Origin of the sequence: Labilibaculum euxinicum (genome assembly GCF_009795715.1) — a bacterium.
Taxonomy (GTDB): domain Bacteria; phylum Bacteroidota; class Bacteroidia; order Bacteroidales; family Marinifilaceae; genus Labilibaculum; species Labilibaculum euxinus.
Window position 1 is genome coordinate 115,343 of sequence record NZ_WTCR01000011.1, and the last position, 57,671, is coordinate 173,013.

Consider the following 57,671-nt stretch of genomic DNA (forward strand, 5'->3'; position numbering starts at 1 on the left):
ACTGAAACTTTTCTAAAGAGCTGATTTTAACAACTTTATAATCCTCATACCGATTGGATTTTGTCATCATATAATCAAACTGCTCTTTAATGGTTCCTTCATCAAGATAAGCTTTTACACGCTTTCTTACGACAGGTTTCACAACAGCTGGAGTAGTAACCTCCTGCTTAGTTGTCTCTTGCTTCTTCACTTCTGTTTTTACTTCGTTAGAAGTTTCTGTTGTCTGCGCAAATATTGCAGATGAAAACAAGATGAAAAGGACGGTTGAAAATAATGTTTTGTACAACTTCATTGGGATTCTTTTTGTTTTAATTCGTTTCTCAATTACAAAGAAAACGATATTCGACTTAGAAAATTGTTAGTAGTGAGTAAAATTTCTTAAACTTATTTAGGCTGAATTTCTACTGGCATTAATATTACCATAAAGTGATCGAATAACCAAGTTTTGCAGTATATTATATTTGTTTTGATCAGTATTTCCAGATAAATCCATCTCACGGATTTTCATCAGCGCAAATTGCTGAATACATATTAAAGGCAATACAATCTCTTCCCTTAAATGAATCGAATCCTTTAACTCCAGTGATAATTCCATAATCTCCTCTTGTCCGGATACTTCCAATAACATATCAATACTCAATTGATATTCCTTATAAATCCAATTCCAAAATTCACCAAATTCTTCATCTTTTTGCATGTATTGTGTTAATGAAAAATATGATTTGCTTATTGACTGCATACTGTTCTCAACCAAAGTTCTAAAAAACAGAGAATTCTGATACAGACTCTTACACCCTTCCATTCGTCCTTCTTCTTTCAATCTCTTTATAGATGCTCCAACACCAAAAAAACCAGGTACATTTTGCTTCATCTGACTCCAGGCTCCTACAAAAGGAATTGCCCGCAAATCTTCAAAATTTAATTCCGCTGATGCATTTCGTTTACTGGGACGACTTCCAATTTTTGCTTCTCCGTAGTATTTCAAAGCACTCATTTTCTCTAAATAAGGCACAAACTTATCCGATGATTTAAATCGCTGATATTCTTCCAGACTGTATTGCGAAAGAGCCTCCATTATTTCTCTGTCTTCTGTGCTGAATTGTTTACTTTGATCCTCGAACAGACGATTTCCCAATCCAGCGGTAATCAGTAATTCCTGATAATATTTAGCCGATGCCTTGGTTCCAAACTTCGAACTAATCGTCTGCCCTTGAATGGTTACCTGTATTTCCTGATTTTCGATATTATTCCCAAGAGAAGAATAGAATTTGTGTGTGTTTCCTCCTCCTCGTGCCGGAGGTCCCCCGCGTCCATCAAAAAAGACAACTACAATTCCCTTTTCGCGCGCCAATCGGGTAATATTTTCTTTTGCTTTGTAAATGCTCCAATTTGCTGAAAAGTAACCCCCATCTTTGGTTCCGTCCGAAAAGCCAAGCATAATGGTTTGCTTCTTTCCTCTCGAAACCAAATGCTGATAGTATACCTTATTTTCAAACAACTCCCTCATTGTTTCATCGGCTTTCGACAAATCATCAATCGTTTCGAATAACGGTACAATATCTAATGGCAAAGAATCTTCCCAGGCACAAAGCTTAGCCATAGCATAAACCCGGGCTACATCAACAGAAGACTGACAATTACTGATAATAAATCGATTACATGCCAACTCCCCATTTCTTTCCTGAATCTCTTTTATGGTGGAAAAAACACTTATTGTATCTCTGCTCACCTTATCTTCAGTTTTAAAATAGCTAACTGATCCTTTTACTTCAAATAAACTTTCAATAGAAACATCGCCAATTTGATTCGTTAAAAAGGTAGAAGATTTACACAAAACATCAAAAGCTTTACCAATAATCCGACTATCCTGCCGGATGTCAATATTAGCAAAATGAGAACCAAACAGTTTCACTTTATTCTGAAACTTTCTCAATAAATCGAGAAAGAAACCATCGTGTTGCTCCACTAATATTTTCTCAATTTTATTTAAACAATCAGTAATCTCAGCAAGAGAGATTCCTGCACTTTTATCACTATCATTCAAAGCAGTAAGAACCCTTTCTTCCAAGTTCACAATTAACTCATACACACCTTTAAAGCTTAAGCGCCTGCGCAAAAGTCTCAAATCTTTGTAATAATTCAAAAACAAAATATACCGAAGTCTTTCTGCAACTTTCAGTGTTGTTTCAGTATTTACATAAGGATTTCCATCACGGTCGCCTCCCGGCCAAAAACCAAATGAGATTACAGAACCAACCTTTTCATTAGAAAAGTCTTCGCTTTTTAACAATTCTGAATACAAATCGGAAGCCGACTGATAAAATATATTCTCAAGATACCAGCTCAAACTTTTTGCTTCATCATATGGTGTAGGACGTTCCTTCTTAAAAAACGGTGTTTTCCCCAACTGGGTAAGCAATAACTTAATTTGAAGCAAATCGCTTTTTTGAATGGCTTTTATCAAATCATTGATAATGGCAAGAACAGTGCTGGGATAAAATTGCGTAGGATGAGCAGTTAACACAACCCGCACAGCAAAATGTTCTAAATCATTTTTTAAATCCTCCCATTTGCCGGTTTGTTTGATCTTCGACTTTAATGCTTTCAAACTGCCGGCACCATCTAAATCATTCATTTTGCCAAAGACTGCATCCTCCACTGCATCCAGCAAAACCACCTGTCTTTCGATGTAATGAATTACCCGAAACATGAAATCAAATTCTTCCTCCTCTGTTTTAAAGGAGGTTTGCTTCTCAAAAAAATCCTCGAATATTTCAACCGGTGATTTTCCTGTCTCCAATCCCTTCGAGCATTCTTCTTTTAAAATGGGAATTAATATTCCCGTTTTATGAATACCATCCAATGGCAATGTCAAAAATATACTGTTGTACAATTTGTACTTTAAATCAACTTCATTTTGAAATTTCTCTGATCTCATATAATTATATTTCTCCCCCGTACATATACATATATTAATTGATCCGATTAAGATAAGAAAACAGATTGAAATTTAACGAGGAGATAAACTATTTTCAGAAATATTTGCTGCTGGACGGGGACTGCTGCATTCACACAACTCAACCTCTTTATCAGCAAGGAAAAAATCTCAAAAACTTCACTCCTTTTTAAAATAATTGCATCAGATAAATTGTATCTTTAAACTTGTTGCACCAACAACTTACTTCCTAATCCGGAACTCTTATACCGCTTATGATTAAACATCTTAAAATAGTTGACTCGGATCCCATGTTATACGATTATCAATATGTGATTCAAAAAAGATTAAATGCAGCTTTCCAAAAGGAAAAGGAACTAACAGAAACTACGCTTTCAGCCTTTGCCAATGGACATCATTATTATGGTCTCCATCAAGATTCTGAAAACTGGATTATTCGGGAATGGGTTCCAAATGCCGATAAAATGTATCTTATTGGTGAATTTTCGAACTGGCAAAAGCAAACAAACTATCAATTCGAAAGAATTGCCAATGGTAATTTTGAGTTGAAACTGCCGTTAGCTTCACTAAAACAAGCTGATTTATATAAATTACTGATTTATTGGCCGGGAGGAAAAGGAGAACGTATTCCTGTTTGGTGCACACGAGTGGTACAAGATCCTGATACACTTATTTATTCAGCTCAAGTGTGGCAAAACGAAAAGCCTTTTGAATGGAAATTTGATACCAATAGAGTCAAATACAAATCGCCTCTTATTTATGAAGCCCATATTGGAATGGCTACAGAAAAAGAAAGCGTTGGCACTTATAAGGAATTTCGTGAACTCGTATTGCCCAGAATTCACCGCGCCGGTTACAATACCATACAATTAATGGCCATTCAGGAACATCCGTACTATGGCTCTTTTGGATATCATGTTTCCAGCTTATTCGCAGCATCTTCCCGCTTCGGAACGCCCGAAGAATTGAAACAACTAATTGATGCAGCACATTCCTTAGGCATTATGGTGATTATGGATATCGTTCACTCGCATGCAGTAAAAAATGAACTGGAAGGCATTGGTAATTTCGATGGTTCGCCACATCAATTTTTTCATGCAGATGAACGAAGAGAACACATAGCATGGGATTCTTTGTGTTACAATTATGGGAAAAATGAAGTTCTTCACCTTCTGTTATCCAATATTAAATACTGGTTGGAAGAATATCATTTCGATGGATATCGTTTTGATGGCGTGACAAGTATGCTTTACTACGATCATGGTTTATCGAGAGATTTTACAAGCTATGAAATGTATTTTGACGGCGGACAAGATGAGGATGCAATTTGCTACCTAAGCTTAGCCAACAAGTTGATTCACGAATACAATCCCAATGCGATTAGTGTTGCAGAAGAAATGAGCGGATATCCCGGCTTAGCATCTTCTTTGGAGGATGGAGGCTTGGGTTTTGATTTTAGATTAGCCATGGGAATTCCCGATTATTGGATCAAGCTGATTAAGGAAACACATGATGAAGACTGGAATGTAGGCAATATCTTTTACGAATTATCCAACAAACGAGCCGAAGAAAAAACCATTAGCTATGCAGAATCTCACGATCAGGCTTTGGTTGGCGACCAAACGCTTATTTTCCGTTTAATTGAAAAATCAATGTATGACAGCATGGACAAATCAAGCGTAAACTTGGTGGTCGACCGTGGAATTGCTCTTCATAAATTGATTCGATTGCTGACACTTTCCTGTTCTGGAAACGGCTACCTAAATTTTATGGGAAATGAATTCGGACATCCCGAATGGATTGATTTCCCCCGTTTAGGTAACAATTGGTCCTACAAACATGCGCGGCGACAATGGAGTTTGGTCGACAATCATCTCTTGCGCTTCGAAGATTTAAATGAGTTTGATAAAGATATGATTGCTCTGCAAAACAGAGAGGAATTCATTAACGAACCCTATATCAATTGTGTTCAATCCGATCAGCAAAATCAAATTTTGGCTATTCTGAGAAAAGATTTACTTTTCGTTTTCAACCTCAATCCAAGCGAATCATTTACCTATTATGGAATTCCTGCAAAATCAGGTAAATATCAGCTTGTGCTTAATTCAGACGAGAAAAAATATGGTGGCTTCGATCGTGTGGATGGCAGCCTGCTTTACTATTCCAAACCTGAAGCTTCAATGTCGAAAAACCACAGGGTATATCTTTATTTACCAAGCAGAACAGCTTTAGTATTCAAGTATATTCCTTCAAAAAGTATCTTTTAAATATGAGCATTCCCAAACCAATTATATATCAATTGCTTCCTCGTTTATTTGGAAATAAAAACACGAAGCCTGTTGTTGATGGTTCCCGAAGCGAAAATGGAACCGGAAAGTTCAATGACATCATCAATACTGCACTCCAGGAAATAAAAAAACTTGGAATTACTCATGTTTGGTATACCGGAATCATCGAGCATGCGATTGTTGAGGCTTATCCTGATGCTGGAATCCCTCATGGAAATCCATTAGTGATTAAAGGAAAAGCAGGATCTCCATATGCAATTAAAGATTACTACGATGTAAATCCAGATCTGGCCGAGGATGTAGATGAAAGAATGCTGGAGTTTCAAAATCTTGTTGCGAGAACCCATCAGAACGATATGAAGGTGATTATCGATTTTGTTCCCAATCATTTGGCCCGGGAATATCATTCGGATGCAAAACCGGAAGGTATTTCTGATTTCGGTGACCAAGATGATGGCAGTAAAGCATTTTCGGCCACTAACAACTTCTACTATCTACCGCACCAACAATTGCATCTGTCTGATGAAATAAGAAATCGGTTTCCGAATACAGATTATCAGGAATATCCTGCAAAGGCAACCGGAAATGATCAATTTACTGCCCATCCGCAACTAAACGATTGGTACGAAACCGTTAAGCTAAATTATGGTGTCGATTATCAGAATGGGCACTCCGCTCATTTTGATCCAATTCCAGATACTTGGTTGAAAATGAAAGACATTTTGCTCTATTGGGCAAAAAAAGAAATTGATGGTTTCCGTTGTGATATGGCAGAAATGGTACCCGTAGAATTTTGGCAGTGGGTAATTGGGGAAATAAAATCAGCATTTCCTGATATCCTTTTTATTGCCGAAGTATACAATCCTTATTTATACGAAACCTATATTAAAAACGGAAAATTCGATTACCTGTACGACAAAGTAGGTTTGTATGACACTCTTAAAGGAGTAATTCGCGGAGAACGTGCAGCCAGAGATATTTCACAATGCTGGCAATCCTTAAACAATCTGGACGAATACATGCTTCGGTTTCTGGAAAATCATGATGAACAAAGAATTGCTTCGCCCTATTTTGCTTCCGATCCTATTAAAGCCCTTCCGGGGATGATGCTGTCGCTTTGTATGCACCGAGGACCTGTGATGATATATTCGGGACAGGAATTTGCTGAAACAGGAATGGAAATATCCGGTTATAGTGGTTCTGACGGGCGATCTACCATATTCGATTACTGGAATTTGCCAGAACACCAAAAATGGATGAATGATGGCAGATTTGATGGTGAATTATTATCTGATCGGCAAAAAAAACTGCAAACAGCCTATCATGACATTCTAAAATATGCACAACTGCCCGCTATCGTCTTTGGTGAATTTTATGATATAATGTGGCAAAACACGGATTCAAACATCTTTAATTCGGATAAAGTTTACGCTTTTTTGCGGCATACCGTAAATCAAAAACTATTAGTGATTTGCAATTTCGATGATCACACACAGCATTTGCAAGTAAAAATACCAACACACGCACTGGAAACAATGAAGATTCAACGTCCGCTAGAATTGTGTTTTGTTAATAAACAATCAAATGCTGAGCATAGGCTTACCTGCGAAGAAGCATCTGAAAAAGGATTGTCTCTAAATGTTTCGGGCTATCAATATTTGCTGTTCGAAATTAGAAACTAAAAAAATCACTGATTTATATACTGTTATTGCAATTAATTGAGTGAATAGATCGTATTATCATCAGTAATTGTACTACGTTTACACAATTTTTAAAAATCAACTGCGAAATAAACATTGCTTAGGAGTTTGACCTTGGTTTTGCGAAACGCGAAAAACAAATAAGGAATGTTAAAAAACGAATTAGAGCTGATCATATCAGGTCAAAAAATATCAGTAAACAGACCAGAACCAATTGTTGCAGATATCGATGTGGTTCCCTACAAAAGACGTATGGATCCTATGGATGCCGTAGATGCACTTATTGAAGGCTATTCGGTTTTAATTGTTGATTACTATAGCAGCGGACTTGCTGTACTCAGCGAATTAAAAAAACATCTGGAGAAAAAATATACGGATCAATCGTTTAAGGGACAACGTGAATTGCGCAAAACTTATCGCGAGCTTTCTCATAAATTACTTCTGCACATAACAAACAACAAACTCACCGTTAGAAAAGCTCCGGAAATTGGCTGGTTAGAAACTCTATATCCCGATTTTACTGAATTTCTGCTGCCATTTTCTCAGGTTCAAGGATTAAACAGTTCGTGGCAGTGGTACAACAAAGGTATTTTCATTCCTGTTATCGACAGAAAAATACATCCGTTTTATGGCACTTACTTCCCAACCCGATTTGAACATTTAAAACTATTCGACAAGTGGTTGGAACGTTACAAGGGAGAAAAAAAATCTGCTATTGATGTTGGAATTGGATCCGGTATTTTAAGTTTTCAACTGTTGAAGCGTGGTTTTCAGAAGGTTTGTGGTACCGATAACAATCCAAATGCGATTATTGGCTTAACACAAAGTCTGAAAAAAAGTAAATTAAACTCGAAAATAGAACTTCTATTCGGAGATTTATTTGCCCAAAACGACAGCAAATCAGATTTAATTGTATTTAATCCGCCCTGGTTGCCGGCATCAAACAAATCGGAAGGAATCGACAATGCAATCTACTATGAAAAGGATTTGTTTCCACGCTTTTTTGCAGAAGCAAAAAAACACACCAGACTTAATGGCCGTGTTGTAATTCTGTTTTCAAATCTGGCACAAATTACCAATCAGAAGGAAAGTCATCCTATCGAAAAGGAATTGGCTGAAGGCGGTCGTTTTGAAAAAGAATTACTTTTGCATAAAAAAGTAAGATCAGCTTCGAAGAACACAAAAAGAAATCAAAATTGGCGCCACGAAGAAATGATTGAACTATGGGTATTAAAATTGCTTTAACCAAACACACAAAAAATATTAAATGCCAATTTATTTCGTAAATTTGAAATAACACTTTATAAGTAATAAAATAGAAACTTAATTTTAATATAAATATCATGGCTAAGTCACAAGACGCTAAGAAAAACGTGAAAAAGGAATCGACAAAAACGGCGAAAGAAAAAAAAGAAGAAAAAAGAGAGAAAAAAGCTAATAAAAAATAATTTCATTTATTCTAAATACAAAAAAAGGCTGTTTCAAAATTGGAACAGCCTTTTTTCATAATATTTTATTCTAAATCCATTTCACATAGTTAAAATCCTGACGATGAGGAAGGTTGCAATTACACGCATACATTCTCAATCCAAAATCGAAGATCCCCGGATCATTCAACACCAAATCCAAACGATAGAAGGCCAGTGAATCCACCTTCCGGTCAAGAATTAACGGTTCTGTACGAATTGGGCCAGGTTTTTGAGCATCTATGGTAGCTCTTAGTACCAATTCAACGCAAATATCTTCATCGATCAAATCCTTTAAATCAAGTGCTGCTTCCACATGATAATTTTCACCTGACAAGTATTTGTGCTTAGGAGTACTTGGTGCATCCACAGAAACCACTTCAATTTTATCCCATGAAGCAAGAATTTTCTTTTTCCAATTGGCAGTATCTTTTGCCATTTCATAGTCTCCCTCCTTCAATTTTAGAACACGTTGATGCATTTTACTGTAAAAACGATCTTTATAATCGTCAATCATACGCTTGGTTGTATATTCCGGTGCAATTTCAGCAATACATTTTTTAACGTACTGAATCCAATCAACCGGAATGTTGTTCTCATCACGCTTATAGTATAGAGGTATTATTTCATTTTCGAACATTGAATAAATTGTCTGCGCATCCAATTCATCCTGAAACGATTGACTTTCATAGGTTCTGTCATCGGTCAGTGCCCATCCTGCTCCTTCACGATAACCTTCCAGCCACCATCCGTCAAGTACACTAAAATTAAGAACTCCATTCATAACAGCCTTTTCACCCGATGTTCCGGAAGCTTCCAGCGGACGGGTTGGCGTGTTCATCCAGATATCAACACCTTTAACCAAGCGCTGTCCCAATTCCATGTCATAATTCTCAAGGAATAAAATTTTCCCTTCAAATTCAGGACGACGAGACACATCAACAATGCGTTTAATTAAATCCTGTCCTGCTTTATCTGCAGGATGTGCTTTTCCTGCAAAAATAAATTGCACCGGTTTTTCAGGATTATTTAAGAGTTCGGCCAATCGGTCTATATCACTAAATAATAAATGCGCACGCTTATAAGTAGCGAATCGGCGGGCAAATCCAATGGTAAGAGCATTCTCATCTATCGAATCCATTATCTCAACTAAAGAACGGGGATCCTCATATCTTTTGATCCAGTTCTTTTGGAAACGATCTTTCGCGAAATCAATCAATTTTTTACGCAATACATTTTTAATGCTCCAAATTTTTTCATCAGCAACATCGTATATTTTTTTCCAATATTCTTTGTTCGACAAATCATTTAAGAATCCTTCATCGAATTCCTGTTCGTGCAAAGTTCTCCATTCTTTTGCAGTCCAGCTAGGATAATGCACTCCATTTGTTACGTACCCAATATGCAATTCCTCAGGAAAATATCCCTGATAAAGATTATTGAACATTTCCTGAGAAATCTTGCCGTGAAGCATACTTACTCCGTTCATGGCAACCGATGTATTGGCTGCCAAGTTACTCATCGAAAACCTCTCGTTATAATCCAAAGGATTTACTCTTCCCAAAGCAAGGAATTGATCCCATCCTAATTTCAGTTTCTCAGGAACATAAGACAGATAATGTCTGATCATATCAGGAGAAAAAGTATCATGTCCGGCTGGTACCGGCGTATGTGTAGTAAAAAGGGAGGAAGCTCTTACAATTTCCAAAGCCACTTCGTATTGATAACCATCAGAAATCAGATTGATCAATCTCTCTACATTTATTAATGCGGCATGTCCCTCGTTGCAATGATACAAGTCAGGTTGAATATCAATAGCATCGAGAGTTTTGATACCTCCCATTCCCAAAAGAATTTCCTGCTTAATCCGGTGATCCCAGTCGCCGCCATATAATTGATGAGTTAAAGAACGATCTCTCTCATCATTCATTTCGGTTTCGGTATCCAAAAGATATAAGGAAATTCTACCCACTTCAACCTTCCATATTTTTGCTGTAACAGTTCTTCCTTCCAAAGAAAGGGAAATGGTTTTTGCAAATCCTGAACTATCTCTCACCCTTACAATTGGCAACTGAGAAAATTTTTGTTCGTCCAGCTCAACCAACTGCTCGCCATTTAAAGATAAACGCTGGGTAAAGTATCCAAACCGATACATAAAACCAACCGCAACCATATCCACATTAGAGTCACTGGCTTCTTTTAAATAATCGCCCGCCAATATTCCCAATCCTCCGGAATAAATCTTCAGGTTATTATTTAAACCGTACTCCATGCTGAAATAAGCAATCTTAGGTTGTCCTTCGGCCGGTTTTACGGCCATATAGTTTTTGAATTCCTGAATTACAGCATTATAACTCTGCATAAAAGACTCATTAGCCGCCAATTCCTTCATTCGTGCACTTGACACTTGCTTAAGCAGTAGAATTGGATTCTTTTTGCAATTATGCCACAACTTAGGATCCACCGATTCGTAAAGGTCGATGGCTTTATAATTCCAGCACCACCATAAATTTTTAGATAATTCCTCTAAACCAAGCAATTCCTTTGGAAGATTGGTCTCAATAATTAATTTCCGCCAACTTATCTGATTACTTTTTGGTACGTTCAAATGATTTTCAACCAAAACCTGCACAGGTGATTCGTTTTCCTTTTTCATATTATTTTTGATTGCTAATTCGTAAGCCTTGTAATAATTTCCAATAAAATTCTTCCATAATGTCTTTTTAGCAATGCTGGCTGCATTTTCCCTGCACCGAATTACATTATCCTCTGATTTTGTTGCAAAATTAAATATCTGAGAAGAAATATTTCCTACAACTTCTTTTCGATTGGAATCATTTCGTTCCACAACTGCAACGCCGCCTTTGTCTGCCTCTCCAATCATTTGAACCCATTGTCCAAATCCGGATAATGAAGTTGTTATGGTAGGAACACTAAAGGCAACACTCTCCATTGGAGTATATCCCCAAGGTTCATAATAAGATGGGAAAACGGACAGATCCAATCCCATCAAAAGCTCATAATAAGACTTATTAAATATGCCATCCTTTCCATCCAGATAGGTTGGCACAAAAATAACTTTAACTCTCTCATCTTCGCCATTACTAAAACCCAAAGACTTGATCTTTTTTAAGATCTCATCCCTGTCTTCATTGCCCAGGTTATGGGTTAAATAAGGTTTTGTCAGGAACTTTTTTTCCGGATATTCCACCAAATTCTCCTGTAAATCCTTTCGGGGCCCCCGCTGATCTCCCGGAATCAAAAAGAAAGCTATAATATCACGATCCATATATTTGTTTGCATTCAATTGGGCCAAAGCTTCCAAAAACACATCAAGGCCTTTGTTTTTAAACTCGTAACGGCCACCCGTTCCTACAAACAATGTATTCTCCTTTATTTCATAACCCAAAAGCGATTCGGCTACTTTCCTGAATTCTTTTTTTGATTTCTGTCTGGTAATTTCGAGCTGTTCGGAATTCGGTACAAAGTCGTCTTCAAAACCATTTGGCATCACCACATCTACAGCGCGCCCATGAAATTGCCTGCACTCACGTGCTGTGATATCACTCACTGTTGAAGAACAATCTGCTGCCAGAGCAACACATTTTTCCATTGAACATTTGGCCGTAACATTGTACTGTCTTGGCTTTTCAATTGGATTAAAATGAAGCAGATTATCGTACAAGTTTTCATAATTACTGGCCAATACCCGTCCAAGCATACTTGCATGAGTCGTGAAAATTGTTGAAATATAAGGCGCCTGATCTTTCAAATACAATAGTCCGGCACCAGTCATCCACTCATGAAACTGGGCAACTATTTTATTTTTCGACAAATCATTAAACTGTACAAAGCTCTCAATTACTTTACCACTTGCATAACCAAACATCGCAGCATCATGATAATCATCCTGTCCATATAATGATTCCAACCGGTAAATTTCCCACAACTGACTGTAAATAGCGTCTTTCTTCGCCAGAAAATCCGAAAAATCAATCAAAATCACAATTGGATTTCCCGGTATTTTCCAATATCCAATCCGAACTGATAAACCATCCGCTTTCAATTTTGCTCTCCACTGCGGAAACAATTTTTCATCTTCCTGAAACTCTTTTTCCCGGTGTTCAGTCTTATTAAAATCCGGCCCGATATAAATGATCCGATCGTTAAATACTGGTTTAAGCGATAAGGCCTTTGTAGAAATAACCGTATGAATTCCACCAACCTTATTGCAAACTTCCCAACTAACTTCAAATATAAAATCCGGAGTTATATCCCTATTATTCATACCCATATGCTTACTAATTACTTTTAGCTGTTTTTTTACCAACTAAAGTGCTGACTACTTTAAAATTCAATAAAATACTTTCCTTTAATTACTATACAGAAAGTATTTTATTCCTAATTAATTGATTCTGTTTATCGTTTAATTTTAAACGATTAGTTTTTAAGTTCGCTCAGTTCTCTTTCATATCTGGCAATTAACTCATCCTTTTGTAAAATCTGATATTGCAATTCTTCAGGATCAAGAGCTAAACCGTCTTTTAGAATTTTCAAACGAATCTGAAAATCACTTAACACATTCATGTAATTGATAAAAGCATCGTAAGGTGAGCTGTATGGATTAAAATAAGAATGAACATCACCATCTGAAGCAAACTTGGTGCACATGTAGTAAAAATGATCGCTTGCCTGTAAATATTTCCAATCCTTATTGATTCGATCATCATCTACAGCTGCAACATCGTCACGTAATGCATATAATTTTCGAAAAGCTTCATCCTGAAGTTTGTTGCCCAGCCATGCCGACAAATCACGCTCTTCATCTGCCCATGAAATTGCATTAGGCACATGCGCCTGGGCAATTGGATGAAATTCAGAAGCAAGCTCAGAAGGCGTTGCAAATTTATATTTCGATTTCGAAATAACCTCCTGAGGAAGGTGAGCTAAGAATTCAAAAATTCCAGATTTCTTCTTCTGATGTTCACCGAAGGTTTCATAATCCATAAATATATTCACAAAATCTTCTTTATCCTCCATTTCATTCAACCAACCAACAAATTTAGTTGTTGTTAACGGCCATTCCTTCCATCCTTCAGATGAAAACCGGAATGAAATATCATCACTTAGTTTATAATTACGCATTAAAACTTTTAACTTGGGATTGATTGCGTTGCAGTACAAATAATTTGGACTCTTCCAACCCAGGATGTGCTTGGCTCCTTCTGTTAGAATTGCCTTATACCCCATTTTAGAAACCATTTCTCCAATTTCATCCGAATAAATCATTTCAGTATTTCTAAATACAGATGGCCGAACTCCAAAAAGAGCTTCTATTTTATTGCTGTGACTTGTAACTTGCTGAATAAACTCCTCTTTATTGATTAATGAAGCAAGAGAATGAGAATAAGTTTCTGCTAAAAACTCAACATCTCCCGTTTTGGCCAGATCTTTAAAAGTATCAATAACTTCCGGTGCATATTGCTCGAGTTGATCCAAGGCAATACCCGTGATAGAAAATGATATTTTAAACTTGCCTTTATTGTTTTTTAATAATTCCAAAACAATTTTATTTGCAGGCAAATAACACTCATCTGCAATTTTTCTCATGATCGACTCATTGGTATAATCATCGTAGTAGTAATGATCGTTACCGATATCAAAAAACCGATATCTTTTTAAACGTAAGGGTTGATGAATCTGAAAATATAAACAAAGTGCCTTCATAATCTTATTTTTTTTCTAATGGTTCGAATAATTTGATTGCGGAAACATAGACATCATGAACATTGACAGCCGCTTTGGCCCACTTCAAATTATCCACTTCCTCTTTACCCTCTTCCTTAAAAACTTTCGAAAGAGCTTCATATTTAATAATTCCGTAAATGGCATCGGCCATAGCATCAATATCCCAATAATCAACCTTTACGGCATGAGTCAGTATTTCTGAAACTCCTGATTGCTTCGATATAATAACCGGTACATTTGATTGCATCGCCTCCAAGGGAGATATCCCAAATGGCTCAGATACAGAAGGCATTACATACACATCACTTAAAAGGAACATATTAAACACATCATCTCCCTTTAAAAATCCCGTAAAATGAAACTTATCACTTATTCCCAATTGAGCGGCCCGGTCTACCATTTCCTCCAACATATCCCCACTGCCAGCCATTACGAACCGCACATCATTTGTTCTTTTCAAAACCTGATAAGCTGCTTCTACAAAATATTCCGGCCCTTTCTGCATGGTTATCCGCCCTAAAAAAGTCACTACTTTTTCTTTTACACCTTTTTTAATTTTAAGCTTTTCTTCCATTGAAACAGGTTCAACAGCATTGTAAACAGTAACCACCTTATTGGGATCCTGTCCATATTTTTCGATCACAATATTGCGGGTCAAATTACTCACGGCAATAATTTTATCAGCGGCATCCATTCCCTTTTTTTCTATCTCGTAAACCTTTGGATTTACATTTCCTCCACTTCTATCGAAATCGGTGGCATGTACATGAATTACCAATGGTTTTCCCGACACCTCTTTTGCTGCTATCCCTGCAGGGTAACAAAGCCAGTCATGTGCATGAATCACATCATGTTCATGATCTGCAGAAATTGATGAAGCAACAAACGCATACTTATAGATTTCTTCCATAAGGTCGGCACCGTACTTTCCGCTAAATTCCAGTTTCCCCTCCTTATCAACTTTTATCAACTTATTTTTTCCATACAGATCCTGACTCCTAAACGTATAATATTCATCAGGATCATTATAGGGTACCAATTGCGATTCCACCTCCAGATAGGTGTGCTGAGATTTAAATTTTTCGACATGAGACTGAACTTGTCCAATAGTTACCGAATTGGCACCAACCAGGCTCATTGTACTCTGATCTTCGTCACCGTGTGCTTTTGGGACTACAAAAACAATATCTAAATCATCAATTTTTGCCAAGCCTTTAGTTAATCCGTAACAAGCCGTACCCAATCCGCCAGAAATATGAGGTGGAAACTCCCACCCAAACATTAAAACTTTCATAGTAAGACTATTTTAAAAATGATTCATTAAACATTTTATTCACTCTAATAACTTCTGCTACACTCAACGCATAAGAAGTAGCCTCATTTGGCTTGTGGGGCGGATTTCCGCTGTAAATTTCAGATACAGTGCCAACTCCATGCTCGAGCAAACAGTCTTCAAATACAGCCAACCATCTTTGAATCTTAGTCTCACCCCCCAATTTGTAAAGCTTTAAATAAGCTTCAGAAAAATGTCCGATCAACCAAGGAAAAACAGATCCATAGTGGAAAGCCTTATTTCTCTCTTCCTCGTTTCCTGCAATCACACCTACATATTCATGATTTTTAGGCGAAAGCGTTCGCAAGCCTCTTGGCGTTAACAGCTCCTTCTCAATTACATCCAGCACACCTTTCTTCTGATCGTCGGAAAGACAGGAATAGGGCAGCGATACTGCAAATAATTGATTGGGGCGAACAGCCCAACTCTTATGAGTATCGTCTACATAATCGGCCAGATACGTTTTACTTTCATCACAAAAGGTTTCAATAAATGATTCTTTCAAATTTTCTTTAACACCTGACCATTCCGCGACAAACTCTTTGTCTTTAGCTTCCCCTGCCATTTCCAATGCAAAACAAATGGCATTGTACCAAAGCGCATTAATCTCAACAACATACCCCATGCGTCGATTCAAACAAAGCCCATGATGCTTAATATTCATCCAGGTTACCCCTTGCTCTGTTATCCATAGCATTCCATTTTCATGCATGCTGATGGCCAAGTTCGATCCATATTTATAGTACTGCAATATCTCCTTAATCTTTTTGCTGTGTTTTTTCCAAATCTCCTTCCTGTCTGCACCAGCTTCAATGTATTTTTGCAGCGTCCAAAATGACCATAAAGGAACATCAACCGAAAACCTTCCTCCATTAATAGCCGGATCCATTGAAAAGCGATTGCAAACCCGCTTAAATACCGTATTAAACACATCCAGAAAAGTCTTCTGATCGCCTCGTGCCAAAGTCAATCCCGGCAAGGACAAATAGGTATTTCGTTCGCTGGTACTAAACCAAGGGAAACCATTAATAATTCCTGTTCCCTGACCATTCTTTGAAAAGAACTGTACCGCTGAATTTTCCAGACAATTTTCAAAACTATCACGGATCACCCTCTTCTTTATTTCAGAAGTAAATTGTTTGGATATTGCATCGGGGGAAATCTCTTTTGTGCCGGCCGAGAATACTATTGATTCTCCTTTTTTAATATTCATCTCAAAATACCCGGGAACAAACAAATCCTCATGACAATCGTATCCTCTTTTCTTTTCTTCCTTGTACTCCACATTGTAATACCAATCGGGCACATGAACAAACTCTGATTCTACAGAAGTCTGCATGTATAGATATGGGAAATCCTGATACAAACGTATTTTAACTCCATTATTAACGACTTCTGATCTGGTATTGGCATCCAAATTTGCTTTGGTTAAGGAATGAATGTTCCTAAAAGCCAAAAAAGGTTGTAATCGAAGTGTTGTTGGAGAATTAGCCTCGAGCAAAGTATACCGAACCAAAACACGTTGTTCTTTTTCAACCAAAAGAAGTTCCTTTCTTAAAATCACACCCCCTACACGGTAGATTATTGTAGGAGTTGGATCCATGATATATTCACGCACATACTTGTTTCCTTTCGGACTGTATTCGCCTGGAAATTTATGGATTCCCAAATTAAAAGGAGCATCATGCTGAATTATTGTTTCATCCAAGGAAGATAACAACACATGATTATCTCCACCAAAATGATCTATTGGACATATTAACAGTCCGTGATATTTTCGTGTGTTGCAGTTAATAATAGTTGAACTGGCAAAAGAGCCAGCACGATTGGTTCTAATGTATTCTTTTTTTAAAGAATACTCGGTATTTACCAATTGAGCCTTATCAAACTTGAGATAGTCCATACGCAAACGATGTTATGATTGATTTACAAATAATTAGACAACAATCTTATCATAAAAAAAAGTTGGATTTTCATTAAAGTTATCGATTTTATTCCGAATAATAGCGCCTTTCAGTCCTTTTTTATATTATTTTAATATGAATTTTCTGTTCATTCATAATACAATTAACATATTCTTTTTTTCATCATTTTTCATGCAAACGCTGCCGAACAGAAAAAAATATATTTACAACGTTATAAATGCTTTAAATGGTTCAAAATCTGAACTTTTAATGAAAAGTTGTCTCCTTAAACATTTCACAGTAAAAACGTCACCCGCATTACAGATTTTTTTCTTCAATCAATGAAATTGTATCGTTTTTCTTAACCAATCCTTGAATAAAAACACTCCTCTGTCCTTCAACCCGAAAACTTTCGGGATACTCTTAACAAAGGGAGACAAATTTGAGGCTGCCGGGACACTGCTTGTAAGAACTCCTTTTTGTTCCTCCTCCCCACTTTCTCACTTGTTGTTTCCGGTTTATCTGTGCGCCATCAGTTTTGGGTTTACCAATGGCGCTCAATTGCAAACTTGCGCCGGAATACTTTAAACTTATGGCGGAACACTTCAGACTTACGCCGGAACGCTTCAAACTTGTGGCGGAACACTTCAGACTTATGCCGGAACACTTCAAACTTATGGCGGAAAGCCTCAGACTTGTACCAACAAAACAGAGGCTTGTTTGGTAACTGTTCAAATTAAAAACAGACAAACATAAATTGCAGAATTTAAATCAATCACACACATTCAACTACCACAAATCCAATATTATTGGGCTCACATCTGTCGGTTTCCATTGTTTAATTCTTAACTGCGAACTACAAGCCTGCATTGGTGTGCGGTATACAAAAAATCCACTCACATTGCCACAAGTGGGTTGTTGTTTTGCTATTATTTCTTTTTCATTCCGATTCTCTACCCCTAAATCCCCTGAAGAGGACTTTCATAAACACTACCAAAAGCCCCTTTTGGGATTTGGGGTAAATAATTAGGAATGATTGGACTGCTCCGGTGGAGAACAAGTGTATTCGTAAATAAAAAAACTTTTTACGGTATTTTTATTCCTGCACAAGCCAATCATTATGTATTCAGTAAGTTGAAGTTGCAGTAAACACTCGCTCTTGCGGATTTTGAAAAACAATTGGAAACAATCAAATTTTATGAGTTAAATAGTTTTTTATGGGTAAAAAATAAAAATGCATCTGTAAAAGCTGACTAAAAACACTTTTACAAAGGAAATAAACACGAATACACCTCCCTTTCTGAAAATTATCCTGATCATTATGCAAATCATCTAATTTGAATGGTACGCCTTGCAACAAGTATTTTTTATCGAAAAAATAAATACACATTTCTATTTTATGATTACATTCGGTGGCCAATGAGTAAACACAGCATTTTTTGAGATACAAAAGAGTTTAAGATGTTTTTAGTTGAGAACAAATTGACCTAATAATAAATAATGAAATACGACAAAAGCAAATACAAAATATGGGACTGGAAAAGTCCGGTAATTTTACATTGGATTATTAATCCTGGAGTAGTTATTAGTGATTTATTTTTAGGACAAACAATGCCTAAGGTAATGCTGATAGAACGTGAAGGGAATAAGCCTTTGTTTCAGCGCTCGTTTACTCCATGTCCGCACTGTGGCGAATTGCATTCTGCTGTTAAATATTCAGCTCAAAATAAAACTGCAGCAAAAAATTGGTATGGTTTCTATTGCGACAAGTGTACCGAAATAATTCCGGCACAGCGAAATTTAACATCCTTACTGGTGCTGCTGGTGACTTTCCCTTTGTGGGGTTGGTTTGCGAAAACACTAAAGCAAAAATGGTTGAACAAACAACCGGAAAGATATAAAAACCTGAATCTTGATTTCAGGGAAGAAAAAAACACAACAAAAAACTGGTTGAAGTTTGGCCTTAGCTGGGGACTATTGATGTATATAATTACAATTTTAATAATGCCACTTATTAATCAAGCTGAAATTACTCAAAGGAGTTTATTAACAGGAATTCCATTGTGGTTAATTGGTGGCCTTGCTTGGGGATATACCATGAAGATATGGATGAACAAAAAAGGAAAAGCTAATAAAAAACTCACTAGTACGATAAACTAACAAAAACCATTCAACCCAAACCATAAGTATTAAAAAACTAAAAATGAAAAACGACAAAGCACTCCGAATTTTCCTGATGCTATTTTGCATCTTTTTACTTTCTCTTATTTTCACAGTATTCGACATGTCATTTAGCGATGTCAACTCTACCCCTTACAATTTGGGTTATGCTGTTGGTGTTGCTGCTGGAAATATGCTTAAGATTTTGGCAACTCTGGCTATTGCAAAAATGGTGGATGTGAAGATGAAGGCTGTTAGTGAATAAGCAAACGGTTAAAAATGGATTCTTGTATAATGAACTATTACCTAGGGTGTGATCATATAAACTACTTATAGGCAGTAAAAATATCCAAGCACAAACCAAAAAATCAATACTATGAACATCGAGAAAGTGAAAAAGTACAATCAAAAATTGCTTGCCGTCTTGGGGACAACTGTGGCTCTAATGGCCTTAATTGGTTTAATTTCAATACTGTATTTTGTTGGGATGGAAATTGGTTCGAGTTTTGGGAACAAAAGTGAAGATGGTATTTTATCGGATGAGAAAATTGAGTTGCTCCAAAAGGAAAACAAACGCCAACAAATTGTTTCCTATCAAATTCCCGAGTTGGTTGATACAGTAAATCTTATTTATATGATTCCTGTGTCGCAAAAAACATTGAATAATCCCGAAAATATAGAAAATGATGAAGTTGTAGGTCTGCTTGATATGAATGGCGGGAAATTTAGTTCTGAAAGAAAATACAGAAGCAGAAGATCTTATTACGGTTCGTACAACAACCTGCTGATTTACGATGCAAAAAATGAGAAGCTCAATAAATTATTCGAAGAAAGAATAAGTTTTGAAAAAATTGACACCAAGTATTTTAAAGATGATGTTTTTATTGCCTTTATGGCAGCAAATGCTGATTCGTTTAAGGATGGCGTTATTAATTCCAACGACCTAAAAAAACTGTATATCTACTCCGTTAAAGAGCAAAAGTTAAAAGATGTTGGCTTGAACAATGCTGATGTAATCGCTTATAAGTTTATTAACGAGAGCAAAAACCTTTTGGTTCAATTTGGTATTGATTATAATGAAGATGGCAAATATGAGTCTTCAAAAGAGCCTAAAATACTACGATCATTCAACTACAAATCAGGAGTACTTTCGGAGATTGTAAGCAAAGACATTCACACACAATTACAAAAGAAACTGGAAGGAAGCAATAAAGAATAAGTTTATTGTATAAGAATCAAACTCAAAAAAGCAATGGAGATTATCGGTATTCTATTCATTCTAACAGTGTGTGCATTTTTAATTTATATGCTCTACACCAAAATACAAAGCATAAACGCTATAGATGGGTTACTGAAAGAGTATTATGAGGATCAAGACATAACAATTACAAACATTTCAAAATTTAACTTTACTGAACGTTTAAAATACGGAGTACCAATAATTCCATTTATGGGCTTTTATTATTCTACATGCTGCAGTTTGTTTACAAAAGCAGATGAAAGCTATTTCAGAAAACTAGACACTACCGATAGCAATGATGCAGAACAAATCCGTTATGTAGAGATTATATTTTCACAAAATGGGATTGAATACAATGAATTTGACACCTACAATTTTTAAGAGCCATGACAAAATTCAGCACTGATAAACAAACTTTAATTGATCTAAATATTTTCCCTCAAGCTAAAGGAGATTTATCAGTCTTTGATTTTTACAATTCAACCAAGACCAAAGGCGGCAGAGATGAGTTAGAAAAAATGATTCGAACTCCCTTGAATGACTTGGAAGAAATAAATGCCAAGATTTCTGCCATAAAATACATTTGCAATAATCCGGTTGAGTGTGAACTTGACAATGAATATCTAGACTTTATTGAGCATTATCTAAATCAAAACACTCTTATATTAAAAGATAATTTTTTGAATTCGATAGAGTCCTGCATTTCGTATCAAATAAATCCAAGCAACGAGTATTATATTATACTTAAAGGACTTGAGTTTCTTAAGAGTCATTTGAATATTTTATCTGATTATTTAAAAGCTATCGATAAATCTGACATGCCTGAATTCTTTAATCAGCTATTGTTGGAATTTGAAGGGATTACAAAATCAGCAGAATTCAAGCTGTTTATAAATCCCCCGAAAGGGAAATTTACTTTCCGGCAAATCAATCAATTTGATTTCTTAATCAGATCCCAGAAAAAGGAAGAAATAAAAAGGATTCTGCAACTTTCCTATCAGCTTGATGCATATTTATCAATTGCGAATACATCAAAAATTAAAGAATTAGGGTTTCCCATTCTAACAAAAGCGCCCAAACCCTATTTAAAAATAGATGGCTTTTTTCACCCCTTTATTGCCTCACCAATAAGAAATGATATTGAGCTGGCAGATCATAAAAACCTTTGTTTTGTTTCGGGAGCAAACATGGCAGGAAAATCGACTTCATTAAAGGCTGTTGGCTTATGTGTTTATCTTGCTCACGTTGGATTTCCAGTACCCGCCAGAGAAATGGAAGTATCTTTGTTTAATGGATTGTATTCTACCATTAATATCTCCGATGATATAAATAAAGGCTATAGTCATTATTACAGCGAAGTTAGAAGAGTGAAAGATATTGCCTTACAAATTAAAGAGAAGAAAAAAGTATTGGTGATTTTTGATGAATTATTTAGAGGAACAAATGTTAAAGATGCCTTTGATGCCACATTAATGGTATCCAAAGGCTTCACAAAAATAAAGGATTGTCTCTTTTTTATATCGACTCATATTGTTGAAGTTGCCCAGGAGCTTGAAAAATTAGACAGTGTTGATTTTAAATGTTTTGAATCGCACTTAATGGAGGGAAAGCCAATTTATAATTACAAATTGATTAATGGAATATCAACAGAACGATTGGGTGTAACGATTTTAAAAAATGAGAAGATAATGGAAATAATTGATCAGATCTTAAACGATTAACCAAATACACAACTACAAAAGAAATCGGCAGGAAGCAATAAAGAATAATCTAATTGTATGCCGCAAACAAATAAAAAATGATTTTACCGGGCAAGATCCTTTTTCGCACTCTACAGCAGTACAATCAAAACTCATCTGATAAAACAGCTCTTTTAGGTTTAAAATCAGGTCATAACCTGACAAGGCCATACCCATCCATACTTAATACAAATTATCACACTTCTGCTGCTTTACTTTATTAATCCAATACGATATTTTGTTTATCTATTTTTCTTTTGATAAATTCGGCCATTAATTTATTTATGCAGAACATAAAATATCATTATTACTGCTAATTAACAAAGGATGCATACAGTGGTTTGCAATTAATAAAATCTGCTCATGCATTCATGACAAATACTGATTGTAATCAAAACTATGCAACTGCACAAACAAAAAATGAGATATAAATTTAAGATCAAACAAATAGCATTTTTTGCTCTAATAATTATTTCCTTCATTAGTGGCTGTAATTATAATTCTGAGAAAAATATTGACAAAGTCAGTAAACTATTACCAAACGGAAAACATTTAATGGTCGAAAAGACCAATGAAGAAACCACAGCCATAGGTATTTTCACAAAATATGATTATGGAACAACCCACCAATTCTCTTATAAATTCTCAATAGACGATGGTGATGTAATTTGGGATGGTGGAAGTGGAGAACCAAAAAATATTCTTTTTTGCAAAGACACAATCTACATCCGTTATCTGGCTAATAAATACATACAGGTGGAATCGACTGATTCCATAAACAACACAACTAAATATGATTATCATTTTGAAATAAAAGAAGTATTTCAAAAGCATATCGATAAACGCTATTTTTTCAAGCTTTTGGGTGATGATTATTGGGTAGACATTTTACCCGAAGATTATGCCTGCAGAAAGATATCTTGTGATGAATATCCCATTCCAAACAACTGTGAATTATCATTACCACCAGTCACCAAAGAAGCTGGTACCAAGCAATAAAGAATAATCTAATTACAAATCAAACTTAACACCCGAAAAAATGGACGATACACTACTAAGCATTTTACCAAGCCTGTTATTTATTATTCCTCAGATAATAATTGTTGTTGCCTGCATTATAAATCTAAAGAAGAAAAGCGCGAGTGGAATATTGGTGCTAATTGGTGCAGGAATTGGCTTACTGACAACACTGTTTTACAATCTTGCTATTCCCATCTTATTTCAAGTATTTGATACAAATATATATTCAGATAACACGATTATATTCAGTTTAATAACTGGGATATCATTTATTGGTTCAATGCTTTTTGCAATTGGTTTGTTACTTTTAATTCAGGAAAAAGTAAAGCTTCAGCAAAGCCTGTAATTTTCTACTAAACTCACGAACAAAAAGAAAGGATCTTGCCGGGCAAGATCCTTTTTTCGTACGTTACAGCAAATTACAATTCATAGAATCAAGTCAAACCCTGACATGAACAGCTCGCTTACAGTCAGAGCCTGACCAGCCTGAAATTTTAAGCAGTAATCTATTTAAAGTCCTATTGAGCAATCCCGATGGCTCGTACGTTTACAGAATAAAGTTATAGGATTCATTTATACTCTGATCAGAATGACATTAAGTTAGAGCATTTCCGAATCAAGTCAAACCCTGACATAAACAACCTGCTTATAGTCAGAGCATGACAAGCTTAGAATGACAATGAGATTGAACTTTTTAGACAACACCTTCATTCTCACGCTTTACAGCAGTGAGTCTACAAATTCGGAAGCCGTACCGCCGGCTAAGGCTTTTATGAATGCTGTGCCAATAATTGCTCCGTTCGAAAAGCCGGAGGCATGCTGAAAGCTTGCCTTGTCGTGAATTCCAAATCCGATGAGGGAAGGAATATCCAGACTTGCTACCTTTTTAAAGTAATCTTCCCTTTCGGTACTTTGCTCCAAAGCGCCGCCTGTTGTCGCCGAGGATGAAACCATGTATAAAAATCCTTTGGCAGCTTTTTCTATTTTCGCCAAACGTTGCTTGGTAGTTTGAGGAGTTACCAGCAGAATGTTATACACGCCGTGCGATTCAAACTTTGCTTTGAATTCCTCTTCGTACTCTTCCAAAGGCAAATCGGGCAGAATCACCCCATCAATGCCACAGTTTTGGCAATCCAGCAGAAAAGCATCCACACCATATTTAAAAACCACATTCCAATAGCCCATTAATATCAAAGGCATTGTAATGCTGCGGCGAACATCCTTTAGCTGCTCAAAAAGCAGTTTCAGGCTCATTCCCTGATCCAAAGATTGCTTTGCTGCAATCTGTATGACAGGTCCGTCGGCCAATGGATCGGAAAATGGGATTCCAATTTCTACCAAATCAACCCCTTTGTCCTGCAAAAGCTGCAGGTTGGGTACGGTGTCGTTCAAGTTTGGATATCCGGCAGGAAAATAGATGGATAAGATATCCTTTCCTTTATTTTGAAATAATTGATCTATTCGGTTCATTAGTTTAGATTTGAGACGTGAGACTTGAGATGTGAGATATGTGAGTCTTCACAACTTTAGACGCATATTATGATTTTTTTAAGCCCTTTAGGGGTTTGGGGTTATCTAATATTAATTACAAATTATTAATTTCTTTCATGTAGGTCTCCATATCCTTATCGCCTCTTCCTGAAAGATTCACGACTACCACATCATCTTTATCAAAGCGAATTTGCTCTAAGGCAGCTAAAGCGTGAGCCGATTCCAGAGCGGGAATAATTCCTTCGGATTGTGCCAGTATCATGGCGGCATCCAAAGCTTCCTGATCGGTTACCGAGAGAAATTGTGCCCTGCCCGTTTCGGCCAAATGTGCGTGCAAAGGTCCAACGCCCGGATAATCCAAACCTGCCGAAATAGAGTAAGGTTCCGTAATCTGACCATCTTCATCCTGCATCAGCATGGTTTTGCTGCCGTGAATAAAACCAACATCGCCAATGGTAATGGTTGCTGCGGTTTCACCACTGTTAACACCTAGGCCGGAAGCCTCAACAGCCACTAATTTCACATCTTCTTCGTCCAGATAGTGATAAAAAGCTCCCGCTGCATTGCTGCCACCACCTACACAGGCAATCACGTAATCAGGATTCGGATTCCCTGTCTCAATGGTTAATTGCTCACGAATTTCTTTCGATATAATCGACTGCAAGCGGGTTACCATATCGGGATATGGATGCGGCCCAACCACCGAACCAATCAGGTAGAATGAATTCGGGTTGGCAATCCAATCGCGGATGGCCTCGTTGGTGGCATCCTTCAAGGTCTGATTTCCCGAAATAGCAGGAACCACCTTCGCGCCCAGCATTTTCATACGAGCCACATTTGGTGCCTGACGCTCGATATCCAGGGCGCCCATATACACAATGCACTCCAATCCGAACAAAGCACAAACGGTAGCCGTTGCCACACCATGCTGCCCTGCTCCTGTCTCAGCAATGATACGGTTTTTGCCCATGTATTTGGCAATTAGAATCTGCCCAATGGTATTGTTTATTTTATGAGCTCCGGTATGCGTTAAGTCTTCGCGTTTTAAGTAGATATTGGTGCCGTAACGCTTCGATAAATTCCCTACTTTAGTCAGTGGTGTTGGCCGTCCAACATAGTTATCCAACAACCGTTTATAATCTTTCTTAAACTGCTCCGAATTGATAATCTTCAGGTAGTTTTCGCGTAATTCATCAACATTAGCACGTAACAATTCAGGAATATAAGCACCTCCAAATCGCCCGTAGTAACCACGCTCATTTACTGCATATTTATTTTTGCTCATCATTAGTTTGTCTTACTGATTTTAAAAACTCTTCTACTAACACCACATTCTTTACTGCAGGACTTTGTTCAAATCCTGAATTTACATCCAAGCCAAATAGTTTGGAATGTTGAAAGGCTTTTACTGCCTCAAGGTCATCCATTCCAATTCCTCCGCTCAGAAAAAAAGGAGTTTCACCTTTGTATTTTTTTAAGATTTGCCAATTGAACTTTTTACCGCTTCCGCCATAAGAATCTGATTTTGTATCAAACAGGAAATAATCACAAGTTTTATGATAGGCCTCCAACAATTCAAACTGGAATGCCTCATTCAACTGGAAGGCTTTAAACACCTCAAATCCAGATTCTTTTATCAACTGGCATTCTTCAGGACTTTCGTCTCCATGCAACTGAATTACATCGAGTTGGTATCTCTTCGCCAAAGTCAGAATCTTTTCGGAAGCTTCGTTTACGAAAACGCCGGCTTTACGGATTTGCAAAGGAATCATCTTCGTAATTTCGGCATCAAAATCGTCTCCAACGTAACGAGCAGATTTTGAATAAAAGATAAAGCCCATATAGTCTAATGACAATACCATCAACTCCTTAACATTACTTTTATCACGAAGACCGCAGACTTTAATTTTCATTGTTTTTTATTTAATTGCCGTAATGTACAAACAGGTCATGTTGTTCAACGCATCATTCGGACACACCATGGCGTGTCCCTACAGATTCGATATAAATTGACGACAGATTAAACCCGGTTGTTCTGTTTTCATGAAATGTTCTCCCATTAAAAATGCCTGAAAACCATTTTCCCTCATCTTCTGCACAACCTCAGGGCTGTCCAAACCGCTTTCGGCTACGCGAATCATGTCTTCGGGTAATTTGGCCGCCAATTGAATTGACCGATCGGTATCTACCGAAAAATCTTTCAGGTTCCGGTTGTTGATCCCCACCAAATCGACAAAGCGGTTCACATGCTTCAATTCTGATTCATCGTGCAGTTCAAGCAATACTTCCATACCCAGATCCTTTGCAATAAAGGCAAAATCCTTGCATCGCTGCGGACTCAATATCGCTGCAATCAATAAGATTACATCTGCTCCCATTGCTTTCGATTGGTAAATCTGATAGGCATCTACTATGAATTCTTTCCGAAGCAATGGAATACTTAACGTCTTGCGGGCCGTACTAAAATCATCTGCCTTTGCACCAAAAAACACCTCATCAGTTAGTACCGAAACCATCGAAGCACCCGCTACCTGATACGATTTGACCACATCCTGGGGTTTTGCTGTTCCGTTAATCACTCCCTTCGAAGGCGATTGACGTTTGAATTCTGCAATCACACCCGAAGCACCTTTCCTGGTGATTGACTCTTTGGCTGAGAAACAAGTACGTTTGAAATTCTCCTGCTCCATCAATTGAAAAATGGGCATCTGTTCTTTCGCAACAGCTACTTCAGCCAATTTTTGCTGCACAATCTTGTCTAATATATTTTGCTTTGCATTCATGCCTAATTTCCTTTTGTCAGTTTCTTCAATACCTCATACGAATTTCCCGAAAGCAAAGCTTCTTCGGCTCTGCCAATAGCATCTTCCCTGCTGATTTCAGGATGCAAACAATGAATTGCCAGACCCGCATTAATGGTAACCACCGAGTTTTGAGCGTAAGTTCCTTTTCCTTTGAGGATATCGACAAAGATTTTCCCTGCTTCCTCTACGGTTTCGCCGCCATACAATTCTTCCGGATTCAGTTTCCTTTTTCCAAATGCTTCCGGCTCCAACAGCTCTTCCATCTGGTTGCCAATCAATTTCACTTTTCCGGTCAGGGAAACCTCATCGTACCCATCAATTCCATGAATGATTGTATAACTGGAATCTGTTTCCTGCAATAAATACTGATACAAACGGGCCAGTTCCAAATCGAAAACCCCGACAATCTGATTCTTTGGCCGAGATGGATTTACCAAAGGTCCTAACATGTTGAAAAAGGTACGAACCCCTAAATCGCGACGAATTGGCGCTATATTTTTCATGGCCGGATTGAATAAAGGAGCGTGTAGAAAGCAAATTCCTGCTTTATCCAGATCCCGTTTCAAATCCTCTTCCTTATTTTTAAACTGATAACCCAAGTGCTCAATCACGTTCGACGATCCGCAAAAAGAAGAAACGCCGTAATTTCCGTGTTTGGTTACTTTTTCTCCCGCCCCGGCCACAACAAATGAAGCTAAGGTTGAAATGTTAAAGGTGTTTTTTCCATCGCCTCCGGTTCCGCACAAATCAACGCCGTTGTATTCCGACAGATCAACAGGAATACACAATTCAAGAAGAGCTTCTCTAAATCCTGTTAATTCTTCAACAGTTATGCTTCGCATCATAAATACCGTTAAGAAGGACGTAATTTGAAATTCGTTAAAATTCCCTTTTGTAATCTGAATTAAAACCTCTTTCGCTTCCTCTCTTTTTAAGGTTTTGTGTTCAAATAAGTGGTGAAGTATATTTTTCATTGTTTTTATAGATTTGAGATGTGAAAATTGAGATATTAGATTTAAGAATTTAACCAGTTTTCAATCATTTTCAGTCCATTAGGAGTCAAAACCGACTCTGGATGAAACTGAACACCCTGCACATCATATTCCTTGTGGCGGATTCCCATGATCTGTCCTTCTGCATCTTCGCAGGTAACCAGTAGGCAATCCGGCAAATTCGCTTTGGTTACATTCCATGAATGATATCTTCCTGCCGTAAACTCCTGATCGATTCCCTGCAAAACACCTTTGTTATCATCTGTTCGGAAAACCGAAGTAGCCACACCATGATATACTTTATCCAAATTCTCAATGCTCCCGCCAAAAACCTCAGCAATTGCCTGTTCTCCCAAACAAATGCCTAATATCGATTTAGTGGCAGCGTATTCGCGGATCACATCTTTTAAAATGCCTGCTTCATCAGGAATCCCTGGTCCAGGCGACAATAGTATCTTATCAAACTTAGCTACCTCTTTCAAATCGATTTCCCGGTTTCTGTGCACCTCAATATCCTTTGCGCCTAAGTTTCGCAAATATTCCACCAAATTATAGGTGAAGGAATCGTAATTATCTAAAACTAAAATCTTCATATCCTATATATTTTGTGCCAGTTCCATTGCTTTTCGCAAGGCTGCCAATTTGTTACCCACTTCGTTTAACTCGTTCTCCTCTTTCGATTTTTCAACCACTCCGGCTCCGGCCTGAAAATACAGCTGATTGTCCTTGCTCATAAAACTTCTGATCATGATTGCCTGGTTGACTTCCCCGTTAAATCCCAGAGAACCAATACAACCGCCGTAAAAACCTCTTGCCGTTGGTTCGTATTCATCAATCAACTGCATAGCGCGGTATTTTGGTGCTCCCGATAAGGTTCCCGCAGGAAATGTATCTCCCATTAACTGAAAGGGATTGTAGTCATCGGGAAGTTCACCGGAAACCTTGGATACCAAGTGAATTACATGCGAAAAGTACTGCACCTCGCAAAAGGTTTCTACTTTTATATTTTGTGCATCGCGGCTCAAATCATTTCTGGCCAAATCGACCAACATCACATGTTCTGCCTGCTCTTTTTCGTCTTTCAACAACTCCTTAGCCAATTCAGCGTCTTTCAGGGCATCACCGGTTCTTCTGAATGTTCCGGCAATCGGGTGAATGTACGCCTTCTTGTTTTTAATTTCAATCTGCGCCTCGGGCGATGATCCCATAATCCGGAACGATCCGTAATCGAAATAAAACAAGTAAGGCGATGGATTAACTGACCGCAGAGCACGGTACAAATTAAAATCATCACCTTTGTAAGCTTGTGAAAACTGACGAGAAAGAACAATCTGAAAAACATCACCTCTTTTGCAGTGCTTCTTACCCAAAGTCACCATTTTTTTATAGGTTTCATCGTCCATATTCGATTGCTCCTCACCTTCCAGCGAAAAAGTAAAAGCCGGCAGATTTCTATTTCTCAATAAATCAGAAACTTCACGTATTCTGGAGTCATCTCCGTTTTTCACCAATTCAATAATCTTTAATGTATTGTTGAAATGATTTACCTCAATGATGAATCGATAAAGAGAATAGCACATTTGCGGAATACCCGACTGTTTTTTGTCCAAATTAAAATCCAAATCCTCGAAATAAGGAACTGCATCGTAAGTTGTGTAACCAAAAAGTGCATTTGCCTTGGGTACATTTTCCTTTCCTTCCAGATCAAATTGATTCACAAAGTTTTTTAACTTGCCCGAAACAAAGCGTTTGCCTTTGCCTCTGGCATCAAAAATTTCCTTTTTGCCTTCCATCTCTTCAATCAACTGCCCATCTTTTAAAGTGATGCTGGCAATTGGTTCCAAAGCAATGAAAGAACTGGCATTTTCAGGACTGTGGTAATCCGAACTCTCCAACAATATTGCACCCGGAAACCGATCTCTCAATTTCAGATACATACTCACCGGAGTAATTACGTCGGCAAGTAATTCTTTTTTTAGGTATTTAAACTTTATCATTTGGTTGTTAGTTAAATTCGATTCAAAAAAAAACGGCCTACTGAGTATCAGTAGGCCGTTTGCTGTGTTCTTAACTATATTTTAGGAACTAAATTTTGCACATACGGGGGTCACCTCTGCTCTGGTTTTGAGAGTTTGTAAATGTGCCACCACCAATATTTGCTATTCATTCCAATCATATTTCTTTTTTTTCTTGCTACAAATCTAATTAATAATTTATTCAAATTCCAAATCTAAATTCACAATTTATCCAGCTCTCAAGAGAGATCAGTTAAACTTTTCCTTTAAAACAAAGACTTACAGCCAATATTATTTTTTTTATTTAAATTTTACCAACCCAATCCAAACGCCATCATCACTCAATACCACCCCAATTCACAATAGGGTGTTGCATGCAAAAAGCTCAAATTATCTTACACACCCCCTATTTTACCTCAATTAATCAAATTATAATATTTTTCTGATTATTTATCAAAAAAGCTCAAATTGCCTGATTTCACTATACCTCCAAACAAATACACCAATAGAATTCAAACGTTAGCATTTCATTAATTCTAAAAAATAGATTTGCAGGATAAGAAATAATTCCTACATTTGGTGCAGACAATAATGAAACAATTGATTATTACTATGAAATCATTCAGTACTTTCTTTTATTATTTTTGGTATTTCTATTATCCACAACGATAAGGGCAAGAATTGATATGTAACAACTCGAACAGATACATTTAAAGGTCTTGCCCAACAGGTAAGACCTTTTTCATATAAAAATTACAATGAACAATTCAGGATTGGCATTTCGATATTATTATTTTTATTTCTGGCACAACAACAACCGGGCGGGATGCCTTATACCTAATTTTAAATAAAAAGTATAACAAAAATCCTGTTCCAAGCGAGCAGGATTTTTTTTTGAAACAGAACCAAAATTTTAACCACAAGAATAATGATTCAACCAGCAAATAGAACCCAAGGAGTTAAAGAGTACTATTTCTCAGTAAAACTGAAAGAGATAGCTAAGCTAAACGAAGGTGAAGTAAAAGTTCTCAATCTGGGAATAGGTGATCCGGACATGTCTCCTTCGGAAGATACCTGGGGAATGCTTAAGGAAGCCTGTTCCCATACAAAAAGTCACGGTTACCAATCGTATCAGGGAATACCGGCTTTGCGAGAAGGATTCGCAAAATGGTACAAAAACTTTTTCAATGTAGATTTAAATCCGGCTAACGAGATATTGCCCTTAATGGGATCGAAAGAAGGAATCATGATTACTTCACTGGCTTATTTGAATGAAGGCGACGAAGTTTTAATTCCAAATCCGTCCTATCCTACTTACACATCGGTAACCAACCTGCTGGGCGGAAAAATTGTTTCTTATCCATTGGTTGAAGAGAATAATTATCATCCTGATTTCGATGCTCTTGAAAAAAGAGATTTAAGCAAGGTGAAAATCATGTGGATCAACTATCCTCATATGCCAACCGGAGCAAGGGCAAGCAAAGAATTACTCGAAAAAGTGGTTGCTTTTGGCAGAAAACACAAAATACTGATTGTTAATGACAATCCTTACAGCTTTATTCTTAACGATTCTCCGATGAGTATTATGAGCATTGAAGGAGCAAAAGATTGCTGCATCGAGTTAAACTCTCTAAGTAAGTCGCACAATATGCCGGGCTGGAGAGTTGGAATGATTTGCGGAAAAGCGGAAATGCTGGAACCTGTATTGAAAGTAAAAACCAATATGGATTCCGGGATGTTTTATCCGGTTCAGCAAGCTGCTGTTAAAGCCTTGGCTCAGGATCAAAGCTGGTACGACTCCATCAATAAAGTATACAAAACCAGACGGGATTTGGTTTTTAAGCTGATGAATCTGATTGAGTGTTCTCCTAGAGAAGATCAGGGCGGAATGTTTGTTTGGGCTGCAATTCCTGAAAAATACAAGGATGGCTACGAACTAAGTGATAAAGTGCTTAAGGAATCAAAAGTATTTATCACTCCTGGTGGAATTTTTGGAGATCAGGGAGATAAATACATTCGTATTTCATTGTGCAGCAATGAGGCAGTAATTGAAGAAGCCATTAATAGAATTAAAGAAAATTAGAACAGAAAAATTCGAAGCAATGATACTATCAGTAATAGGATTGGGATTAATTGGAGGATCGATAGCTCTTGATTTGAAAAAAAGAGATTTTGTCAGCAAAGTGATTGGAGTTGATAACAACACTCTTAATGCTCACGCGGCTAAAAAATTAGGACTCGTTGATGAAATTCAGGATTTAAAAAGTGCAGTACAATCATCAGATCTGGTTGTTTTAGCGATTCCTGTTGATGCTTGCTTACGAGCATTACCAAACATTATGAATCTAATAGATCATCAGATTGTTACTGATTTAGGATCAACAAAAGAACAGTTGATAGAGTCGGTTGCAAATCATCCGAAAAGAAATCAGTTTGTACCTGCTCACCCTATGGCGGGAACTGAATTCTCAGGACCACAGGCAGCTCATTCAGGATTGTTCGATGGAAAATGTGCCATTATATGTAACCCCGAAGATTCCGATAAAAAAGCAGTAAAGCTGATCACAGAAATGTTCCATTGCCTGAGAATGAGATGTGTATTTATGGATGCTGAAGTGCATGACAGACAAACGGCTTACGTTTCTCATTTATCACACATTAGTGCTTTCGCTTTATCGTTAACGGTGTTGCACAAAGAAAAATCGGAAAAACACATTTTTGAATTGGCGAGTGGTGGATTTGATTCTACTGTTCGATTGGCAAAGAGTTCGGCCGAAATGTGGACACCAATTTTTCAACAGAACAAGAAAAACATTGGAAAAGTGCTTCAAAAATACATCAATACCCTTCAACAGTTTAAAGATTTAATTGAGGAAGACGATTTGAATGGTGTTAATGATTTAATATTTGAAGCAAACGACATCAGAAGGGTTCTTGATCAGAAAGAAAAGAACGAAAAAGAAACGATACTACAAACAGTAAATAAGTAGTTCAAAATATCATTTAAGTAAAAAACCATATTTTTAATCACTCAGAAAAGAGTAAAAAAAACAGTATACAATGAAGAATTTGGAAATTAAGGATCTAAGCAGCTGGCCGGTTGACGTTAGTACCCGCCCAATGGTTATTGCAGGACCTTGCAGCGCAGAGACCGAGGAACAAGTGATGGATGCAGCAAGAGGAATTAAAGCTGCAGGTATTCCAATTTTCCGCGCAGGAATCTGGAAACCACGTACCCGTCCAAACAGCTTTGAAGGAATTGGCGCAAAAGGATTAATCTGGCTGCAAAAAGTAAAAGAAGAATTCGGATTGATTACAGCTACAGAGGTAGCCAACGCCCGTCACGTTGAATTGGCTTTGGGTGCAGGGGTTGACATTTTATGGATTGGCGCAAGAACCACAGTTAATCCATTTGCTGTTCAGGAAATTGCTGATGCATTGCGCGGTCATGACATTCCTGTTTTGGTGAAAAATCCAATCAATCCTGATTTGGAGCTTTGGATGGGTGCAATTGAGAGACTGCATGCTGTTGGATTAACCAGATTAGCTGCGATTCACCGTGGATTTTCGACCTACCAAAAATTGAAATACAGAAATGATCCTCAATGGCAAATTCCAATTGAATTAAAAAGAAGAATGCCGCAGCTTCCTATCTTTTGCGACCCTAGTCACATTACAGGAGATCGTGACCTACTTGAAGAAATCGCTCAAAAATCGATGGATTTGAACTACGAGGGATTAATAATTGAATCGCATTGCAAACCCGAAGAAGCATGGAGTGATGCCAAGCAGCAATTAACCCCTGTCGCTCTTCAGGAACTTTTAGCTAACTTGGTACTTCGTGATCCTGAGGCGCCAAATGAATTGGTTGACAATACTCTTGGCGAATTAAGACATTTAATAGATGATTTCGATCAGAAATTACTGGAGTTATTAGAGAACCGCATGCAGGTAGCCAAAACAATTGGTCACTACAAGAAAGAAAACAACATCACCGTTTTGCAAAACAAACGTTGGGGAAGTATTCTGGAAAAAAGCATGGAAAATGGTAAGAAAAAAGGCTTTAGCGAGCAATTCATTAACAGCTTATTCAAAGCGATCCATCAGGAATCGATCAACCAACAGGAAGAAATAATGAACTCGTAACAAGAGACAATAAGATTTTAGATATGAGAAGTGAGATTTTTTCTTTCTCATATCTATTATCTCATTTCTCACATCTCTTTTGACAAATGAAGACCATACACATCGAAAAGCAAAACAGCAGTATTTTTGTAGGAGAATCTTATCTAAATATTAAGAACTACCTGCCGGAGAAAAAATGCTTTCTAATTTGCGATGAGAACATTTACCAGCACTATTCTGAATTCATCAATCAATTCGATTATATCGTAATGGGTTGTGGCGAAGGAAACAAAAACTGGCAAACTGCAGAAAAGATCATTGATCAGCTACTTGAAAGAGGTGCTGACAGAAATAGTTTTCTGTTGGGAATGGGCGGTGGTTTGGTTTCTGATGTAACAGGTTTTGTGGCTTCTATTTTTATGCGGGGGCTTGAATTTGGTTTCATCAGTACATCCCTGCTGTCTCAGGTTGATGCCAGTGTTGGCGGAAAAAACGGAATCAATTTTGGCAAACTGAAGAACATGATTGGCATTTTCAATCCTCCAAAGTTTGTGATTTGCGATCCGGTATTGCTTAAAACCTTGCCCAAACGTGAAGTAAGAAGTGGGTTTGGTGAAGTAATTAAGCATGCTTTTATTAAAGATGAAAACCTTTATAACTTCCTGAATGATAACTGTGAGGCACTTCTGAATTTAGATCCGAATTTGATGGAAAACTTGGTTTACAGAGCTGTTTCAATTAAGACTGAGGTTGTTGAAGGTGATCCTTTTGAAAAAGGCGAACGCAAAAAGTTGAATTTCGGTCACACCATTGGTCATGCTATTGAGAATAATTCAGATTTAACTCATGGCGAAGCGGTATCGGTTGGTATGAATTTAGCCTGCCAATTGTCTCAGGAATTGTGTGAACTAAGCGATGTTGATGCGAAAAGAGCCAATGACTTATTGCGAAAATTTGAATTGCCTCTGGATCATGACGTTTCCGCAGATATGATTAATCAATATCTGATCAAGGACAAAAAGAAAAACCGATCGGCCATTGATTTTATTCTACTCAAAAAAATAGGAGAAGCCACAATTGTCACCCTTCCTATTGAAGAACTTAAAACCAAGGTGATTGCACTTTGTGCCAATCCTAATTAACCACATTAATACCCAAAATTATGAGAGTTCGAATTCAATCCTCAACCATTAAAGGAAGATTAACGCCTCCTTCCTCGAAAAGTATGATGCAAAGAGCTTTAGCCGCCGCAATGTTGGCGAACGGAAACTCTGTAATTCACAATCCCTGCAAATGTGAAGATGCTGATGCAGCAACAGATATCATTCAGCGGATGGGTTCGGTAGTCACCAAAAAGGAAAATTCGGTAGAAATAACTTCCAAAGTAAGCGAAGCTCCCAAAAGTATTCATGTTGGAGAATCCGGACTTTCGTTACGAATGTTCTCTCCCATTGTTGCACTGAAGCCGGAAGAAATGGAAATTACGGGAACAGGCAGCATCCTAAAAAGACCCGTTCATAATATTATAGAAGGATTGGAAAATTTGGGGATTGAATGTGAAAATCCCGGCAAGGGATTCTTGCCCATCCGCATAAAAGGCGGCTACAAAAGTAACTTTGCGAAAATTGACGGATCGCTTGGATCTCAATTCCTCACGGGTCTTTTAATGGCTCTACCCTTGCGAAAAGAAGATACAACACTGAAAGTGAAAGATCTAAAAAGCATTCCTTATATCAATATGACTCTCGATTTAATAAAGCATTTTGGTATTGAAATAGAACATGAGAATTACGAGAACTTTCAAATAAAAGGAAATCAAATTTATCAACCAACAGAATACACAATTGAAGCCGATTGGAGTTCTGCTGCTCCTCTTTTAGTTGCCGGAGCGTTGAAAGGAATTGTAACACTGGAACACATGAATCCGGATTCTTATCAGGCCGATAAGGCAATTTTGGATGCCTTGCAAAAATGCGGCGCTTCCATTGCATGGGAAGGAAACAATTTAACGGTTGAGAAAAAAGCTTTAAATGCCTTTGATTTTGATGCCACACATAGTCCTGATCTTTTCCCTCCTTTGGTGGCTTTGGCCTGTCACTGTGAGGGAGAAAGCAGAATTAAGGGAGTTCACCGATTAGAGTACAAAGAAAGTAATCGTGGCTTAGTGCTGAAGAAAGAATTTTTAAAGCTTGGAGTCCCGATTCGCATCGAAGGTGATGAAATGATCATTCCTGGTGGCAGAGTAAAAGGAGGACTGGCAAAAAGTAATAATGATCACCGTATTGCAATGGCTCTGGCCGTAACAGCATTGGCATCACCAAGTCCTATTGAAATAGGTCAGCATGAGTGTGTTGCCAAATCATATCCTGAATTCTTTACGGATTTACGAAAAATTGGTGGCGGCGTAGCGCAGTTTTATTTCGATAGTCAGTTTGTATAAAACAAAAATAGGGTATCCGAAAAGTAAAGTTGACTTGAAAACATCATATTGAGCAATCCCGATTGCTATCGGGACGAAACATCTGCTATTCAAACACAAAGATTCTTCGACAAGCTCAGAATGACAATCAATTCAAACTTTTCACCCCCTTATTCTTACTTAACAGTAAAAAAATGATAATAGTCAGTGCCTGTTTGGCCGGTTGCGAATGCAGATACGATGGAAAAAGCAACGAAGTTCCTGAAATTAAAAAACTGGTTCTCGAAAACAAAGCCATCGCCCTGTGTCCGGAAAATTTAGGAGGCCTTAGTACGCCACGTATCCCTTGCGAAATAGTGAGAATCAATAACGAATTAAAGGTAATTGGCCGGGATCAAAATGATTATACAGCCCAATTTACCAAGGGTGCCGAAATCGCCGCGAATGTGGCAAAAGCCTTACATTGTAAAACGGTAATTTTAAAGGCCAACAGTCCGTCATGCGGATACGGAAAAATTTATGACGGCAGTTTCACGGGTAAATACAAAGAAGGAAACGGATTTACTGCTGAAATCCTGGCAAAAAATGGAGTACAAATACTGAATGAAGAAAATTTTCATTCGATACTTACCAATGAAAAATAAACATTAGCTATTTTTACTAAATACTAATGACTGGTTACTAATAACGATAATAGATGAACAATTTCGGAAGAATATTTAGACTTAGCATATTTGGAGAATCTCACGGTAAAGGAGTTGGTATCACAATTGATGGATGTCCATCAGGAATTGACCTGACCGATGAAGATCTTTTGCACGATATAAGCCGCAGAAAGTCTGGCGCAAGAGGTACAACCCCAAGAATTGAAGCCGATATGCCCAGCATATTGAGTGGAACCTTCGAAGGAAAAACTACTGGTGCTCCGCTAATCATCCTGTTCCATAACAAAAATACCAAATCGAAAGACTACAGCAACCTGTTGGACAGTCCGCGTCCCGGACATGCTGATTTTGTAGCTCAGCATAAATTTGGCCGACACAACGATTATACCGGAGGCGGTCATTTTTCGGGAAGAATTACTCTTGGGATAGTAGCTGCCGGCGTTGTTGCCAAGAAAATATTAGGCGATGTGCAAATCGATGCCAAACTAACCGAAGTTGGCGGACAAAGCGATTTTGATGCTGCAATTGAAGATGCTTTGCTACAGCACGATTCTGTAGGAGGAATTGTTGAATGCCGAGCCAATAACCTTCCTATCGGATACGGCGAACCTTTCTTCGATTCTGTGGAATCGATGATTTCGCATCTTATTTTTGCGATACCTGCAACCAAAGGAATTGAATTCGGTTCCGGATTCGGCGCAGCAAAAATGAAAGGATCGGAACACAACGATAATTTTATTGATGCCTCTGGAAAAACGGAGACCAATAATGCCGGAGGAATCAACGGAGGAATTACCAACGGAAACGAGCTGGTATTTCGAGTAGCCATAAAGCCAACCTCATCGATTGGCAGAAATCAGAAAACCATGAATTTTGCCAAAGGCGAAGTGGAAGATTTACTGATTGAAGGCCGGCACGATGCCTGCATTGCTTTACGGGTTCCGGTAATTATTGAAGCCGCAACCGCAATTGCATTGGCTGATTTAAAATTGCTCGATAAAGCCAGAAGGTAAACAGCTCTTTACTAAAAATACATGCCCCGCAAAGATCATTTCTTTGTGGGGTTTTCTTTGTGGGGCTTTTATTTCCTCACCATACAGGCGATGAAGCTTTCGCTCGAAGGCGATGCCTGCTTTTTAATGCCAAAATCCCCGTCGCACCAAGCAGATTGCTCCATTCTTATGCCAATAAAGCTTTCGCTCGAAAGCGAAGCTATTTTTTTTATACCGCAACCCTATCCTCGCGAGAACGATGACGATTTTCTGATGCCGGAACTCTCATCGCATCAGACAGATGGTTCTATTTTTATGGCTAAAGTCCCTTCGCATTACTGCGATACTACTTTTCTGATAAAAAAAGGGTCTTCGCACAGGTGAAAACCTCCTTTTTGATACCAATAAGACCTCCGCTCAAAAGCGAAACAAATACAAGCATCATGAAAAGCCTATAAACACTAGCATTTCCCAATTCAGACAAAAAAACAGTCCCTTCGCTGATGATGGATGCCTCGTTTCTGTTTGATTTGTGATTGTTCCTAATGTGAAATAGTTAATCCTTTTTTATGTATTGATAATGAAGTTGTGAAAAAGAGAAAGATTCGTTTGACTTTTATTGAGTATTTCTCTGTATTCTAATTAGTCATCCCTTAAAAAGATTCCAGAATATTGATAATCAACTGATAAACTTTTTTATTCCCTACTTAAATCTGCAAGCAAATAAGTATCTTAGTTGAAAAGCTTGCAGATATGGTTGGAAAACAGGACAATACACCTCAATTAAGTATTTTTGACACACCACTGGAACGATTCATCAATTTAGAGCATGAATTGTGTATTTTATCAAGGCGAATTGACTGGGATTCAATAGAAATGGAATTCTCTGTTTATTTTTCCGAAATCGGACGTCCATCTGTTCCAATCCGAAGAATGGTAGGGTTGCTTCTGTTGAAACACATTTATAATTTAAGTGATGAGTCCATCGTTGACAGATGGATTGAAAATCCCTATTGGCAGTATTTTAGCGGGGAGAAAGTTTTTCAAACACAAAAGCCTTTTGATCCAACCGAGTTTATACATTTTAGAAACCGTATTGGGAAAGAAGGAGCAGAAATATTATTGAAAGTATCAATTCAGTTATTTGGCAAAGAAGCTCAGGAAAAAGAAGTATTAATTGACAGTACGGTACAAGAGAAGAATATCACTTACCCAACCGACGCAAAACTACACAAGCGTATAATTGAGAAAGTAAACAAGATAGCCAAACAAGAAGGAATCACATTACGCCAAACTTATACCCGAACCTTAAAACAGTTGATGATAGACCAACGTTTTCATAATCATCCAAAAAGAAGGAAGAAAGCCAAAGCTGCATTACGAAAAATCAAGACTATTGCTGGTCGCTAGGTCAGAGATATCCAAAGACAATTCACCACATCTCAACAAAACAGATATCAGGAATTATTTATCATTCTCGATAAAGTCTTAACGCAGCAAAAAGGAAATAAGAACAAGATTTACAGTATCCATGAACCTGAGACTCGCTGTATTGCTAAAGGAAAAGAAGCAAAGAAATTTGAGTTTGGAAACAAGACTGGGTTTGTTTTGACCAAAACCACAAAAATAGTAGTTGGCGCTATTGCCTTTGAAAATAATCCTTACGATGGCCACACTCTAGAAGAACATTTAAAACAAACAGAATATTTAACAGGAAGTTGTCCAAAAATAGGGATCGTAGACAGAGGATACAGAGGGAAAAAGAAAATCAATGGTACTGAAATAATATCACCTTCTGTTCCTAAAAGAGAAACGACTCAGTATGAAAAACAAAAAGCAAGGAAACGTTTTAGATCCAGAGCTGGAATAGAACCGGTTATTGGACATATTAAGCAAGATCACAGAATGTTAAGGAATTATCTAAAAGGCCTTCCAGGTAATCAATTAAATACAATTTTTGCCGGAACTGGGTTTAATCTAAAGAAAATGCTCAATAGAATTAAAGAGCAAATCCTTTGTGTCTTTTTTAAAAAACTAAATCTTTGGATGCAATTATTTTCAAAAATCAAACTCTCAAAATATCTGGCTTTTTAAGGGATGACTAATTAGCAACTATCTTTACTCTTGAACGGTGGCTGAAACGCGCATATGAATCTGGAAATACAACAAAATATGGCACAAAAAAATCATGCCTATTAGACGTGATTCCTTATTCCCCACCGCCGTATACGTACAGCCAAATCTCCATGAATACCTTATTGTGAAATTATTTTATGAATAAACCCGTATGCTTGGTTTATGCTGAGCTTGCGAAGTATCTGGTGTGAGAGGCACATTCCGTCAGTTAATTACCGGCGGAACCGTCTACACAATTATGGGTTGCCTTTTTTCAATAAATTAATATCTATAGTTAATTGCTTTTAATATTTTTCAGTCTTTTATTTCATTAAATATCGTTTTAATAATTTTGTCAAGATCGTTTCCTTCTTCTTCAATCCATTCGTCTTTTTCAACTAGATCTTGAATCAAAATTTGCTGTTCTGTACTATAGAAATTTTTAGTAAGCCCACAGATAAATTTTTCTTTGTTTTTCCAATTACTTTTATGATAATCTTCTGTTTCTGTCAATTTAGCTGGGTAAAGTTTTGATTTCAAAACAGGTGTTATGAGTTTTAATTTATGTTTGTTGTTTTCTAATTTATCAATTATCCTTTTTGCTTTTTCATATATTACCAATCCGTCATAATCCCAATCTCCCAGATAATAAATTGGATATTTAACATCTATTAGATTTTTCAATTTATCTACATTGTAGCCACCAACATATAAAAGCTCAACCTGATAATTTTCTATATAATATGGAAATTTCAAAAAATAGAAATTCTCACATAAGATCGTTATCTTCGGGGTTTTATGCTCACAATGAAACGGTTTCAAATATTGTTGATTGTTTTCTTGTGATAAGTCGATGCCAATCAACTTTTCTACGGCATTAGTTAAACTAACTTTTTTTGACATATACTTACTTGATTTGAAGAACATCAAAGAAACTCCTTGCGCATTTTCTCTAGCTTCAATTATTTGGTTTCGCAAATTATCCAAATCAGTATTGTTCCTAAAAGATTTTATTTCAATTAGTTTTATTATATCCGCTTCGTCTATTCGACTTGTATTTATATTGATGTTTAACTCTTGTAAGAAATTTAAATAAATATCATATAAAAAAACATTTTCTTCATTTACGAACTCCTTTTCATAATGTCCATCATATTTATCTCCAATGGTCTCTTTCACATAAACTTTGTCATTCCTAATTTTATCTTTTATAATTCCATTGCGATACAAATACCGAAAGTAATCATGATTTGAAATAGAATTACGATTATCTGCAACACCTTTATTTATCTGTCTGCCTTGATAAAGTTTGTGAAGTGCCTTGATATGTTGCCAATTAAGCTTTTTTTTCATAAAAATTTTCCTCTAAAAACTTCTCCCAATTATATATAGTTTCATTACTACCTGATAAAATTGCAAATGGCGGATTATTAATCTTATCCTCCTCTTTATTTTCATTCAGAATATACCAGTTTTGATTATTATTCTCATTATCATCTAATGGTGTAATTGAAAATGTAAGAAGCTGAAAGTCTTCATTGGCTGCAATCGTATAGAGCATATCATAATTGCCTCCCAAATCCTGTGCATCATCAATTGGCATAAAACGTATCCCCTTGGGAGGTTTATTTTGTTTATCTTTATATATTTCCGACATCTGTGCTATGCACAACAAAGCAATTTTGGTGTAATTTTGTCCGGTACTACCATCGTTTTCTTTTCCGTTTTTTTCCATACGAAATTCCATTTTAAAATAGTTCATGGGATTGAGTAAATCTAAAACGGATACATCATCTTTTCGTGAGTGCTTTTTGTAAATATCCAGAATTATTTTTTCAATATCTTTTTGTTTTGGAAGGTTCTCCAAAAACATACCCCCAGTAAAACACATTTGATTATTTAATTCTCCTTTTACCTCATTAAGGAAACTTGTAGGAAAATCAGGTACATCATCGAATGTTAGCTTTACTTTATACCCTCCTGTTATTTCAACATCTTTTTGAGAAAAAAATACCTTAATGGATTTATACTTCACATTGTATTTTTGATAAGCATCAATAACATCCTGAAAACGTTTGGTTAACAGCTGAACAAACAAACTATTTATATCTTTTGCCAAATTATTTATTTTTTGAAGATACCTTTTGATTTCTTCAATAACTGATTTTTCTTCAAACTTGACATTAGCATATAAATTGGGCAATATAGTTTCGACAAGTGTTTTGTAGTCTTTGGTATCTCTGTTGATAGAATTTTTTGGGAAGTATGTTTTGGTCAAATAACTACAATGTTCGTTATATGCGTCCTTTTCTTTTTCTGACTTTTCTGGCTCTTTTGTATACCTATCTTTCAAAAAGTTTTTATCTACCTCATAATTGAATAATTTACATTCGCTTTCTGCCGTATCGTATTCGCTTTCTGCTATTTCTAATAGCTCTTTGAGCTTTCCTACTTCTCCATCAATCTTACTTTTGGTTTCAATTCTTTTTTTCCATAAAGTATTTATATCCTCTGCTTTATCGTTTACTTTTTTTGTTAAATCTATGCTAATTTTATTGAATCGATTATCTTTTTGTAATTCAATCAATTCACTTACTATCTTATTAAGATCAACATCTATTTTATTTATTTTGAGCTGTTTGTCATCTTGTTTGTTATTATTTAAAAAATCTTCCAATTCTACCTTTTGATCTTTTAGCTTAACTAATTCAATCTCTTGATTTATTAACTCCTCATTTTTGTTTGTCCATTTCTCATAATCATTTGTAATACTGACTTTATCCTCGAAACACAGCATTAACTTATTAAAGTTATCCTGATTGGATATATCTTCAAAAATTTCAGGATAATCTTGATTAAAAAATCCTTCTTTATCCTTATAAAATGTAAATATCTTCCTATTCTCATATTCGTTTAGAATTTGATACAAATCATTTAGCATCAACTTCTCTTCTTCCAACTCTTTTATTCTAATATCAGTCTTTTCTGCATATTGCTTGATTTTTTCTTTTGCATTTGAGACATTCAAAAAGTATATATCTCTATATTCAATATATTCTTTTATTCCAGAAAGATTTAGCCAAAATCCGTTTTCATCTTCTGTAATATTTTCTTCCGAATTAATTGCTTGCAATAATTCTTCTGGTCTAGGAATATATCTTTTTCTTTTTTGGTCTTCAGGTTTATTTAAACCAAGTTCAAAATAATGAGCAATAACACATTCTTGAATTTTACTAAACGTGGTGAAAGCTAATTTATCAATAGACCATTTTATCAAAGAATTAACCTTGTCAAAATTAGAAAATGCTTTTAATGAATTTAATTCTTTAATCTGATTTTCAATCTCTTTTATGTTATTGGCATATTCTTTTTCTCCCTCCTTAAAGCTCTTAATCCATGCTGACCTTTGAAATTCATTCAAAAAATCTGTTTTGTCTTTTGATTTTTTGTTTAAATAGTCTTCAAATCGTATAACCTCTTTCCATTGAATAAAAAATTCAAATACCTGTTTTATTTGTTTCTCGGAATTATATTCATCAAATAAATTCTTAGTAATTTGAATGTTATTGTACAAAGGTGTTACTCTCAGTAATTCTTTTTGAATATTAACTTTTTCTTCTTTTAGTTTATTTTCAGAGTTTCTGTTTACTTTTACTTTAATTTTCTGAAGTTTTTCAAATTTAACTTCGATTTTGACAATTTCTTCTCTTAGTTTTTGTTGCTTTTCATTGTACTCTTCTTTTTCTAACAACTTAAGCTCTGTTGCAATTGTCCATTGAAGGTTTTCCTTCTCACTTATGTCAATTTCGAGTTCCTTTTTTCGAAAATACCAGTATACGTTTCGAGCAATCCTATCTTCCTTTTCGGTCTCCTTTTTTGTAGCATATAAAGCTGCCAACTCCTGAATAGCTTCTGCCCTTTCAGTTACATTTTCAATATCTTCATCGTTTTTGTATGAACTTTGATATTTACTCTCTACCTCAATTATACCTTCATCATATTCCTTTTTAATTCTATTGTAATCATCATTTCCGAATAAAAAGTATTGAATATCACTTGATTTTTTCCACTGGATATCTTTCCCAGCAGAAAACGATCTAAGTATTTTAGCAAACCTTATCACATTTTCTTCACTATCATGCAAACTAAATGGAAGGATTTCATTGATCTTTAAAATTTCTTGAAACTTACGTACTTCAAACTTTTCGATATTAAAAATGTGTTTATTTTTCTCAATAAGCTCATTTAGATCTAAAATGTGTCCAGCTTCCAACAGTCTTTTATAGAGTATCGGTTTATCAAATCCTTCAATATTATCCTCTTTGAATGCATTTTGGATAATAAAATGTTCTACATGACTATTTCCAGCTTTGAGAAATATTCCAATAACAACAAACTTTCCCTTTTCAATTTCAATATTTAAAAAAGCATACCCAAAGTTTATGTGTTTTGTTTTCATTACATAACCAGAAGGCTTGTAATTTGAGTTTGATGCTGGCTTAAAATGCTTATTTCCTACAAATATTAATTGTAAAAGATTGGCAATTGTTGTTTTGCCAATTCCAGCTTCCCCCGAAAAATCGGTCCGAAATGGATGAAAGATATAATCCATATTGTAGTGATGGATTAATCCAATTGTAGATAAACTGAAAATTCTTGGATACTGTTTTTCAAACTTCTCGCTCATAGCTCTTTTCCAGTTTAAATATTTTATCAAAATTCTTTATTTCATCGTAGTATAAATCATTGATTAACCGATGGAAAGAAGGCATAATTTCAAATTTATCTGATTGAGGTGTAAAATATAACCAACCTATTTCTCCAAACTTTCTCAATGCATTTTCAATCTTCTTATTAACAAAATCAGTATCCGAAGCAATCAGATTTTTTTTGTTCTGCACATTAGCGAACAATCTATATATTCCTTCCTTGTATTCTTCATAATCGTGATGTAACATTGTCTGTAAATCTTTTATTGAACCTACATGATCTGCCATATCAATATAGGCTAACAAAACTCCAACAATAACAAATTCCACAGGCAAATACTCTTGTTTGAATAAACTTACCTTCCCTCTCTCATAATCATCTTTTTTATCGCGGAAAAAGTCAATATAATAGTATTTGTTATTACTGTCATCTTGACCATATTCTAAACTGACACTGTAAAATGTACTGTAATAATCTTTTAAATCTGGACTTTCTTCAATGAATCTGAAATGTTGTCTTTGTTCTGGATGTTGTTCCTGTATATAATAACCAGATTTTAACCACAAATCAGTTTCTGCAAATAATACTTTTGCCTTTTCATTGTGCAAAAAGGCATATTTTTGATTTTCCACCTAGCTTAGTTTTTTAATTTTCATATCCCACAATATTTTATTCTCGGAATATTTGGATAACGGTTGATTCACTACAAATGCGTAATTTTTGCTTTTAGAGTACTTTCTTATTAAAATTGAAGCAATTTTCACTGCAATATTTATATCATCCACATCATTTATTATTTTATCAAAATACAATTTGAAATCAATGTGTCTTTTGTATTCTAATTCTCGCTCTATCTCCTCTAAAAAGCTGAATAATTTACTTCTTTGTTTTATTGTTTTTTCTGCTACTTTTCTTTGTATTTCTCGTTCATTCACATTAGGCTTAGGGACATACATCTCTCTTTTATCCTTCTTATAATCAATCAAATTCCTTTTATTATCTACAAAACAAAATTTGTAAGGCAAGTAAGGAAATGACCTTTCCAAACAAAAGTTTTTGGAAGCAGGAAATTTTAATTTCCAGTTAGGTTTGCAACCAATAATTTGACTCTGTGAAAGCAATAAATTTAGTAGCTTATTGGTGTTTTTTTCAAATTCAAGTCTTGTCATGTTTCCATAAAACTGTCTTAGTTTTGGAATTACACGTTCAATTCTTTTGCTTATCCGTTCGAAATCTAATATCAAATTATCAAGAAAAGAGATAACGCTCTTTTGATTTTGCAAAGATTGTTCTGGATTTATTTCTTCACTCGGATCAATTCTATTAATAATGCTTTTTATTGTTTCAACATGGTTTAAAGATCCTTTAATTTTATTTGTTTGCTTATTTATTTCTTCGATGTTTTCCAGTATGTTTTTTACAAGAACATCCCCATTAACTGTATCGTTATTAACCCCTGCTCTAAATTTTTTAATAACATTAATAATCTGTCTTTCGAGACTTTCCAATTGACTTTCAATAAAACCAGTTAAATCACCGGTAAAAATCAAACTATACCATTTATCAAAAGACCTGTGTTCTAATAACGTTTTTTTTAGGTATAGTAATTTTAATTCAATTTCTGATGGTTTTAAGTCATCCGTTATTTTTGATATGATTGTATAGCAAAAGTTCTTGGCATATTGAGTTAACCTATACTGATTATCTGTTTCTTTTAGAAAAAACTCAGTTAGGTCTCTAATTACATTTTTAGCACCCTCTTTTTGTTCCTTTTTGTCATTATTTTTATGCAGAATTATCAGCTTTGTGATATCATCTTCCGAAAAAAAATCACTGTTTTTATTTTCTAGTTGTTCGTATAGTTTAAATATGATAATTCCATATTCCTTCTTTGGAATTAATAAATCATATAAGTTTCCAGAATTAATTTGTGTTATATAATTCTCCTTGTTATTATTCATAATTTAAACACAATAATGATTTAATACAATTTTAATATCGCTTTTATTATTAGCACAGTGTATTTTTTGGTTGCCCATAACAATTGGCTAAATCGCTATATTCCTTATACCACTTATCTGTTACTTTTCGTAAGTACTTGTTCTTGTTTTATATATCCTCCTATATACAATTTAGAGGAGCTTCTATTTTTGCAAAAATATTCTTCCTAATAGCATAGCAAATTTATAAAGCCCAACTAAGGTATTCTTTTTTACAGAGATAATAATAAAGGAATGTGATAAATATTACATAAACTATGAATTGTTTCACCCCAAGTTTTGATGTGGCAACATGTGTTTTGAGTGGAGTACTTTACCCAATCTCCTAGCAGTCGGTTTGGAAAGTCCCCTTTAGGGGATTTAGGGGTGTAAGAATAACAGAAGATATGTGGATTTCCTATTTGTCATTCCTTCGGAATTTTACTCACTAACACAACTACAATATTTCAAGAATACCACTGAGATTGCATCTGTATTGAACCGAGGTTTTTTCGTTCGTTTAAAACAGACCAGCCTATCTTTCTGTCTTTTACAAGCTTATTTCTTTCACGAAAAATTAATTTTATTGCTATATTTAGGATTGTACGGTCAATAGTAAAATGTACTGAAACAATCGCCCATGCATCAAAAAGATGACAGACTGCATACAGAGACCATTTACATTAAGAATATGGTTTGCAATTGTTGTGTTCGGATTTTGAGCATGTCGTTAAAGGAAAATTCAATTCAAGTCGATAAAATTCGATTAGGAATGGCTACAATTACCTACGATACTGATGAACTCGACATGGAAAAGATTAATTCCATCATTCAGGAAAATGGTATGGAGTTAGTAGTTGGTCATGAACAAAAAATTGTAGAACGAATTAAAACAGCCGTTATCGAATTGATTCACCAAATGAATAATGCCGACTCTATTGTTCAAAAATCGGAATATTTGGTTGGCAAACTTGGGTTAAGCTACCAGCAGTTATCCAAAATATTTTCGCGCCACGAATCGATTACCTTGGAGCGATTCATTATTCTAAATAAAATAGAACGAATTAAAGAACTAATTGATCAGGAAGAATACACGCTCAGTGAGATTGCTTTCCTGATGGATTACAGCAGTGTTCAATATCTATCCAACCAATTTCATAAAATTACCGGCCTTTCTGTAAGTGAATACAAAAAAAATAAAGAGGATAATAAAAAGCCCTTACACTCCTTGTATTAAACACTCCGGATACTATTCCCTGCTTAGTAAAACCAAATATTATAACTTATTTACAAAATATTGTAATATTTATTCCCTGATACTTCCCTACCTTTTCAATGATATTTAAAGACTTAGCGTGCTTTGTTTTAATAAAGGCCCGAAAAGCACATACATCTTTAAAAAGTATGCATTAATTCCGAAATCATGAAGTTAAAAAGAAACGTAGCCGTCAGTGAAAACGGATTCTTATTCAATCCTGAAACGGGAGACTCCTTTATCGTAAATCCTATTGCAAAAGAAATATTAAACTATTTAAAAGAAGGATACGATATCGAAAAGATTAACCAATTAATACTCGATCGATATGAAGTAGATCTGGTGACTCTTGAAAAAAACATGGAAGATTTCTTAAAAATGCTCCAGCACAACGAATTGCTTGACAGGTAATACCGATTGAATAAATAAGTGGGCTGCATTTATTCACGGATAATTACATAGGGGGTTCATTAGCTTACTTTGTTCGGTACGCCATGCTCAACACTTCCTATTTATTCCATCGGCATTAGACCGGGTTGTTTTCGCTCGCCATAGCTCACTAATTATTCAAAATGGTATAAAATGGAGAAACCAAAATTTAATATCGCAGTCACAGGATTAAACAATACCGATAATCCGGGACCGGGAATACCTGTTATTAGAGGTTTAAAGGAAAGCAAAGACTTTGATGTAAGAATAATAGGTCTGGCTTACGAAAATCTGGAACCGGGCATTTACATGCGCGATTTGGTAGATAAAACCTATCAAATCCCCTATCCTTCGTCAGGAAAAGAGGCTGTACTTGAACGAATTGAGTACATCAATTCCAAAGAAAATCTTGATTTTATCATTCCCAATCTGGATGCTGAATTATACACCTTTATTCAATCGAAGGAAAAACTTGAGAAAATGGACATTCGAACCTTCCTGCCTACTATGCAGCAGTTCGAGGAACGACACAAGGCGAATCTTAACGAATATGGCGAAAAGTACGGCATTAAAGTTCCGCTAAGTAAATCAATTACCAGCAGAAGAGACATTGATGAACTAAAAGAGGATTTTGAATATCCCTTACTTGTTAAAGGCAAATTTTACGATGCTTATTTGGCCTATACTCCTGAACAGGTAAATACTCATTTCAATAAAATATCAGCAAAATGGGGTCTGCCTGTTATCATTCAGGAATTTATCCGGGGCACTGAGGTAAACGTTATCGCTTTAGGCGACGGACATGGAAATACCGTTTGTGCAGTACCCATGCGAAAACAATACATTACTGATAAAGGAAAAGCCTGGGGAGGAATCACCATTAAGGATGAAAAAATGCTTGAATTAACCAGAAATTTAATCAGGCAAACCAAATGGCGCGGAGGAATGGAATTGGAACTGATAAAAACCAATCAGAATGAATATTTCCTGATCGAAATCAATCCTCGAATTCCGGCATGGGTTTATTTGGCTGTCGCAGCCGGACAAAATCTTCCTGAAGCACTCATAAAACTAGCGTTTGGAATGGATGTTCCAAACTATTCGGAATATGAAGTCGGAAAAATGTTTATCAGATATTCCTTTGATTTAATTGGAGATATCGCACAATTCGGAAGCTTATCGGTTACCGGAGAAATGTAAAAGAAACAATCCGAAACAAACAGCTATCAAAAAATTGAAAAAACTTAACATACTGTCACATGAAGAAATTGGATTACGAAAGGCCTATACTCAATAAAGTAAACGCCGGCATGCCCGATAAATTCGGAATGAAGACTAAAACAGCAACTTTAAGTCATATAGAAGAACATTCAGTACACGACATCTTAAAGGAATTTGGTTCTCCGGTATATGTAATCTCGGAGCCTTGCATCCGAAAAACCTACAGAACCGCTTACAAAGCATTTTCAACGCGATACCCGCGCGTACAATTTGCATGGTCCTACAAAACCAATTACATGAATGCTGTTTGCAAAATATTTCACTCAGAGGGAGCATGGGCCGAAGTTGTTTCCGGTTTTGAATACTCCAAAGCAATCGAAAACGGTATCTCAGGTGATCAGATCATATTTAATGGCCCCGAAAAATCAAAAGAAGATTTAGAAAGAGCTATTACCGATGGAGCCATGATTCATTTGGACAGTTTGGATGAATTTTATTTTCTGGGGGAATTGGCTCAAAAGCTGGATAAAAAAGCAAATGTAGCATTGCGCATCAATTTGGATGCAGGTATTTATCCTCAATGGGATCGTTTTGGATTTAATCTTGAAAACGGAGAAGCATGGCATGCACTAAACCGTATTATGCTGCATGAACACATGGAATTAGTTGGCCTGCATACACACATGGGCACATACATTACAGCTGTTAGTGCTTACGCAGTTGCTGCAAGTAAACTGGCAGATATGGCGGTTCGCTTGTTTCGGAAATTTAACCATAGTATAAAATACCTTGATTTGGGTGGAGGGTTTGCGACAAAGAACACGCTGAAAGGTGCCTATCTTCCGGGTGCAGATACATGTCCTTCCTTCGATGATTATGCTGAAGCTCTAACCTCTGCTCTTCTGGGAAGTGAATTGCCTCCTGACAAACTGCCTCTGTTACTGCTGGAAACAGGTAGGGCTTTGATTGATAAAGCCGGTTATGCATTAGGAAGTGTATTGGCAAACAAGCGTTTGGTTGATGGGCGCAGAGCTACGGTTATTGATATTGGAGTAAATATGCTATTCACCGCCTTTTGGTACGAACATGAGGTTTTGCCTACTAAATTAAATTCGGAGCAAACCGAAAACACAACTATTTATGGGCCTTTGTGTATGAACATTGATATAATTCGTGAGGCCATTCAATTTCCTTTGCTTCAAAAGGGCGATGCCATTGTAATTCCACGAATTGGAGCCTATAACATGACTCAATGGATGCAATTCATAAAGCTTCGTCCACCTGTATTGTTAATTGATGAAGACAGAAAAATACACGTGATCCGGAAAAAAGAAAGCTTTCAAGAATTTAATGCCCATGAAAATGTTCCGAAACATCTTAAATAATAATGAAAGAGCTTAAACAGAACATACTATTTTTAGGTGAAGCGACACTAAACAGCTACGCTCAGGTATTTTTCTCACGAAACAAAGCCTTTGCAGTGCTGCTTTTGGTGGTTAGTTTTTTCGATCCATGGGCCGGAACAGCAGGTCTGATTTCCATTTTAACAGCAAATTTAGTTGCCGGTAAAATGGGTTTCTCTAGCTACTACATTAAAGATGGAAGCTATGGATTTAATAGTCTGCTGGTAGGACTAGGCATCGGTTTATATTTTCAGCCGGGACTCGAAATAGCTGTTTTGGTGATTCTGTCATCCATTCTCACCTTATTCATCTGTTTATTTTTGCAGGGTGTGCTCGCCAAATACGCTCTGCCCTTTTTAAGTGTTCCTTTTTTGCTGGGCATCTGGATGATTATGCTGGCAAGCAGTGATTTAACCTCATTGGGAATTAGTGAGCGGGGCATTTATCAGGCCAACGAAATATTCAGCCTTGGCGGTCAAAAACTGGTGAATGTCTATCATTTTATTCAAAATTGGGAAATACATGAATCAGTATCCATATTTCTAAAATCGCTGGGAGCTATTTTCTTTCAAAGCAATTGGCTGGCTGGTTTACTGATCCTGATTGGATTGCTTTTTTATTCCCGAATTGCCTTTACATTCGCCATTTTAGGATTCTATATCGCCTACTTTTTTTATATTCTTATTGATGTAAATATTAGCGGATTGGGCTATACTTTTATCGGCTTTAACTTTATTCTTACTTCAATTGCTCTGGGTGCTTTCTACCTCATCCCATCCCCTTATTCTTATCTCTGGATTATTCTATTACTGCCAATAGTTGTTTTAACAACACTCAGCAGTGTGCATTGGTTTGCTCCTTATCGATTATCGGTTTATGCACTGCCATTTAATGCGGTGACTCTTCTTTTCCTGTACATTCTAAAATTACGGTATCAGCCAAGTGAAAAATTGCAGGAAGTACAAGTGCAGCACAACTCTCCTGAGAAGAATTTGTACTATTTCAAAAGCAATGCCCAACGTTTATCGGCAAATGTATTTACTGATTTTCAACTTCCGTTTATTGGAGAATGGTCGGTAAGCCAAGCCCATGAAGGTGAATACACACATAAGAATGAATGGCGCCATGCCTGGGATTTCGTAATACTTAATGATGAGGATGAGCAATACAAAAACGACGGCGATTTTGTTGAAGATTACTACTGCTACAACAAAACTATACTATGTCCGGCAGATGGTGAGATTGTAAATATTCTGGATGGTATTCCCGATAATAAAATTGGACAGGTGAATTTAAATCAGAATTGGGGCAACTCTTTGGTGATTCGTCACAACCACAGTCTTTTTTCGCAATTGAGTCATTTTAAAGAAAACAGTTTTAAAGTAAAAAAGGGAGATCTTGTTAAAAAAGGAGAAGTTTTAGGATTGTGCGGTAATTCAGGAAGATCACCCTACCCTCATCTTCACTTTCAATTTCAGGCTACACCCTATACTGGATCTGCAACATTGGATATAACTCTTTCGCATTATATAGAACGGTTGGGCAAAGATGTAATTCTAAAATCGTATACGAAACCGACAACAAACACAAAGCTATTACGGGGAGAAATCCATCCGTTATTGTCGCAGGCATTGGGATTTCAGACCGGACAGAAATTTACGTTAACCGTTGAATCCGGTCTCGATTCAAAACTGATAATTTTGGAAAAAAACTGGGATTTTAAAGTCAAGTCCGATGCTATTGGAAACACTTACATTCAATGTTTGCAAACCAACTCAAAAGCATTTTTCCGTGTAGAGGCAAATGTTTTACAATTCCATAACTATCTGGGCAATAAACGCTCTCTACTCTACTATCTCTATCTGTCTTGTTATAAAGTTTATTTGGGATATTATCAAGATCTGAATGTAACAGCTGAAATTCCTCCGAATCAGGTTTTCAGTGCAAGAAAGCTTTTCCTGCAGGATTTCATCGCTCCCTTTTACATTTATCTGCAGTCCAACTATCAATTAAAATATCAAAACAAAAAGGAAGGAATCAACTCCGAAAAAATTGAACTCTCATCTAAAATAGAGTGTGGATATTCGACCAAAAGAGAACATCTAACAAGTGAAATAAAGATTGAAGATGGTGCTTCTCTTCAGATAAAAATTATTAGAAATGGTAAACTAATCGAAATAAAATGTGGAAACATGCAAGCATATTAATCTTGGCAATTTTTCTTGGTCTATCGGCAAACTCACAGAAAAAGCTTAGTGTTGCACAGGTAGATAAGGAAAGCTTTGCTCTGTTTCAAAAAGGGCAATGGAAACAATTGATTACTGAAGGTGAAAAAGCCAACAAGCAGGGAATTGATTTTTATTATCTGCAGTACCGTATAGCTATCGCTTACTATGAACTAAAAAAATACAGAAAATCAGCGGGTCTTTTTCATCAGTTATACCTGCAAAATGGCGAAGATGCCATTATAAAAGAATATCTGTACTTCTCATATCTTTTAGGAGGACAGGAAAAAGATGCAATCCGATTGCAGAACAAATTAGCCCAGTCTACATCGGAGAAATATAACATCGGTAAAACAAAAATTATTTCGGCTATCTATTCAGAAATTAAACATGAAATATTGGATGATTATGCAATTGTTTCAGATCAATTGCAGGAACAGACTGTTCGCAAAGACTTTCTGCACTATAGTATTGGACTGAATCATCAGTTGGGCGATAGAGTTTCACTATTTCAGGCATTTAGTCATGTGGATGTAAAGAATTCCATTGTAAGCGAAACCTACTTTTTCGATGAAGATCTTACCCAAAATCAGTATTACTTAAAAAGTTCTGTTCAACTGGATTGGGGAAGTCAATTGATACTTGCCGGACATTGGTTAACAACAAAAATAGACGGCAATCCCCTAAGTGTACAAAATGAAGTCGCAGCAATTGAACCTCAGGTAAAAGCTGGAAACGGGAACGGCCCCGGGGGCAGCGGCAATCAATCTGATCCGGTAATTACGGATGAAGGCACAGAACTTTATCCCTACTCTTTCAAACAAAACAGTTTTATTGCCTACCTCGGTCTGCAGCAAAAAATATCGAATTTACAACTTGAGTTAGGTGTACTGTACTCTTCAATGAATAATGAAACACGCTGGCAGCAAGAAATTGAACTCCGATATTATCCATTGGGAAACACGAATTTATACTTAACCGGTAGTTTTACCAATCAAATGGAAAAAGAACAAACAAGTACCTGGCACAACAGAAAATACTGGAAAACAGGAACAGGCTTTCGAATTGCAAAAAATACCTGGGCAAGTGCAGGATATACTTTTGGCGATTTGTATAAACAGATCGAAAATCAGGGATATTCTGTTTTCAACGGCGTTAATCTTGTAAAAAACAGAAAAGAGCTTTCGATTTATCAGTATCTATTCAAAGGGAAACTTAATCTGTTCCTGATCTGGCAAAATCAGAAAGAAAAAAATAATTATACCATAAATGATGAGTTGAATAGTCAGAACATCAATGTCCAATCAATAATCGGAGGAATCAAATGGAACTTCTAGAAAATTCAAAACGCAGTATATTTTCTTTACTATTCGTCATCCTGCTATTTAACAGCGCAACAGGTCAGGATTTTAAGACTACAGGCATGGCGTTCGAAGAGAGTTATAAATATGAGAAGGAAGGAGATTTTTCTCATGCCATAGATCAGCTAAAAGCAGTATATGATGAGAATTCGTATGAAATTAATTTGCGTTTAGGCTGGCTCAATTATCAGGCTGGTGTATTTAATGAATCCATTTCTCATTATCAACGGGCAGTAAATTTAAAACCATATGCCGAAGAAGCAAAATTTGGATTGGTATTACCCAAAGCAGCCATTGGAAAATGGGACGAAGTTGTAAATATTTACAAAGAAATTCTTAATATATCCCCCAACCAAACCGTTGCCAATTACCGCTTAGGTCTTATTTTTTATGGTCGGGAAGACTATGAAAAAGCTCTTCAGCACTTTAAAAAGGTAGTTGACCTGTATCCTTTTAGTTACGATGCACTCATTATGCTTGCATGGACCAATTATAGAATGGGCAAAAGCCGGGAGGCTCTCATCTTATTTCAAAAAAGTCTTTGGTATTTCCCAAGTGATCCTTCTGCTTTAGAAGGTCTTAAACTCTTAGGACAATCACAGGAAAAACTTTCTGAATAAGACGTAAATGTGATTTAAATCCAAATTATTGTATTTCATTATTACTATCAAATATGTATTTTTAGACTCGCGAGCACAAACACCTAACAATCAAAAATAATGTCGGCAAATGTAATGATCGTTGAAATGGAAATAGGCATTAAGGCCTATGATATTGACGCAATGGGAATTGTAAGTAATATTGTATACATCAGATGGTTTGAAGATTTAAGACATTTGTTTCTGGAGAAGCACTTTCCATATAATGAAATGATAGCCACCAATATTTCCCCTATTTTAATTAAAACAGAAGCACATTACAAAGTTCCGTTAACCATTCAGGATCATCCAAGGGGAACGTGCAGAATTAAAAATCTGGGATCCAGCAAATGGGAAATGGATTTTGAGATTTTTTCCGGTGATATAATTTATTGCAAAGGAAAACAAGCTGGTTGCTTTTACAATCTTGAAAAACAGAGACCTTCATTGGTTCCGGAACGCCTTTTGGAAGCTTACGAAAAGGCTAAATTACAAATGCATGACGAAATAACACAATGATCAAGTTGTCTTCTATAAAAGCCTGAAGCCCTATGAGTAAAAGAGTAAAGTACATTTCTGTTTTAAGAGGAATAAATGTGGGTGGCAAACGTAAAATTCTGATGGCAGATCTTAAAGAATTGTATTCTGAATTGGGGTTTGAAAATTGTATCAGCTACATTCAAAGCGGAAATGTAATTTTTGAATATCAAAACGTCTCCAATTCTATACTTGAAGCAAAATTAGAAGATGCCATTTTGGAGAAATACGGTTTCGAAGTGCCTGTAATAGTGAGGACACAAAACGAATGGGAGCAATCAGCTCTGTCAAATCCGTATACTGATTCTTATGAAAATAAGTGTCTTTACCTCACCTTCCTAAGTGAAATTCCAAAAATAGAATTAAGCGAAGCTATCAGTGAATTAAGCTTTGAACCGGATCGTTTTCAAATTATCGATAAAGATGTATTTATATACTGCCCGGGGCAGTATCACAAAACGAAGCTCAGCAATCAGTTTTTCGAATCGAAGCTAAAAGTGAAAGCCACAACCCGTAACTGGAATACAGTTCTTAAACTTCTGGAACTATCAACAGAATAGAATTTATTCTATTCGGCACTCATACATCCCGAAAATTATCCTTCTTATCGAAGAAAAAAAAAGTAAGACTCTCTTAGCCTAAAATATTTAAAACCCCGATTTGCAATTGCAGATCGGGATTTTTATTTTTTTGAAGTGTATTATTTTATCTTCGCACAAAAATCCCGCAAAATTTGCTCTG

General features: G+C 36.3%; 47 protein-coding genes (2 of these 47 running past the window's edge). 29 read left to right on the forward strand and 18 right to left on the reverse strand.

The window, feature by feature from the left end; genetic code table 11:
• Together GQR60_RS14870 and GQR60_RS14875 are read right to left on the reverse strand one after the other, a co-directional pair.
• Positions 1-292 carry the 5' portion of a hypothetical protein gene (locus GQR60_RS14870; RefSeq protein ID WP_124993681.1) on the reverse strand. The gene continues 413 nt to the left of window position 1, outside the view, so the window shows 292 of its 705 coding nt (coding positions 1-292); its start codon is at positions 290-292; its stop codon lies off the left edge, out of view.
• A 96-nt stretch (positions 293-388) separates the two neighbouring features.
• Positions 389-2,938 (reverse strand): phosphoenolpyruvate carboxylase, encoded by a 2,550-nt coding sequence (locus GQR60_RS14875; RefSeq protein ID WP_124993682.1) that lies wholly within the window; start codon positions 2,936-2,938, stop codon positions 389-391.
• 272 nt (positions 2,939-3,210) lie between these two features.
• On the opposite strand from GQR60_RS14875, the gene GQR60_RS14880 reads away from it, so the two are divergent.
• The 3 genes from GQR60_RS14880 to GQR60_RS14890 all read left to right on the forward strand — a co-directional run bounded on the left by GQR60_RS14880 (position 3,211) and on the right by GQR60_RS14890 (position 8,189).
• Positions 3,211-5,223 carry an alpha amylase C-terminal domain-containing protein gene (locus tag GQR60_RS14880; RefSeq protein WP_124993683.1) on the forward strand — a complete coding sequence of 671 codons (2,013 nt, stop codon included), beginning with the start codon at positions 3,211-3,213 and terminating at the stop codon, positions 5,221-5,223.
• A gap of 2 nt (positions 5,224-5,225) precedes the next feature.
• Complete coding sequence (locus GQR60_RS14885; protein ID WP_124993684.1) at positions 5,226-6,926, forward strand: alpha-amylase family glycosyl hydrolase; 1,701 nt, start codon at positions 5,226-5,228, stop codon at positions 6,924-6,926.
• A 165-nt stretch (positions 6,927-7,091) separates the two neighbouring features.
• Positions 7,092-8,189, forward strand: a complete 1,098-nt coding sequence (locus tag GQR60_RS14890) for a methyltransferase (RefSeq protein ID WP_124993685.1) — start codon at positions 7,092-7,094, stop codon at positions 8,187-8,189.
• Between the two features lie 273 nt (positions 8,190-8,462).
• Here GQR60_RS14890 and glgP read toward each other — a convergent pair whose 3' ends face one another.
• The 4 genes from glgP to GQR60_RS14910 all read right to left on the reverse strand — a co-directional run bounded on the left by glgP (position 8,463) and on the right by GQR60_RS14910 (position 17,394).
• The gene (gene glgP / locus GQR60_RS14895; protein WP_124993687.1) at positions 8,463-12,698 is read right to left on the reverse strand and encodes an alpha-glucan family phosphorylase; all 4,236 of its coding nucleotides are present in this window, start codon (positions 12,696-12,698) and stop codon (positions 8,463-8,465) included.
• Between the two features lie 152 nt (positions 12,699-12,850).
• Positions 12,851-14,137, reverse strand: coding sequence for a glycoside hydrolase family 57 protein (locus GQR60_RS14900; protein WP_124993688.1), 1,287 nt, complete (start codon positions 14,135-14,137; stop codon positions 12,851-12,853).
• A gap of 4 nt (positions 14,138-14,141) precedes the next feature.
• Positions 14,142-15,452: a glycosyltransferase gene (locus GQR60_RS14905; RefSeq protein ID WP_124993689.1), complete on the reverse strand. Its 1,311-nt coding sequence runs from the start codon at positions 15,450-15,452 to the stop codon at positions 14,142-14,144.
• Between the two features lie 7 nt (positions 15,453-15,459).
• A complete protein-coding gene (locus GQR60_RS14910) occupies positions 15,460-17,394 on the reverse strand; it encodes a glycogen debranching enzyme N-terminal domain-containing protein (protein ID WP_124993690.1) in 1,935 nt (644 codons plus the stop codon).
• A gap of 1,501 nt (positions 17,395-18,895) precedes the next feature.
• Here GQR60_RS14910 and GQR60_RS14915 point away from each other — a divergent pair.
• From GQR60_RS14915 to GQR60_RS14945, 7 genes are all read left to right on the forward strand, one after another.
• A complete protein-coding gene (locus tag GQR60_RS14915; protein ID WP_124993691.1) occupies positions 18,896-19,555 on the forward strand; it encodes a hypothetical protein in 660 nt (219 codons plus the stop codon).
• A gap of 43 nt (positions 19,556-19,598) precedes the next feature.
• Complete coding sequence (locus GQR60_RS14920) at positions 19,599-19,820, forward strand: hypothetical protein (RefSeq protein WP_124993692.1); 222 nt, start codon at positions 19,599-19,601, stop codon at positions 19,818-19,820.
• A 111-nt stretch (positions 19,821-19,931) separates the two neighbouring features.
• Complete coding sequence (locus tag GQR60_RS14925; protein ID WP_124993693.1) at positions 19,932-20,774, forward strand: hypothetical protein; 843 nt, start codon at positions 19,932-19,934, stop codon at positions 20,772-20,774.
• 33 nt (positions 20,775-20,807) lie between these two features.
• Positions 20,808-21,176 (forward strand): hypothetical protein, encoded by a 369-nt coding sequence (locus GQR60_RS14930; protein WP_124993694.1) that lies wholly within the window; start codon positions 20,808-20,810, stop codon positions 21,174-21,176.
• A 5-nt stretch (positions 21,177-21,181) separates the two neighbouring features.
• A complete protein-coding gene (locus GQR60_RS14935; RefSeq protein ID WP_124993695.1) occupies positions 21,182-22,516 on the forward strand; it encodes a MutS-related protein in 1,335 nt (444 codons plus the stop codon).
• Positions 22,517-22,954: 438 nt separating this feature from the next.
• Positions 22,955-23,533: a hypothetical protein gene (locus GQR60_RS14940; RefSeq protein ID WP_124993696.1), complete on the forward strand. Its 579-nt coding sequence runs from the start codon at positions 22,955-22,957 to the stop codon at positions 23,531-23,533.
• Positions 23,534-23,573: 40 nt separating this feature from the next.
• A complete protein-coding gene (locus GQR60_RS14945) occupies positions 23,574-23,900 on the forward strand; it encodes a hypothetical protein (protein WP_101308565.1) in 327 nt (108 codons plus the stop codon).
• Positions 23,901-24,274: 374 nt separating this feature from the next.
• Here GQR60_RS14945 and trpA read toward each other — a convergent pair whose 3' ends face one another.
• The 7 genes from trpA to GQR60_RS14980 form a co-directional block, all read right to left on the reverse strand.
• Positions 24,275-25,024 carry a tryptophan synthase subunit alpha gene (trpA, locus tag GQR60_RS14950; RefSeq protein ID WP_124993697.1) on the reverse strand — a complete coding sequence of 250 codons (750 nt, stop codon included), beginning with the start codon at positions 25,022-25,024 and terminating at the stop codon, positions 24,275-24,277.
• Between the two features lie 115 nt (positions 25,025-25,139).
• Positions 25,140-26,330 (reverse strand): tryptophan synthase subunit beta, encoded by a 1,191-nt coding sequence (gene trpB / locus GQR60_RS14955; protein ID WP_124993698.1) that lies wholly within the window; start codon positions 26,328-26,330, stop codon positions 25,140-25,142.
• Positions 26,317-26,958, reverse strand: coding sequence for a phosphoribosylanthranilate isomerase (locus GQR60_RS14960; protein WP_124993699.1), 642 nt, complete (start codon positions 26,956-26,958; stop codon positions 26,317-26,319). Before GQR60_RS14960 ends, trpB begins: the two co-directional genes overlap by 14 nt.
• A 78-nt stretch (positions 26,959-27,036) precedes the next feature.
• The gene (trpC, locus tag GQR60_RS14965; RefSeq protein WP_124993700.1) at positions 27,037-27,828 is read right to left on the reverse strand and encodes an indole-3-glycerol phosphate synthase TrpC; all 792 of its coding nucleotides are present in this window, start codon (positions 27,826-27,828) and stop codon (positions 27,037-27,039) included.
• A gap of 2 nt (positions 27,829-27,830) precedes the next feature.
• Positions 27,831-28,823 carry an anthranilate phosphoribosyltransferase gene (gene trpD / locus GQR60_RS14970; protein WP_124993701.1) on the reverse strand — a complete coding sequence of 331 codons (993 nt, stop codon included), beginning with the start codon at positions 28,821-28,823 and terminating at the stop codon, positions 27,831-27,833.
• A gap of 41 nt (positions 28,824-28,864) precedes the next feature.
• A complete protein-coding gene (locus tag GQR60_RS14975; protein ID WP_124993702.1) occupies positions 28,865-29,434 on the reverse strand; it encodes an anthranilate synthase component II in 570 nt (189 codons plus the stop codon).
• A gap of 3 nt (positions 29,435-29,437) precedes the next feature.
• Entirely contained in the window at positions 29,438-30,838 is a 1,401-nt protein-coding gene (locus tag GQR60_RS14980) for an anthranilate synthase component I family protein (protein WP_124993703.1), read from the reverse strand.
• Positions 30,839-31,784: 946 nt separating this feature from the next.
• On the opposite strand from GQR60_RS14980, the gene GQR60_RS14985 reads away from it, so the two are divergent.
• From GQR60_RS14985 to GQR60_RS15030, 10 genes are all read left to right on the forward strand, one after another.
• A complete protein-coding gene (locus GQR60_RS14985) occupies positions 31,785-32,939 on the forward strand; it encodes a pyridoxal phosphate-dependent aminotransferase (protein ID WP_124993704.1) in 1,155 nt (384 codons plus the stop codon).
• Between the two features lie 19 nt (positions 32,940-32,958).
• Positions 32,959-33,846 (forward strand): prephenate dehydrogenase, encoded by an 888-nt coding sequence (locus tag GQR60_RS14990; protein WP_124993705.1) that lies wholly within the window; start codon positions 32,959-32,961, stop codon positions 33,844-33,846.
• A 70-nt stretch (positions 33,847-33,916) separates the two neighbouring features.
• The gene (locus GQR60_RS14995; protein ID WP_124993706.1) at positions 33,917-35,002 is read left to right on the forward strand and encodes a bifunctional 3-deoxy-7-phosphoheptulonate synthase/chorismate mutase type II; all 1,086 of its coding nucleotides are present in this window, start codon (positions 33,917-33,919) and stop codon (positions 35,000-35,002) included.
• 86 nt (positions 35,003-35,088) lie between these two features.
• Positions 35,089-36,123: a 3-dehydroquinate synthase gene (gene aroB, locus GQR60_RS15000; RefSeq protein WP_124993707.1), complete on the forward strand. Its 1,035-nt coding sequence runs from the start codon at positions 35,089-35,091 to the stop codon at positions 36,121-36,123.
• 20 nt (positions 36,124-36,143) lie between these two features.
• Positions 36,144-37,421 (forward strand): 3-phosphoshikimate 1-carboxyvinyltransferase, encoded by a 1,278-nt coding sequence (gene aroA, locus GQR60_RS15005; RefSeq protein ID WP_124993708.1) that lies wholly within the window; start codon positions 36,144-36,146, stop codon positions 37,419-37,421.
• A gap of 173 nt (positions 37,422-37,594) precedes the next feature.
• Positions 37,595-38,044 carry a DUF523 domain-containing protein gene (locus GQR60_RS15010; protein ID WP_124993709.1) on the forward strand — a complete coding sequence of 150 codons (450 nt, stop codon included), beginning with the start codon at positions 37,595-37,597 and terminating at the stop codon, positions 38,042-38,044.
• A gap of 53 nt (positions 38,045-38,097) precedes the next feature.
• Positions 38,098-39,078 carry a chorismate synthase gene (locus GQR60_RS15015; protein WP_124993710.1) on the forward strand — a complete coding sequence of 327 codons (981 nt, stop codon included), beginning with the start codon at positions 38,098-38,100 and terminating at the stop codon, positions 39,076-39,078.
• Between the two features lie 90 nt (positions 39,079-39,168).
• Entirely contained in the window at positions 39,169-39,441 is a 273-nt protein-coding gene (locus GQR60_RS15020; RefSeq protein WP_124993711.1) for a hypothetical protein, read from the forward strand.
• Between the two features lie 369 nt (positions 39,442-39,810).
• A complete protein-coding gene (locus GQR60_RS15025; protein ID WP_124993712.1) occupies positions 39,811-40,467 on the forward strand; it encodes a transposase in 657 nt (218 codons plus the stop codon).
• 141 nt (positions 40,468-40,608) lie between these two features.
• Positions 40,609-41,151 carry a transposase gene (locus tag GQR60_RS15030; RefSeq protein WP_317163668.1) on the forward strand — a complete coding sequence of 181 codons (543 nt, stop codon included), beginning with the start codon at positions 40,609-40,611 and terminating at the stop codon, positions 41,149-41,151.
• Positions 41,152-41,487: 336 nt separating this feature from the next.
• Here the strand turns inward: GQR60_RS15030 and GQR60_RS15035 are convergent, their stop codons facing one another.
• From GQR60_RS15035 to GQR60_RS15050, 4 genes are read right to left on the reverse strand one after another with little or no spacing between them, the layout of a single operon-like run.
• Positions 41,488-42,525: a hypothetical protein gene (locus GQR60_RS15035; protein ID WP_124993714.1), complete on the reverse strand. Its 1,038-nt coding sequence runs from the start codon at positions 42,523-42,525 to the stop codon at positions 41,488-41,490.
• Positions 42,509-45,859, reverse strand: a complete 3,351-nt coding sequence (locus GQR60_RS15040; protein ID WP_124993715.1) for a hypothetical protein — start codon at positions 45,857-45,859, stop codon at positions 42,509-42,511. The genes GQR60_RS15035 and GQR60_RS15040 overlap by 17 nt, the downstream gene beginning before the upstream one ends.
• Entirely contained in the window at positions 45,843-46,514 is a 672-nt protein-coding gene (locus GQR60_RS15045) for a condensin complex protein MksE (RefSeq protein WP_124993716.1), read from the reverse strand. The genes GQR60_RS15040 and GQR60_RS15045 overlap by 17 nt, the downstream gene beginning before the upstream one ends.
• The gene (locus tag GQR60_RS15050) at positions 46,515-47,843 is read right to left on the reverse strand and encodes a hypothetical protein (protein ID WP_124993717.1); all 1,329 of its coding nucleotides are present in this window, start codon (positions 47,841-47,843) and stop codon (positions 46,515-46,517) included.
• Between the two features lie 658 nt (positions 47,844-48,501).
• Between GQR60_RS15050 and GQR60_RS15055 the strand changes: the two genes are divergently transcribed.
• The 9 genes from GQR60_RS15055 (at position 48,502) to GQR60_RS15095 (ending at position 57,490) form a co-directional block, all read left to right on the forward strand.
• Complete coding sequence (locus GQR60_RS15055; RefSeq protein ID WP_124993718.1) at positions 48,502-49,098, forward strand: AraC family transcriptional regulator; 597 nt, start codon at positions 48,502-48,504, stop codon at positions 49,096-49,098.
• A 186-nt stretch (positions 49,099-49,284) separates the two neighbouring features.
• Positions 49,285-49,527 carry a PqqD family protein gene (locus GQR60_RS15060; RefSeq protein ID WP_124993719.1) on the forward strand — a complete coding sequence of 81 codons (243 nt, stop codon included), beginning with the start codon at positions 49,285-49,287 and terminating at the stop codon, positions 49,525-49,527.
• Between the two features lie 171 nt (positions 49,528-49,698).
• Complete coding sequence (locus tag GQR60_RS15065) at positions 49,699-50,745, forward strand: ATP-grasp domain-containing protein (protein ID WP_124993720.1); 1,047 nt, start codon at positions 49,699-49,701, stop codon at positions 50,743-50,745.
• 59 nt (positions 50,746-50,804) lie between these two features.
• A complete protein-coding gene (locus tag GQR60_RS15070; protein WP_124993721.1) occupies positions 50,805-52,151 on the forward strand; it encodes an alanine racemase in 1,347 nt (448 codons plus the stop codon).
• A 2-nt stretch (positions 52,152-52,153) separates the two neighbouring features.
• Positions 52,154-54,376 carry an urea transporter gene (locus tag GQR60_RS15075; RefSeq protein WP_124993722.1) on the forward strand — a complete coding sequence of 741 codons (2,223 nt, stop codon included), beginning with the start codon at positions 52,154-52,156 and terminating at the stop codon, positions 54,374-54,376.
• Positions 54,352-55,731, forward strand: a complete 1,380-nt coding sequence (locus GQR60_RS15080) for a tetratricopeptide repeat protein (protein ID WP_124993723.1) — start codon at positions 54,352-54,354, stop codon at positions 55,729-55,731. The genes GQR60_RS15075 and GQR60_RS15080 overlap by 25 nt, the downstream gene beginning before the upstream one ends.
• Complete coding sequence (locus GQR60_RS15085) at positions 55,719-56,375, forward strand: tetratricopeptide repeat protein (RefSeq protein WP_225441431.1); 657 nt, start codon at positions 55,719-55,721, stop codon at positions 56,373-56,375. The genes GQR60_RS15080 and GQR60_RS15085 overlap by 13 nt, the downstream gene beginning before the upstream one ends.
• Positions 56,376-56,474: 99 nt before the next feature.
• Positions 56,475-56,912 carry an acyl-CoA thioesterase gene (locus GQR60_RS15090; RefSeq protein ID WP_124993724.1) on the forward strand — a complete coding sequence of 146 codons (438 nt, stop codon included), beginning with the start codon at positions 56,475-56,477 and terminating at the stop codon, positions 56,910-56,912.
• Positions 56,913-56,944: 32 nt separating this feature from the next.
• Positions 56,945-57,490: a DUF1697 domain-containing protein gene (locus tag GQR60_RS15095; RefSeq protein WP_124993725.1), complete on the forward strand. Its 546-nt coding sequence runs from the start codon at positions 56,945-56,947 to the stop codon at positions 57,488-57,490.
• A 140-nt stretch (positions 57,491-57,630) separates the two neighbouring features.
• Here GQR60_RS15095 and GQR60_RS15100 read toward each other — a convergent pair whose 3' ends face one another.
• Positions 57,631-57,671 carry the 3' end of a 3-deoxy-7-phosphoheptulonate synthase gene (locus GQR60_RS15100; RefSeq protein ID WP_306597684.1) on the reverse strand. 1,006 nt of this gene lie beyond the right edge of the window, so only the last 41 of its 1,047 coding nucleotides appear in the window; the start codon falls outside the window, past its right edge — the gene reads right to left on this strand; its stop codon occupies positions 57,631-57,633.

Bases quoted from the DNA above. Each gene is read 5' to 3' on its own strand.
- GQR60_RS14875 (WP_124993682.1), bottom strand. From the start codon at position 2,938: ATGAGATCAGAGAAATTTCAAAATGAAGTTGATTTAAAGTACAAATTG.
- GQR60_RS14880 (WP_124993683.1), top strand. From the start codon at position 3,211: ATGATTAAACATCTTAAAATAGTTGACTCGGATCCCATGTTATACGAT.
- GQR60_RS14885 (WP_124993684.1), top strand. From the start codon at position 5,226: ATGAGCATTCCCAAACCAATTATATATCAATTGCTTCCTCGTTTATTT.
- GQR60_RS14890 (WP_124993685.1), top strand. From the start codon at position 7,092: ATGTTAAAAAACGAATTAGAGCTGATCATATCAGGTCAAAAAATATCA.
- glgP (WP_124993687.1), bottom strand. From the start codon at position 12,698: ATGAATAATAGGGATATAACTCCGGATTTTATATTTGAAGTTAGTTGG.
- GQR60_RS14900 (WP_124993688.1), bottom strand. From the start codon at position 14,137: ATGAAGGCACTTTGTTTATATTTTCAGATTCATCAACCCTTACGTTTA.
- GQR60_RS14905 (WP_124993689.1), bottom strand. From the start codon at position 15,452: ATGAAAGTTTTAATGTTTGGGTGGGAGTTTCCACCTCATATTTCTGGC.
- GQR60_RS14910 (WP_124993690.1), bottom strand. From the start codon at position 17,394: ATGGACTATCTCAAGTTTGATAAGGCTCAATTGGTAAATACCGAGTAT.
- GQR60_RS14915 (WP_124993691.1), top strand. From the start codon at position 18,896: ATGAAATACGACAAAAGCAAATACAAAATATGGGACTGGAAAAGTCCG.
- GQR60_RS14920 (WP_124993692.1), top strand. From the start codon at position 19,599: ATGAAAAACGACAAAGCACTCCGAATTTTCCTGATGCTATTTTGCATC.
- GQR60_RS14925 (WP_124993693.1), top strand. From the start codon at position 19,932: ATGAACATCGAGAAAGTGAAAAAGTACAATCAAAAATTGCTTGCCGTC.
- GQR60_RS14930 (WP_124993694.1), top strand. From the start codon at position 20,808: ATGGAGATTATCGGTATTCTATTCATTCTAACAGTGTGTGCATTTTTA.
- GQR60_RS14935 (WP_124993695.1), top strand. From the start codon at position 21,182: ATGACAAAATTCAGCACTGATAAACAAACTTTAATTGATCTAAATATT.
- GQR60_RS14940 (WP_124993696.1), top strand. From the start codon at position 22,955: ATGAGATATAAATTTAAGATCAAACAAATAGCATTTTTTGCTCTAATA.
- GQR60_RS14945 (WP_101308565.1), top strand. From the start codon at position 23,574: ATGGACGATACACTACTAAGCATTTTACCAAGCCTGTTATTTATTATT.
- trpA (WP_124993697.1), bottom strand. From the start codon at position 25,024: ATGAACCGAATAGATCAATTATTTCAAAATAAAGGAAAGGATATCTTA.
- trpB (WP_124993698.1), bottom strand. From the start codon at position 26,330: ATGAGCAAAAATAAATATGCAGTAAATGAGCGTGGTTACTACGGGCGA.
- GQR60_RS14960 (WP_124993699.1), bottom strand. From the start codon at position 26,958: ATGAAAATTAAAGTCTGCGGTCTTCGTGATAAAAGTAATGTTAAGGAG.
- trpC (WP_124993700.1), bottom strand. From the start codon at position 27,828: ATGAATGCAAAGCAAAATATATTAGACAAGATTGTGCAGCAAAAATTG.
- trpD (WP_124993701.1), bottom strand. From the start codon at position 28,823: ATGAAAAATATACTTCACCACTTATTTGAACACAAAACCTTAAAAAGA.
- GQR60_RS14975 (WP_124993702.1), bottom strand. From the start codon at position 29,434: ATGAAGATTTTAGTTTTAGATAATTACGATTCCTTCACCTATAATTTG.
- GQR60_RS14980 (WP_124993703.1), bottom strand. From the start codon at position 30,838: ATGATAAAGTTTAAATACCTAAAAAAAGAATTACTTGCCGACGTAATT.
- GQR60_RS14985 (WP_124993704.1), top strand. From the start codon at position 31,785: ATGATTCAACCAGCAAATAGAACCCAAGGAGTTAAAGAGTACTATTTC.
- GQR60_RS14990 (WP_124993705.1), top strand. From the start codon at position 32,959: ATGATACTATCAGTAATAGGATTGGGATTAATTGGAGGATCGATAGCT.
- GQR60_RS14995 (WP_124993706.1), top strand. From the start codon at position 33,917: ATGAAGAATTTGGAAATTAAGGATCTAAGCAGCTGGCCGGTTGACGTT.
- aroB (WP_124993707.1), top strand. From the start codon at position 35,089: ATGAAGACCATACACATCGAAAAGCAAAACAGCAGTATTTTTGTAGGA.
- aroA (WP_124993708.1), top strand. From the start codon at position 36,144: ATGAGAGTTCGAATTCAATCCTCAACCATTAAAGGAAGATTAACGCCT.
- GQR60_RS15010 (WP_124993709.1), top strand. From the start codon at position 37,595: ATGATAATAGTCAGTGCCTGTTTGGCCGGTTGCGAATGCAGATACGAT.
- GQR60_RS15015 (WP_124993710.1), top strand. From the start codon at position 38,098: ATGAACAATTTCGGAAGAATATTTAGACTTAGCATATTTGGAGAATCT.
- GQR60_RS15020 (WP_124993711.1), top strand. From the start codon at position 39,169: ATGAAGCTTTCGCTCGAAGGCGATGCCTGCTTTTTAATGCCAAAATCC.
- GQR60_RS15025 (WP_124993712.1), top strand. From the start codon at position 39,811: ATGGTTGGAAAACAGGACAATACACCTCAATTAAGTATTTTTGACACA.
- GQR60_RS15035 (WP_124993714.1), bottom strand. From the start codon at position 42,525: ATGAAAAAAAAGCTTAATTGGCAACATATCAAGGCACTTCACAAACTT.
- GQR60_RS15040 (WP_124993715.1), bottom strand. From the start codon at position 45,859: ATGAGCGAGAAGTTTGAAAAACAGTATCCAAGAATTTTCAGTTTATCT.
- GQR60_RS15050 (WP_124993717.1), bottom strand. From the start codon at position 47,843: ATGAATAATAACAAGGAGAATTATATAACACAAATTAATTCTGGAAAC.
- GQR60_RS15055 (WP_124993718.1), top strand. From the start codon at position 48,502: ATGCATCAAAAAGATGACAGACTGCATACAGAGACCATTTACATTAAG.
- GQR60_RS15060 (WP_124993719.1), top strand. From the start codon at position 49,285: ATGAAGTTAAAAAGAAACGTAGCCGTCAGTGAAAACGGATTCTTATTC.
- GQR60_RS15065 (WP_124993720.1), top strand. From the start codon at position 49,699: ATGGAGAAACCAAAATTTAATATCGCAGTCACAGGATTAAACAATACC.
- GQR60_RS15070 (WP_124993721.1), top strand. From the start codon at position 50,805: ATGAAGAAATTGGATTACGAAAGGCCTATACTCAATAAAGTAAACGCC.
- GQR60_RS15075 (WP_124993722.1), top strand. From the start codon at position 52,154: ATGAAAGAGCTTAAACAGAACATACTATTTTTAGGTGAAGCGACACTA.
- GQR60_RS15080 (WP_124993723.1), top strand. From the start codon at position 54,352: ATGTGGAAACATGCAAGCATATTAATCTTGGCAATTTTTCTTGGTCTA.
- GQR60_RS15085 (WP_225441431.1), top strand. From the start codon at position 55,719: ATGGAACTTCTAGAAAATTCAAAACGCAGTATATTTTCTTTACTATTC.
- GQR60_RS15090 (WP_124993724.1), top strand. From the start codon at position 56,475: ATGTCGGCAAATGTAATGATCGTTGAAATGGAAATAGGCATTAAGGCC.
- GQR60_RS15095 (WP_124993725.1), top strand. From the start codon at position 56,945: ATGAGTAAAAGAGTAAAGTACATTTCTGTTTTAAGAGGAATAAATGTG.